Origin of the sequence: Agrobacterium sp. CNPSo 3708, from assembly GCF_028674915.1 — a bacterium.
Lineage (GTDB): Bacteria > Pseudomonadota > Alphaproteobacteria > Rhizobiales > Rhizobiaceae > Agrobacterium > Agrobacterium cavarae.
This window is the reverse complement of record NZ_JAQZSF010000009.1, coordinates 1-56,054: the sequence shown is the minus strand read 5'-3', so window position 1 is coordinate 56,054 and position 56,054 is coordinate 1. Positions and strand designations below refer to the sequence as shown.

Sequence of the window (56,054 nt, the reverse complement as noted above, 5' to 3'; positions counted from 1 at the left end):
ACGGCCTGTGTTGCCGCAATCAGGTTGGGCAGGGCAAGGGCCGTCAGTGCCTGCCAGCGCGAGAAGAGGTCTGTCTCGTGACGGGCGATCTGGATGAGGTCGTCCGACGATTGCTCCATATGCAGGTTGATCGGGGCAGAGAAACTGCGGTTGATCGACAGAACCGGTCGCGACGAAATGCCAGTGAAGGTGAAGCTCTGACTGCGTTCTGTCAGATGCAGGACACCATCCTTGAACTCACCACCTTCAACCTTGATTGGCGTGGCGATCTGACCATTATCCAGAATGAGCGCGGTCGAAAGCGGAATGTGCAGCGGCTCCTTGCGGCTCTGGCCGGGCGTCGGTGCAACCGTCTGCTCCAGCGACAGGGTGAAGGTCGCGGATGCCGAATCATAAGCGGTAGAGGCGCTGACAAGCGGCGTTCCGGCCTGGATATACCAGCGGAAGAACTGCGTCAGATCGCGTCCGGTCGCATCCTCGAAGCATTTGACGAAATCCTCAACCGTCGCCGCATCACCATCGTGACGCTCGAAATAGAGGTCGGTTCCTTTGCGAAAGCCGTCTTCTCCCAGGATCGTTGCGATCATACCGGTGATTTCGGCGCCCTTCTCATAGACGGTCGTCGTATAGAAGTTGTTGATTTCGCGATATTTATCCGGACGAGGTGGGTGCGCCAGCGGGCCGCCATCTTCGGGAAACTGTTCCGACTTCAAGTGGCGAACGTCTGCGATGCGCTTGACCGCGCGAGAGCGCATGTCGGAGGAAAATTCCTGATCGCGATAGACGGTCAGACCTTCCTTCAGGCAAAGCTGGAACCAGTCGCGGCAGGTGATGCGGTTGCCGGTCCAGTTATGAAAATATTCATGCGCGATGATGCGCTCGATATTGGCGTAGTCGGCATCGGTCGCGGTTTCCGGATCGGCCAGAACATATTTGTCATTGAAGACGTTGAGGCCCTTATTCTCCATAGCGCCCATGTTGAAGTCGGATACGGCGACGATCATGAAGATGTCGAGATCGTATTCGCGGCCGAAGCGCTCCTCATCCCATTTCATGGAACGTTTGAGCGCATCCATGGCGTAGGCCGCGCGCGGCTCCTTGCCATGCTCGACATAGATCTTCAGCGCGACTTCGCGGCCCGACATGGTCGTGAAGCTGTCTTCGACAACGCCAAGATCGCCAGCGACCAGTGCGAAAAGGTAGCTCGGCTTCGGATGAGGATCGAACCAGGCAGCGAAATGGCGGCCTTCATCATAATTGCCGCCGCCGAGGAAATTACCGTTCGACAGGAGGAGGGGATTGCCTTCCTTGGCCGCGATGATGGTGATCGTGTAAGGCGCCAACACATCCGGCCGGTCCGGGAAATAGGTGATGCGGCGGAAGCCTTCTGCCTCGCACTGCGTGCAATAGACGCCATTGGTGCGATAGAGACCCATCAGCTGGGTATTGCTTTCCGGATTGATGTAATTGGTGACGCAGATTTCGAAGGGGATCTCTTCAGGAAGATCGCGGATCGTCAGTCGCTCTGGCGTCACGTCATATTGTGCCGTCGGCATCTCGATCTGGTCGAGAAGCAGGCTCGAAAGCGTCAGTTCGTCGCCGTCGAGAATAAGCGGTGCTGCCTTGTCGGCGCCCTCGCGGCGATGGAAGATCAGTCGCGCTTCCACCTTTGTGTTTTGTGGGTCCAGTTCGAATGTGAGGTCAACCCGTTCAAGCACGAAATCCGTTTGGCGATAATCCGCCAACTGAACAATCTGACCCGTATCTGTTCGCATAACTATTCCCGAATGAACCTTGCTTCTGCCGCTGCCTGACCATCATGCGGGCATGATGGGTGAAAGTAAACTTGTCGACACGCGTCACCATCATGGAGAGGCGGGGGACATGTGTCCCTAAAATACTACCAGACAGAAGTTTTAACCCGCGTCTGAGCATTTCTGATCGGTGCATGATTTCATGAAATGTTGAACGATTACTGAAGCTGCGGACTCGTAGAAAGAGAATATCTTGAAAAAGAGGCTCGCTCCGCGCAGCCACAGCCACCCTGGAGCGCCGTTCGTCCTATTGAACGCACAATGAACGCTCTATCGTCTTTTATCTACGCATCGTGCTTTGCGAAAATCGATTCTGATTTTCGGGCCGATGCTGTAGACGATGAGACCGGCCGGCAGGGTCCGCCGAATCGGTTTACCTCCGTTGGCCAGCATGATCTAATGAACATGAAAGTCGATCTGCTGTGCTGTGCGCTCGGGTCAAACTCCAATCTGCGGGCATCTCGTCTGCAAATCCCGATCGCAAATTCCCATGAGTGCAGATACGTACAATCCCGTCCGGGGTATTGTCCTCAAACTCACCTCCGTCGCTTTCTTTCTTGTCATGCAGACCTGCATCAAGGCAGCCGGGCCGGATGTTCCTGCGGGGCAGATCACCTTCTTCCGCTCGGCTTTCGCCATCCTTCCCATCATCCTTTATCTGGCATGGCTCCGCAGCCTCACGCGGGCCTTTCACACAAGCAATCTGTTCGGCCATTTCAAACGCGGTTTTCTTGGCATTCTGTCGATGATGTGCGGATTTTACGGCCTCACCTTGCTGCCGCTTCCGGAATTCATTGCAATCGGTTATGCCTCGCCGCTGATGTCTGTCGTCTTCGCCGCCGTGATGCTGGGCGAAACGGTGCGCATCTACCGCTGGTCGGCGGTCGTCGTCGGTATGATGGGCGTCGTCATCATCTTGTGGCCAAAGATGACGTTGCTTCAGAATGGCGGCCTTGAGGCGAGCGAAAGCATTGGGGCTCTCGCGGTTCTGTTTGGTGCCGTCCTCGGTGGACTGGCGATGGTGCAGGTGCGCCAACTGGTTGTGACCGAACGTACCCCCACGATCGTTCTTTACTTTTCGCTGACCGGCACGCTCATTTCCGCCTTCAGCATGCCGTTCGGCTGGGAATGGCTGGATATGAAGCAGGCTAGTCTGCTGATTTCTGCGGGCATTGCCGGCGGGATAGCCCAAATTCTGCTGACAGAAAGCTATCGTCACGCGGAAGTGTCGACCATCGCGCCGTTCGAATATAGCTCGATCCTTCTCGGTATCTGCGTTTCCTACGTTCTCTTCGGCGATGTGCCGACCCTCACCATGCTGATCGGAACCAGCATTGTCGTTTCCGCAGGCATCTTCATCATCTTCCGCGAGCACCAGTTGGGGCTCCAGCGTAAAGCCGCACGCGAGGCCTCCACACCGTCCGGCTGACCCTGTCCGACTATGAATAAACACCTGTGAATTTTAAGAAAAATTTATGGTCACGCGCAAAAATGTGGTATGTACCTTCTAGGTTGCGGGTTTTAGGTGATGCATCTTGCGTTGGGATTTCAGGCCAAGGAAAATCAATCGACGGGGCGGGAAAAATGTCATGCGCCCTCTTTTCCCGTTTGAAAGAAGTGTCGCAGGCTCATCGAGTCCGGAGACGCGCCGATGAGCTTCTCCTATAACGACTTTATTGCTCATCCAGGTCTTCTAGGTGCGATTCAACACCTGGCGCGCACGTTGCGCGGACGTTTCGATGAAAATCCCCGTCTTGCGCGCTTGCTCTCCGCCCATCAGAAATGGCTGCTGACACAAATGGCGATGGGCCTCAGCGCCGAACAGCGGGCTCAGGGTTTCACCGTCGCGCAACTGCGCGATGTCGTCACCTCTACTGGTGTTGCCAGCCGCAACACGGTGCAGAACTATTTGGATCAGCTTGAGATCTATCGCTATCTCGAGAAGGCAAACCGCTCTGCGGCGACGAGACCTAAGCGCTACCGCGCCACGCAGATCAGCGAGCAGGGAATATTCAACTGGTACCTTGCAAACCTCTCCGCCATCGACGGCATTGACAATGGAAACCGCGCTGCAACTCTGATGGCATATCCCGAGATCGTCGTGCATGCGCAACCCGCCGCAGCGCGCGCTTGCCTTGCTGACCCGCATTGGGTCGAGCCGCCAAAGCGCGTCGGACAATTCCAGTGGGTGGAAGCGGGCGGCTTGGTGATGGACGAGATCGTCAGTCGTGTTCGAGACACCGAGAACGAGCAGATCGATATCGGCTATGTCGATGTTCGGGCGATGGCCTCAACATTCATGATGTCGCGCACGCATTTGCAAAGGCTTCTGAACAAAGCCGCCGACCAAGGCAGCGTCGGCTGGGTGGATGATACACCACGCAGCCCCATGTGGCTGTCGCGCGACTATCTTAGCGAGTATTGTGGCTGGCAAGCGAGGAAGTTCACGCACGTGGAAGACGCGTTCTTCGAAGCGAAATCACTGCTACGGGACCAAGTGAACGTGGCGCGGTGAAGCGCGACGGCTCGAGAAGCATTCTCCGCCCGAGAAACGGGTTAGCGCCCACGAATAATCGGGTCTATTGCTCCATTGGGCAGGGCTGCTGCGTAAACTCACCGTCTGAAAATGCAAAAGCGCCTTCCACATGAAAGGCGCCTCATCAGCATGGCAACGCATGCAGCGTGTGCGGACGTGACCGCACAAAGATCGTCTCAGCGTTCGCGAAAGTCTGCAAAAACCGCCGAAGGACGGGTTGTGCGGACCTGCTGCGTCGAAGCACGAGCGGTCAGCTGTTCGTTTGTAACACCGAAACGGTGGTAGCCCTGACTGGAGCGTGGGCCGAGGCCCGCCAGTCGAAGCGTTTCAAAGCCGGAATGAACCGGACGGTAGCGCGTGGTCATTGCCTTGGTTCCTTAAACCTTTTCCTCCCAAGACAGGGTTCTTATTGCAGTGCGGCATAGATTCGGCAATCCAACCGAATGCGTCGCTGTTATGCGCCATTTGCATGGCTTTTTTCATAATCTATTTACAATGATCAAAAAGGAAGCATTCATAGATCGCGCAGGCGCGCCTGGAATGCCAATAAATCGTTCCAGGCCAATGACTTACTCGCCGGAGCATTCAAAAGCTCCTGTGGATGCAGCGTTGCAATGGCGGGGGCTGTGCTGGGGCCAACTGCGACATCACGCCACTGTCCGCGCATCGTATGGATCGTGCCGGAGCCGCCAAAGAAAAAACGCGCTGTGAAGTTGCCCAGAAGCAACAGTACTTTCGGCTCGGCCAAAGCGATTTGTCGCTCGATGAACGGACGGCAGATTTCCATCTCCGGACCCGACGGCGAACGGTTGCCCGGCGGGCGCCAGGGAACGACGTTGGTGAGCATCAGCTTGCCGCGATCAAGACCGATCGCCGCCAGCATGCGGTCGAGAAGGAGGCCAGTCTTTCCAGTAAAGGGAAGGCCTTCCCGATCGTCATCCGCATCCGGCATGGGGCCGACGATCATGATGCCGGATGAAGGATCACCTTGCGCAAAGACCGTGTTGCGGGCGCTGTTTTTGAGATTGCAGCCGTTGAAGCTTTCGAGCGCGGTCTTCAACTCGAGAAGCGATCGCGCACTCTCGGCCGCGAAGCGTGCCGAAGCGATCGCCTGATCGTCCGGCAGTGCAACGTTGACCGGCGCGGGGGGCGCAGCGGCAGGCGCACGGGCAGCTTGCCGGGGAGAGCGGGCAGCTTGCTGCGGTGCGCTTCGTATCTCCGGCTGTTGCGGTTCGCTGCTTCTCTGCGGAGCGCGCGCCTGACGCCCTGCCGCAAATTCGGCAAATCGATCCAGCGGCTCGTCTTCCAGCAGCCAATCGACACCTGCATCTGCATGGAAATGCAGAAGCGCCGCCAGTTCTGCCGGGGAGAGGTCTTGTGCCGAGATCATGACCCGCAAACTAGAGCGTTTCCTTGTGAAATGGAAGCAGTTCCGCCAGGCATGTTTCTGCCGGGCTTAAAGCCAATATGCTCGACCGTAGCTTTGGATAGGCCACCCGCCAAACGCCCTTCGATCTGTCGACACCCGCTATTGCAAAACGCTTCTTATGCCGTCCAGCGCGCAATGTCGCCGCTTTCGCCGATCATCGCCAGACCATGGGCAATGGAAAGAAGTTCGCCGCCGCTTTCGATCTTGTCGGCATCAAACCGGCGGGTAAAGAGCTGGCGCACAGCAGGCACAAAGGAGGTGCCGCCGGTGAGGAAGACCTTGTCGATGGCCTGCGGCGCGGTGTTCGTCTTGGTCAGAACCTCGTCCAGAGCCTCTTCGATCTTGGCGAGATCGTCGGCAATCCATTGGTCGAAGTCCGACCGCTTCACCATCTTCTTGCCCGCGGCGCCAAGCGGCGAGAAGTTGAACTCCGCCTCTTCCTGCGAGGATAGCGCCATCTTGGTGGCAGAGATTGCCTGGTAGAGCGGGTAGCCCTCATCATGCTCGACCAGTTCAACGAAGAGCTCGAGCTTTTCTGGCTCAAGTGCCGAGCGCAGCAGCGATTTCAGATCGGAGAACTCTCTGGAGGTCTTGAAGATTGACAACTGGTTCCAGCGGCCGAAATTGACGTAGTAACCGGAAGGCACATCCAGAACCTTGTCGAAGCTCTTGAACTTGCTGCCCTTGCCGATTTCCGGCGACACTAGATTGTCGATCATGCGGAAATCGAAGTGATCGCCCGCAACACCGACGCCCGAATGGCCGACAGGGGTGGCAGAAAGCTTGCCACCATGCGTCTCGAAGCGGATCAGCGAGTAGTCGGTGGTGCCGCCGCCGAAATCCGCCACCAGAACATTGGCATCCTTCTTCAGACTCTGGGCGAAGTAATAGGCGGCTGCCACCGGCTCATAGACATAATGGATTTCGGGAAAGCCGGCACGTGTCAGGGCTTCATTGTAGCGGGCAAGTGCCAGTGCTTCATCCGGGTTGGAGCCGGCAAAACGCACGGGGCGACCGGCAATCACGGTCGATACATCGTTTTTCCATTCGTCGCCTGCGTAGGTCTTCAGCTTGCGCAGAAACACCTCCATCAAATCTTCGAAGCTCTGACGCTTGGCGTAGATCAGCGTGCCTTGAAACAGTGGAGAGGCAGCAAACGTCTTGATCGATTGCAGGAAGCGGCATTCGCCGGCGTTCTCGATGAATTGCTGGATCGCTGCCTGGCCGGCCTCGACATGCAGCGCTGCTGCACCAAGTCCTTTGTCCTTCATGAAAGACAGCGCGGTGCGCATGCTGTCTGTCGTTCCGGCACTGGAGGTAAAGCGCATGGAGTGGCTGCTGCTGCCGGTTTCCGAGAGCGCCATAACTGTGTTGGTCGTGCCAAAATCGAGCCCGAGTGTCCGTGCCATGGAGAGGATCCTTGTCAGTCAACGAGAGAGCATTCCCGGAATGCAGGCATCCGGGCAATAAAAGGCGCAACCGCGCCCGCCTGTTTTGAAGAGGGCGCGTGATGGCACAGCGAATTGTGAATGGCAAGCGCGCGGGTGCAGATTTTTCAGGCGTGCTGTGGCATCGCGGCAGCCTTCTCTTTCAGCCATGCAGCAAATGTTGCCATAGCATTGGTGACAGGTCGCGACTTGAGCCGTGTCAGCCAATAGCAGCCCTTCGACACGTAGACCGGAAAGGGCTGGACGAGATCTCCTGCGGAGAGGTGGCGCTGGAACATCAAGGGTGGCGCAAGCGCGACGCCAGATCCCTGCAGGGCCGCCTCCACCATGGGAACCGATGAGTCGAAGACGATGCCCTTGATCCTTGGCGAGGCAACGCCAGCCTCGGAAAACCAGTCCGGCCATTCATCGGCGCGGTAGGAGCGCAGCAACGTCTGTTGCGCCACGTCATGGGGGCTCTTGAGTTGCGCGGCCATCGTTGGAATGCAGAGCGCCGAGAGCGGTGCGGAAAACAATTCCTCAGCCTCGGTGTCGTGCCAGGCGCCATTCCCGAAGCGGATTGCAAAGTCGAGGCCCTCGGCAGCGATATCGACGCGGTTGTTGTTGGTGGAAAGGCGAATATCGATGAAGGGATAAAGGTCTTGGAACTCGGTGAGTCGGGGCAGTAGCCAGCCCACGGCAAAGGTTCCGACAGCGCCGACGCTCAACACTTCCTGCAGATGCCCGTCCTCGAAACGCTGGAGAATATCGGCCATGCGGTCGAAGGAATCACGAAGCGTCGGCAGAAGCGCCAGGCCCTCATCGGTGATCATCAGTCCGCGTGGCAGGCGCTTGAACAGCGTCGCGCCAACACGCTCTTCCAGCAGTTTGACCTGGTGGCTGATCGCCGTCTGCGTCACGCAAAGCTCGATGGCCGCACGGGTGAAGCTCAGATGCCGGGCGGCAGCCTCAAAGGCGCGCAGTGCATTTAGCGGAAGGTGAGGGCGAACCATGAAAGATCAGCTCCAGAAGAATGAAGGCCAAGTTTAATTCATGGCTCAAGCCAGATATCATCATTTGTGCCGCCCGCGCAAACCACCGTAAGTCTCTCTCATCGAAACTTTCGCGTTGACGCATAGAGGAGATAGTCATGCATCGTCCGATGGTACTGAAGAATCGAAGAACAGCGGCTTTCGCCTTGACGCTGGCCGTTTCGAGCCTTGCTTCGATAGAAACCAAAGCAGCCGAAAAGCTGCATTGCACGGTTGTGCTGGATGCCGAAAGCGGCGGCGTTCTGCACCGCGACGGCACGTGCGATAAAGCTTTCGCCCCACAATCCAGCTTCAAGCTTCCGCTTGCCGTCATGGGATATGACGCCGGGGTCCTGAAGGACGCGACGAACCCGCGTTGGAACTACAAGACGGAATGGAAAAAAACCAAGCGCGAACAGAAATCTGTCGATCCGACAATATGGGAGCGGGATTCGATCGTTTGGTATTCGCAGGAAATCACCCGGCGATTGGGCAAGGCCAAGTTTGCTGACTATGTGCAGCGCTTCGGTTATGGCAATGCCGATGTCCGTGGGGTGCCAGGACAGACGGATGGCCTGACGGAATCCTGGTTGATGTCCTCTTTGAAAATCTCCGCCGATCAGCAAGTAGATTTCGTGCGTCGCTTCGTCACCGGAAAGCTGCCCGTATCGAAGGAGGCGATCGCGAAAACGGAGGCGATCATTCCGCAGTTTTCAGCCGCGGATGGATGGCAGGTTTACGGCAAGACGGGATCCGGGCGCATGCGCACCAAAGCCAACACCTATGATGGCGACTGGTGGCTCGGCTGGTTCGTCGGTTGGGCGCAGAAGGGCGAACGCAAGGTCGTGTTTGCCAGCCTGAATATCGATGATTGGAAGAGTAAAGAGCCGATCAGTTTTTCAACCCGCGACGCTTTGATTGCCGATCTACCCAAACGCGTCAAATGACGATCAGCGAAGCGCCCTGCGCGCGACGACGATGAGCACGATGCCGGCAATAGCTGTCAGCGCGCCGCGCAACATCCATGGGCTTTGATTGATCATGAAACTGGAGGCGGGGTAGGGGAAATAGCCGCTGCCCTGTCCGATCCAGACAAGACCCATCAGCACGATCAGAACACCCAGTATGCTTAAAATCGTGCGAAGTGCCTGCATGATCGTCTCCCAAAAGCAAAGCCTTTCCGAATGTTATCCGGAAAGGCTTCCAATTCAAAGCGTTACCTATAAGCGACCGGGATGATCAGATCGACTTTGCCGCTCCACCATCCACATGCAGCATGGTGCCGGTAATGTAGCTCGCTGGCTGCGAGCACAGGAATGCGCCTGCTGCGGCGAATTCTTCCACCGTACCAAGCCTGCCGGCGGGGATGCTCTTGACCGAGGTTTCACGAACCTCTTCCATGCTCTTGCCAAGGCGCTTGGCGTTTGCGCCATCCAGCTCATCGATACGATCGGTGTGGATGCGACCGGGCAGCAGCATATTGGCGGTGATACCGAAGCCTGCGACTTCACTCGACAGCGTCTTGTTAAAGCCAACAAGTGCGCCGCGCAGCGTGTTGGAGAGCGCAAGATTTGGAATGGGCTCGAACACGCCGGAGGAAGCAACGGTCAGAATACGGCCCCAGCCTTGCTCCTTCATCTGCGGGACAAGCGCGTTGGTCAGGGTGATGACGCGCAGCACCATGGATTGAAAGAACGTATCGAGTTTTTCCGGGGTGATGTCCTGCGCCAGCCCTGGTGTCGGGCCGCCCGTGTTGTTGACGAGAATATCGATACCGCCGAGCTTCGTCTTCACTGCATCGATCATGGACGGCACGAAGGTCTCCTCGCCAAGATCGCCCCAGACCCATTCCGCCTTGCCCTTGCCGAGCGCGTTGATCGTCTTGGCGTTGGCGTCCAGCTTTTCGCCGCTACGGCCCACCATCAGCACGTTGACGCCTTCCTTCGCGAGCGCCGTTGCGATGCCGAGACCCAAGCCGCGAGATGAGGCCAGAACCAATGCGCGCTTGCCGGAAATACCCAAATCCATGACGGTGTCCTTTCATGCTCATGACGATTGCCCACGCTTGTAGCGTCTGCGTCCGGCCCTGAAAAGTGTTCATCGGCTGGGCATTGACCCGTTTGCTTGCGCGCCCTGTTGCGCCTCGGTAAGACAGCCCCGTGAATTTTGTGTTTGGAGAGGACGGGCTTGAACGTGTGGAACGAGCGTCAGAAAGTCGAAAACCGCAAGAGTGACGACGCCCGCAGCGAAAGCGACATCGATTATGGGCGGATCATTCACTCCACCTCTTTTCGGCGCCTGCAGAGCAAGACGCAAATCCTCAATCTCGGCGACAGCGATTTCTACCGCACCCGCCTCACGCATTCCCTCGAAGTGGCGCAGATCGCCGCGGGTCTGGTTAAGCACCTGCGCAAATCCTTTCCCCATCATCCGGTGACAGCTGAATTGCCAGAGCATAGCCTCATCCAGGCGATCGGCAGCGCCCACGATCTCGGCCATCCGCCCTTCGGGCATGGAGGCGAGGTCGCGCTGAATTACTGCATGCGCGTTGCGGCAGATCCGAATGAAGCGGGGCGCAACGGCAATGGCGTCATGACCGACATCGCCAAAGCCGGCTTCGAAGGAAACGGCCAGACTTTACGCATTCTCAGCCGTCTTGAGACATTTTCAAAAGCCCATGGTGCCAACGTCACGCGGCGTACGCTGCTGGGTATTCTAAAATACCCAGTCGCCTATTCGAAAGCTGCTCATCCCGGGCGAGTGCCAAAACTGCACGACGGACCTTCGACGCTTCGCATCATCGACACGCAGGCTTCCAACCCGCCAAAATGTTACATGGATTGCGAGACGGATGTGGTGGACTGGATCCTTGATCCTTTGCCGGAGTCCGACCGCGATCTCTTTCAGACGGCGACGCGTGAAGATGGCAAGCACGCAAAGTCCCTCTTCAAATCGCTCGATTGCACCATCATGGATGTTGCAGACGACGTCTCCTACGGGGTCCACGATCTTGAAGATGCCATCGCCATGCAGCTCATCACCAGGGATGCCTTCGAGAAGGAGGTGACGGCGGAGGATTGCGAGAGCTTCATTGCGATGCTCAACAAGAACCATAAGAATAAGCGCGGCAATGACGTCTATCGTGAAATCGTGGATGGGCTATTCGATAATAGCGGCGACCGCAAAATGTTCATTAGCATGTTGGTCGGCTATTTCATCACGGATGCGCGCTTTGCGGACGACGAGCGGTTCGAAACGCCACTCTTGCGTCACGGTGTGAAGCTTGGAGCGGACCGTGTTCGACTGCTGAAAGCCTTTCAGGATGTGGTGCGCAAACACGTGATCAAAAGCCCGCGTGTTCAGCATATGGAGTTCAAAGGCCAGGGAATGGTTGTTGCCGTGTTTGAAGCGCTCCAGTCCGATCCCGAACGGCTGCTGCCAGACGATGTCTTCCCCCTTTATGAAAAATCAGGCGGGGATTTGCGTGTCATCTGCGATTTCGTTGCCGGAATGACGGATGGCTATCTCATCAGGACCTATGAGCGCCTCTTTTCACCAGGGGCAGGTTCCGTGTTCGACAGGCTTTAACCGGGCTAAGCCCATCGACGCTTCTGGAAATTTGAGCGGGGAACGCTCTAGCTTGCTTCTCCCTGCCGCTGGCGCCACTCGCGGATGAGTAGACCATAGACAAGCAGATCGCAGACGCCGTTATGGGTTGTTTCGTGCTGGCGAAGGTACGCCTCGCGCAGGAAGCCCAAACTTTCCGCCAGAGCAATGGAGGAGCGGTTTTCGGCGTCGATCTCCATGTAAAGTTTGCGATATCGGCCCATGGTAAAGATATGGGCGATGAGCGCGGTCATACATTCGCGCGCCACTCCTTGTCTCTGCCGCTCAGTGGCTGTGATATATCCAAGCTCGAGAACGGCGTCGTCGCGACCAGGAAAAGCGACGTAGCGACCTGCAACCTCCTCGGTCACGCGGTCAATGGCGATCCAGGTTTGTCCGGGCCACTCTTTATCGTTCAGCCAATCGGAAAATGTCGCGATATCTTCAAAGTGAGGCTGAGACATAAATCGGCACTGGTCGGCACTTGAAAAAGTTGGGAACAAAGCTTTTGCATCGCTTTCAATCAAGCCCCGCATAGTAAAGCGCTGCGTCGTAAGCGTCGGTACGTCCATTATCTCCACTGCCGTTTTGTCATGCCATTCACGGGAACAGGTTTAATAGTCTCTCCTGGAACTGCCAAGCGTTCCGGTCAGCAAATTGTCTTCGATTGTTGGATGCCTCCAAAGCAGCTTCGCAATCAGCGCGATTCGCTACCTGTAGACGCGATGCCTAAAGCAACTCCTCAGCCCACCTTCTTCTCTTGACCATCTCATCAACCAATCCTATTCTTCTTGTTACGTGCACGTAAAAGTAAGCGTTTGTCATCAGGTTGTCAGACAATTCGATGGCTGCGACCGCGCTTGCTTGCTATTGGTCTCGACAAAGCGCTTGTCCTTTGCCAAGACAGATGACGCGAACTGCTTGTTGCGACGACGTTTTTTCACACGTCTTTGGCTGCGTGATGGTGTAGGGCAGGATAACGAAAAGCCGGACGGGACCGGCGTACTGACGAGGATCTTATGACGGAAGAAATGGAATTGCCGGAACGTGAATCGATGGAGTTCGACGTCGTTATCGTCGGCGCGGGACCTGCTGGCCTCTCTGCAGCTATTCGGCTAAAACAGGTCAATCCGGATCTGTCCGTTGTGGTGCTGGAAAAGGGCTCGGAAGTGGGTGCGCATATCCTCTCCGGCGCAGTTGTCGATCCCATCGGTATTGACCGTCTGTTGCCCGGCTGGCGCGAAGAAGAGGGGCATCCCTTCAAGACCGAAGTCAAGGACGACCAGTTTCTGTTCCTGGGACCTGCCGGCTCGATTCGCCTGCCGAACTTCCTGATGCCGCCGCTGATGAACAATCACGGCAACTATATCGTCTCGCTCGGTCTCGTCTGTCGCTGGCTGGCGGAGAAGGCGGAGGCGCTTGGCGTTGAAATTTACCCGGGTTTTGCCGCAACCGAAGTCCTCTATAATGACGAAGGCGCCGTCATCGGTGTTGCCACCGGTGACATGGGCATCGAGAAGAATGGCGAGCCCGGCCCTGCCTTCACCCGCGGCATGGAGCTGCATGGCAAATATGTGCTGATCGGCGAAGGCGTGCGCGGCTCGCTTGCCAAGCAGCTCATCAAGAAATTCGATCTGTCGAAGAACAGCGACGTTCAGAAGTTCGGCATCGGCATCAAGGAACTGTGGCAGGTCAAGCCTGAGAACCACCGCCAAGGCCTCGTGCAGCATTCCTTCGGCTGGCCGCTCGGCATGAAAACGGGCGGTGGCTCGTTCCTCTATCATCTGGAAGACAATCTCGTTGCCGTCGGCTTCGTGGTCCACCTGAACTACAAGAATCCGTACCTCTATCCGTTCGAAGAGTTCCAGCGCTTCAAGACGCACCCGGCGATCGCCCCAACTTTCGAAGGCGGAAAGCGCGTCTCTTACGGTGCGCGAGCCATCACCGAAGGCGGCTACCAGTCTGTGCCGAAGCTCACCTTCCCGGGTGGCGCGCTGATCGGCTGTTCGGCCGGTCTCGTCAACGTTCCGCGCATCAAGGGCAGCCACAACGCGGTTCTCTCCGGCATGCTGGCGGCAGACAAGATTGCAGCAGCTCTCGAATCTGGTCGCGCAAACGATGAAGTGATCGAGATCGAGAACGAATGGCGTGGCACCGATATCGGCAAGGACCTGAAGCGGGTCCGCAACGTCAAGCCGCTTTGGTCGAAGTTCGGCACGGCGATTGGCGTCGGCCTTGGCGGTCTCGACATGTGGACCAACCAATTGTTCGGATTCTCCATCTTCGGTACGCTGAAGCATGGCAAGACGGATGCGGAAAGCCTGGAGCCTGCGGCAAATCACAAGCCCATCGCCTATCCAAAGCCGGATGGTGTGCTGACCTTCGACCGTCTGTCCTCCGTCTATCTCTCCTCCACCAATCACGAAGAGGACCAGCCGGTCCATCTTCAGGTGAAGGACATGGAGCTGCAGAAGCGCTCCGAGCATGATGTCTATGCCGGCCCATCGCAGCGCTACTGTCCCGCCGGGGTTTATGAGTGGGTGGAGAAGGAAGGCGAACCGACCTTCGTCATCAACGCGCAGAACTGCGTCCACTGCAAGACCTGCGATATCAAGGACCCGAACCAGAACATCAACTGGGTACCGCCACAAGGCGGCGAGGGGCCGGTTTACGCCAATATGTAATATTGGCGCGGCGCGCACGGACCGCCGTCAGCAAGGATGTTCGGCGAGGGGCCGGTTTACGCCAATATGTAATATTGGCGAGGCCCGCTGTCTCATGGGGAATGGGACGGCAAAGCAGACAGAGGGAATGCCCACTTGGTCACGATCCGCGCGGGACAGAGGGAAGACTTTCCGCGTCTTGCGGAAATCGAGCTGGATGCGTTTGTTGTCTGGGCAGAAGCCTGCGGGGTGACGCAGGAGCCTGTCTCCGCGCCGGTATTCCTCCTTGAACAGAGCCTCCACGAGGAGCTGCTTCTGGTGGCTGAGGAAGTGGGACGTGTCGTCGGCTTTACGCTTGGGCTGAGTGAGGGAGATACCCTCTATATTGTCGAGGTCGATGTGGAGCGTGCGGCACAGGGTAGGGGCGTCGGCACTTCGCTGATCTTGGCTATGCTGGATCGCGGACGTGAAAGAGGCTTTGCTAAGGTCGCTCTCACCACGGATCGATACGTGCCTTTCAACGCACCCTTTTACACACGGCTCGGCTTTCGCATCCTGGAGGCTGCGGAGACCCCGGCCTTTCTCCGCAGAAGGCTGAAGGCTCAGATCGATTCCGGTCTTGATCCAGAGCGTCGCGTGGCGATGTTGAAGATCATATGAGGTCATCTGACTGTCCAGGGAGATATTGCGAGTGAACAACCTGCAACCTGTGGGGTTAGGCTGCCAATGATGGTCATCAGGGAGGCGTTTACAGTCGCAGGCTGGATCATTTAAAAGTAACGGAGCCCCTATATGTTAAGAGGGTCCCTCTTAGATCAAGAGGATCAATGTACCCCTGAAGGGGTTGGGAGTGAGCCAATGAGGAAACTTGCCGGAATGGTCTCGGCTTTGCGCAGCCATCATCTGCTGGCCGCGGTTGCAGCAGTGATCGGCACGATATCGACGAGCGGCCAACCCGCGATGGCGGCAAGCTGCCGCGCCGATGCATCGGCTGGCATCGACTGGAGCGAATGCAACAAGCGTCTCCTGATGCTGGGCGGCAGCGTCTTGGATGGTGCTGATCTGCACGGGACGGACTTCACCTACACCGATCTGCGCGGCTCCTCCTTCAATAAGGCCAATTTGGAGAAAGCCAAGCTGATCCGCACTTCGCTTGCATCCTCCCAGCTTGAGGGTGCCAATCTGATCAAGATCGAGGCCTATCGCAGCGATTTCAGCGATGCCAATGCCGAAAACGCCAAGTTCAACAGCGCTGAAATGCAGCGCGCCAACTTTGAGAACGCCAAGCTCGTCAATGCCGATTTCTCCAAGGCGGAACTCGGGCGGGCGGATTTCAATGGCGCGGTGTTGACGGGCACCAAATTCACCAAGGCCAACCTCTCTCGCGCCAGCTTCACCGGCGCCAAGTTCACCGGGCCGATTGATTTCTCCGACTCGTTCCTCCTGCTTGCCCGCATCGAGGGGCTGGACCTATCCGCCGCCACCGGGCTCGATCAAAAACAGATCGACATTGCCTGCGGCGACGACAAGACAAAGCTGCCACAAGGCTTGACCAAGCCGGCCACCTGGCCTTGTCCCGCCGATCCGGAAGATGATTGACCAAGAAGACCAGCCGGACAATGGTCCGACTGGTCTGTCACATGGCCGGATAAGCTCTTGGCTTAGAAGCCTGACAACACGATCTTGCCCTTGGCCTTGCCGCTTTCTATCAGCGCGTGCGCCTTGATAAGGTTTGCGGCATTGATCGTGCCGAACGTCTCCGTCAGCGTCGTTCTGATTTTGCCCTGGTCAATCAGTTCCGACACATGGTTCAGCAGCTTGTGCTGTTCCAGAATATCGGCGGTCTCGAAGACCGGACGGGCAAACATCATCTCCCAGTGAACGGAAATGGCCTTGCGCTTGAAAGGCAGAATATCGAAACCACCCTCTGGATCGTCGATCAGGCAGTAGCGCCCCTGCGGCGCAATCAGCTCTATGCTGTCGGCGCGGTGGAGATCGCTATGGGTGGTGGAAAAGACGAAGCTTGGCGCACCAAGACCGAGCGCTTCCACCTGCGGCGCAAGCGGCTTGCTGTGGTCGAGGACGTGATGCGCACCGAACTGCTCGACCCATTCCTTTGTTTCCGGCCGCGATGCTGTGGCGATGACGGTAAGATCCGTCAGGTGCCGCGCAAGTTGGATCGCGATCGAACCGACGCCGCCAGCCCCACCGATGATGACGACGGCATTGGCGCCGCCCGCAACCGGGTCCTTTACCTTGAGGCGATCGAACAGCGCTTCATAGGCAGTAATGGCGGTTAATGGCAGGGCGGCAGCTTCCTCGAAGCTCAAGCTTTTCGGCTTCCTTCCAACGATGCGCTCATCCACGAGATGAAACTCGCTATTGGTGCCGGGGCGGTTGATGGCGCCGGCGTAGAAGACTTCATCGCCGGGCTTGAACAGGCTGACCTTCTCACCCACCGCCTTGACGATACCCGCGGCGTCAAAGCCGAGAACCCGAGTTTGACCTGCCTCAGGTGCCTGATTGCGACGGACCTTGGTATCGACCGGATTGACCGAGACCGCCTTCACGTCCACCAGAAGATCGAGGCCTTTTGCCTCTGGCGCGGGCAGTTCAAAATCCACCAAAGCGTCTGCTTCCGTCACGGGCTTGCAGCTCTTGTAACCGATAGCGCGCATGTTCATTCTCCTTCGCTTGTTGCTTCGGCGTCTATTTGATAGCTATGAGCTAAGGCTGCAAGAATGCACATTTTGTGTCTATACTGACAAAAAGGATACTGTGGCCGCCTGCAGATCCTGAAAAACGGAGCTTTTCATGTCCCGCCCTCGCGCCAAACTGAAGGATAATTTTCCCGGCTGCCCGGTGGAATCGACACTCTGTTATCTCGATGGCAAGTGGAAGGGCGTGATCCTCTATCATCTGCTCAACGAGGGAACGCTGCGGTTCAACGCACTGCGTCGCCACATTCCAAGTGTCACGCAGCGCATGCTGACAAAGCAGCTTCGCGAGTTGGAAGATGCCGGCCTGATTTCCCGCACCGTCTTTCCCGTCGTGCCACCAAGGGTCGATTACAGCCTGACAACGCTTGGCCAGAGCATGGCGCCGGTCATATCGGCGCTCAAATCCTGGGGCGAAGCCCATGTGGTTTGCAAGGACGGGGTGAAGACGCTCGCTGTACCTGCGGATCGCGTCACAACGCTCGCCGCCGCCGAATGAGCACCATCGCTGATCTTTTGGGAGGACAGCGTCATGCTTTTCTCCAGGATGGACCGCCGTCGCTGGACGAGCGAAGAGCCGATCTCAAAGCGTTGCGCAGGGTGGTCATTTCTCATCGAAGCAGGATCGAACAGGCGGTCGATACGGATTTCGGTGGACGTTCGCCGAATGAGACCGCTCTTCTCGAGACGGTCGGCGTTGTTAAGGCGATCGACTACCTCGACCGGAATCTGAAACGCTTCATGAAGCCGCAACGGCGACACGTGGGTGCGCTGTTCCAGCACGGTCGCGCCTGGGTAGAATATCAACCGCTCGGCGTCATTGGTATTCTGTCGCCGTGGAACTATCCGTTTCTGCTGACCATGGTGCCACTCGCCACAGCACTCGCAGCTGGCAACCGGGCGATGGTGAAGCCCTCCGAACTCACCCCGGAAACCAGCGTCTTGATGAAGACGATGCTGGCCCAGGCCTTCCCGGAGGAAAAGGTTGCGGTGGTTCTCGGCGATGCGGGCATTGGCGCTGAGTTCAGCGGCTCACCCTTCGACCATCTGTTTTTCACCGGCAGCACTGACGTCGGGCGTCAGGTCATGAGGGCTGCGAGTGAAAACCTCGTTCCTGTCACGTTGGAGCTTGGCGGCAAGAGCCCGACGATTATCTTGCCGGGTCACGTCATTGCCAGGAAGGTGACCTCCATCGTCTTCGGCAAGCTCGCCAATGCCGGCCAAACCTGCGTTGCCCCGGACTACGTCTTTGTCCACGAAACGGAGGTCGATGCCTTTATCGATGCGTTCCACAAGGCGGTGGCGCAATCCTACCCAGATGGGCTGGCGAGCCGCGATTATGCTTCGATCATCAGCGACAGGCATTTCTCTCGCCTCAATGGGCTTCTTGACGATGCGGTCAGCAAAGGCGCGACGTTGCGGCGGGTGGGAATAGAGACGGACGCGGCAACGAGAACCCGCGTTTTTCCGCCGACGCTCGTCATCAACCCAACCGACGACATGGCCGTGATGCAGGAGGAGATTTTTGGGCCGATCCTGCCGGTGCTGAGCTACCGCGATGTTTCGCAGGTCATTGGCTATATCAACGAGAGGCCAAGGCCACTGGCGCTCTATGTTTTCGGAGAGGCGGATGGCGACGACTGCAAGGTGATCCTGTCCCGCACGACGTCGGGCAATGTCGGCATCAACAACACGGTGTTGCACGTCGCGCAGGATGACCTGCCTTTCGGCGGAGTGGGGCCAAGCGGGATGGGTGCCTATCACGGCATAGAAGGCTTTCGCCGCATGAGCCATGCCAAGGGCGTGTTTTCGCGAGGACGTTTCAGCGTGCCAAGCCTTCTACGCCCGCCCTTCGGGCGGATGGTCAAAGCCGGGCTTGATCACCTGCTACGATAAGGAGGTGCGATCAGGCGAGGCGGAGATCGTGTTGATGGGCAGGCAGATGGTGATGTCCAGTCCATCCGGCGACCAAGTATAGCAAATCTCTCCGCGCATGCCGGTGATCGTGCGCTGGATAAGGGTCGAGCCGAAGCCTTTGCTGGTCGGAGCGCGGACAACGGGTCCGCCGCGCTCGCTCCACATGATCTGCATCGTTTCACCCGTCGTGCAGGCGACCACGAGCCGGCCTTCTTCGCTGCTGAGCGATCCGTACTTGGCTGCGTTGGTGGCAAGCTCATGTAAGACGAGGGCGACGCTGGTAATGTGATCGGCCCGGATGCGCACGTCATCAGTGCCGACGAAGGCGACCCGGTCGGTCGCCGCATCCGTATAGGGTGCCAGAATGTCGCCGATGATCTGGCGCAAGGGAACGTCAGGCGCATAGGCCACATGTTCGGCCGAAAACGTCGGCTGAACGAGATCATGCGCACGCCCCAGGGCGCGCAGACGGCCTCGGACGGTGGAGGAAAGCTGCTCTGCGCTCGTTGCGGTTCGCGCGGTCATGGCCAGCATCGAATCGGCCAGTGCGAAGACGTTTTTCACCCGGTGGTTTAATTCTCGCAAAAGAAGCATACGCTGCTCTTCGGCCCGATCGCGCGCCTTCTCGTTCTGCGAACGCTCGATCGCGATGGCCGCTGTCCGTGAGACCATGCCGATGACCTCGAGATCGCGTTCGGAGGGCTTGCGCGGCTCCCGGTAATAATTGGCGAAGGTCCCAAGAACACGCCCATCAGCCGCCCGGATCGGCATCGACCAGCAAGAATGGAGATTGTGGGAGAGGGCGAGTTTGCGAAAATCTGCCCAGAGTGGATCCGTTGCAATATCGCTGACGATGACGGGGCTGCCCGTATGGGCCGAGGTGCCGCAGGATCCGATACCGAGACCGACGGCGATGCCCTCGATCGCGTCGTTGTAATCGCAGGGCAGGCTCGGTGCCGCCCCCTGGGTCAGATGCTTGCCATCCTCCGTCGTGAGCAGGACGGACGCCAGCAACTCGCCGCCCGCAGGCTTTTCCACGAGAAGCACGATATCACGCAACACATCTTTCAGCGGGCCGCCAAGTGCGACGCGTGACAGAATATCCCGCTCTGCCGTGAGAAGATCCGACGTTACCGACAGCGTGTTTATCAACGGCCCAGTCCATCCCGAAAAAGAAGGCCATGTGTCTGCGACAACGGCAATATCTGGAAGATATAGGCATCCTACCTTTAAATGTCTAATGGATAAAATGCTTGATTAAACCGCACTACTTTGAAGATGCTTATGACGAAGACATCAATATTATTAAGGTCTTACTTTAGGAATTACAGATTAACCGCTAAGCTGAATTTTCTGCTTAATCTTATGCCCGTTCCATTTGCGGATGCACCCTTGATTTCCGCACAATTTAGGAGGAAGGATTTTGCCGCGGCATTCGCCGGCTCTTCATCATTCACATTTTTTTGCACCGCAACATCGAACTGCCCGGATTGGTTCATAATTTCGCGCGCAGTGATTGTCAGTTCAGGGACGGACCAGCATGGGTATTGGTTGGATAGAAGCCGCGATCCTCGGCTTTATTCAAGGGCTTACGGAATTTTTGCCAATTTCCTCCAGCGCGCATTTGAGAATCGCGGGCGAGTTTCTAGGGACAGGGGAAGATCCTGGCGCCGCCTTCACTGCAATTATTCAGATCGGCACGGAATTGGCCGTCCTGGTCTATTTCTGGTCCGACATCATGCGGATCGCCCTTGCCTGGCTTCGCCATCATTTGCGGCTCGGCGGACAATATGATCCAGCGGACGTCCGCCTCGGCTGGATGATCATCGTCGGTTCGGTACCGATCGTGCTGCTCGGGCTCCTTTTCAAGGACGCCATCGAGCATTCGCTGCGCAATCTCTACATCACCGCCGTCATGCTCATCGTCTTCGGTATCATTCTGGGTTTTGCGGATCGCATCGGCAAAAAGAAGTATCCGATCAAGAAGCTGATCTGGCGTGATGCCATCATCTTCGGTTTCGCCCAGGCGATGGCGCTGATCCCCGGCGTGTCGCGATCCGGCGGAACGATCACCGCAGGCTTGCTGCTCGGCTACACGCGCGAAGCCGCTGCCCGTTACTCCTTCCTCCTGGCGGTTCCAGCCGTTTTCGGCTCGGGCTTCTACCAGCTCTTCAAGAGCATCGGGCAGCAAAACCCGGTCGGTTGGGGCCAAACGGCATTGGCGACGCTGATATCCTTTGTCGTCGGATATGCTGTCATCGTCGTCTTCCTCAAGCTGGTTTCGACGAAGAGCTACATGCCGTTCGTCTGGTATCGAATCGTCATTGGCGTCGCGTTGCTGGGCCTGCTATTTACCGGTGTCATCAATCCGATCTGACGCGTCTAGCGTGAGATCGGCGAGCGGTTTTATCCGGCACGGTCCTCCGTGCCGGATTATTTTTATGTCTTTCGTGCCGCGTAGAATGATTTTCCTTTCGATAATGTGACAGAGCGGTTATTTCCGCTGCAACATCACCTCCGCTTAGGCTGTTGTGACCCCTCGATCCTGTCAGGAAGAATGAATGACCGCCGACGTTCCTTGCGCCCTTGCTGTGGAGGACATCCACAAGAGCTTCGGCAATCACGAGGTTCTGAAGGGCATTTCGCTGACGGCAAAGAAAGGCGACGTCATCTCCATCATCGGTTCTTCCGGTTCAGGAAAGAGCACCTTTCTGAGATGCATCAACTTCCTGGAAACGCCAGACAGCGGCCGCGTCACTGTCAATGGCGAAGAGGTGGCGGTGACACGGAAGCGCGATGGCAGGTCCGTCCCGCAAAGCTGGCGTCAGGTGGAACGCCTGCGCACCGGCCTCGGCATGGTCTTTCAGAGTTTCAATCTCTGGGCTCACCTCACGGTCCTGGAAAATGTTATCGAAGCCCCCGTGCATGTCATGGGCGTCAAGCGCGCGGAAGCGGTCGAAAAGGCAGAGGCACTGCTGCACAAAGTCGGCCTCTATGAGAAGAAGGATGCCTATCCGGCGTTCCTGTCGGGCGGACAGCAGCAGCGTGCCGCCATTGCCCGCGCGCTTTGCGTTGAGCCTGCCGTGATGTTGTTCGACGAGCCGACATCGGCGCTCGACCCGGAACTGGTCGGCGAGGTGCTGAAGGTGATCCGCGATCTGGCCGAAGAGGGCCGCACCATGCTCCTCGTCACCCACGAAATGCGCTTTGCCCGTGACGTGTCGAGCCACGTCATGTTTCTACATCAGGGCCGGGTGGAGGAGGAGGGGTCTCCACAGCAGGTCTTCAACAATCCCGTAAGCGCGCGGACCCGAGAATTTACCGGCGCGCTCGCCAACTGATAATCTCACAGGAGTTTGATATGAAATTTGTTGCATCTCTGCTCGCCGGTACGGCTTTCGCATTGTCGGCCTTCACCGCCAGCGCCGAAGTTCGTTTCGGTGTGATGAATGAAAGCTACCCGCCCTTTTTTGCACAGGATGCCAGCGGCAAATGGCATGGCTGGGAAATCGATCTCATGGATGCCGTTTGCGCGGAAATGAAGGAAAAATGCTCCATCGTCGCACTCTCCTGGGACGGCCTGATTCCGGCACTCGAAAGCAAGAAATTCGACGTGATCTGGTCGTCCATGTCCAATACGGCAGAACGCCAGAAGGTCATCGACTTCACCAACAAATATTACAACACGCCAAGCAAGCTGATCGGTGCGAAAGACGGTAAGCCGGGTGCGACAGCGGAAGACGTGAAGGGCAAGACGATCGGTATCCAGGTCGCTACCATCCAGTCCAATTACTACGCCAAGTACTTCAAGGATGTGGCCGACGAGAAGACCTACCAGACGCTTGACGAAGCCTTCCAGGATCTGGCCGCCGGCCGCATCGATTATGTCTTCGGCGACTCGCTGGTACTCGACGATTTCCTGAAGACCGACACCGGCAAAGATTGCTGCGCCGATGCCGGCAATGTTGCCAACGACCCTGAGATCATGGGCCTTGGTGTTTCCGGTGGCGTGCGCAAGGACGATCAGGAACTGAAGCAGAAGTTAAATGCTGCGATCGCTGCCGTTCGCGCCAACGGCAAGTATGACGAGATCACCAAGAAATACTTCAGCTTCGATATCTACGGCGCAAAGTAAGCCGGGCTCTTATCGCAGATGGCAACGCCTGACAGCATCCTGGAGCTTTTGTCTCCCTATCCTCCGGGATGGGGCGGCACGCTGCTGTCCGGTGCCGCCTCAACGCTTGCCATTTCTGCCGGTGCCTACCTGATTGGTATCGTCATTGGCATGGCCGGTGCGCTGGGCAAGCTCTCCGACAACCGGGCCCTCGGCGTCGTCCTCAATCTTTACACGACGCTGATCCGCTCGGTGCCGGAACTCATTTTGATCGTTGGCCTCTATTATGCCGGAACGGACGGCCTCAACCGTCTGTTACAGATGGCGGGCCTACCGCCGCTCGAAGTCAATGGCTTCGTCGCCGCAGTCGCCGTGCTCGGTTTCGTGCAGGGCGCCTATATGACGGAAGTGCTGCGCGGCGCGATCCTTGCGATCCCAAATGGCCAGATCGAGGCCGCCAAGGCCTTCGGCATGTCGCCATTCTTGCGCTTTCGCCGCGTCGTCCTTCCCGCTCTCCTGCCGAATGCGCTGCCGGGGCTCTCGAATCTCTGGCTGTCCGTCACCAAGGATAGCGCCCTGGTGGCGGTCGTTGGCTATCAGGAACTGGCGCTTGCCACGCGTCTCGCGGGCGCCAGCACCAAACACTATTTCCTGTTCTTCATGGCCGCAGCGCTGATCTATCTGGCGATCACCCTTGTCTCCAACTTTCTCTTCCGGTTGCTCGAACGGCGCGTGCGCCGTGGCCAGCCGGCACTTGCGTGAGGAGGGGCTATGACGTTTTCCTGGATTGAAAAATACTGGCCGCTTCTCCTCACTGGAGCATGGCAGACCGTTGCCTTGCTCGTCATCTCCGTCAGTCTCGGCTTCATTCTGGCGATCGGCCTTGCTTTTGCTCAGGTCAGTGGTGGCAGAGTGACGCGGCTTTTGGCGCGGGGCTATTGCACCTTCTTTCGAGGTACGCCGCTGCTGATCCAGCTTTGGCTTCTCTATTACGGCGTCGGTTCGTTCCTGCCGATGATCCCCGGTCTGCGGCAGAGCTTTCTCTGGCCAATCCTCAGGGAAGGCTTCTTCTTCGCCGCGGTCAGCTTCACGTTGAACTACGCGGCCTATGAGGCGGAAGTGCTGCGCGGTGCGCTGCTCGGCGTCCCGAAGGGTGAGTTGGAGGCCGCGCGAGCCTTCGGCATGAGCCCGTTCAAGCTTGCCCGCCGCATCTGGTTGCCGCGCGCCATTCGCAATGCGCTTCCCACCATCGCAGGTGAGGTGATCATGCAGTTGAAAGCCACGCCGCTGGCCTTCACCGTCACGGTCATGGATCTCTATGCCGTAGCTTACAAGGTCCGTCAGGACACGCTTCTGGTCTACGAGCCGCTTCTGGTCGTCACCGTCTTCTATCTCATTCTCACAGCCATCATTGCCCGCTGCTTCGGTATCATCGAAGCGCAGGTGCCAGTACGACGCTAAACGGGCGACGCTCGTTCAGCTTCGCCAATTCAAGGAGTTTCTTCATGGGCGATATTCGCATTCTCGACGGCGGCATGAGCCGCGAATTGCAGCGGTTGGGCGCGGAACTGAAGCAGCCCGAATGGTCCGCACTTGCGCTGATCAACGCGCCGGACATTGTCCGTCAGGTTCACGCCGAATTCATCGAGGCCGGTGCCGATGTCGTCACCACCAACTCTTACGCGCTGGTGCCCTTCCACATCGGCGAAGAGCGGTTTCGCAAGGAAGGCGCGTCGCTGATCGCACTCTCAGGCCGCCTGGCGCGTGAAGCAGCAGATGCGTCCGGCCGCAAAGTCACGGTGGCCGGATCGCTGCCGCCGATATTCGGCTCCTACGAGCCGCAGAATTTCGATGCGTCCCGTGTTCAGAATTATCTCGGCATTCTCGTCGAAAATCTCGATCCCTTCGTCGACGTCTGGCTTGGTGAAACGCTGAGCCTGATCGCCGAAGGCGAAGCAGTGCGCCAGGCGGTGGCAAAGACCGGCAAGCCGTTCTGGATTTCCTTCACCTTGGATGACGACACCGCGCAGGTAAACGGCGCCGAGCCGAAGCTGCGCTCCGGTGAGACCGTGCGTGCTGCTGCCGAATGGGCTGCCGGCTCGGGTGCTGCCGCTCTGCTGTTTAACTGCAGCAAGCCGGAGGTGATGAAAGCTGCCGTCGAGACCGCCGCTACCACCTTCAAGGAAAAGGACGTCTCGCTCGAGATCGGCGTCTATGCTAATGCCTTTGAAGGAGAGCAGGGGGAGACAGCCGCCAACGAGGGGCTCCACAGTACCCGCGCCGATCTGACCGACGATATCTATTCCCGCTTTGCCTGCACATGGGCTGACGCCGGTGCGACGATGATTGGCGGATGCTGCGGCATCGGTGCTGCCCACATCCACAAGGTCGCCGGAGCATTACGCGCTCTTTAAAGCATGTCGCGCAAAAGTGGTCACCGGTTTTGCGATAACGACATGCGACAAAACAAGGACTTAAAGCGTATGGAGCGAATCTGGAAGATCGCGACACGCTTTAGACCGCCACGCGTCCTATCGGACGCACAAAGGACGCTCTATCTTCTTTGATCTACGCGTCGTGACACCTATCGCGTCTCGATTGAAAATACATCGAGACCGGTCACGTTCTCTTCCAGCAGGCTGAAACCCTGCTTCAGATAGTAGGGTCGCTTTTCGGCGGTGGCACAGAGATAGCATGTGCCATGGCCGAGCCTCGCAATATGCTGGCGGGCCTGTGTCATCAAAGCAGCGGCAACACCGCGCTTTCGATAATCGGGATCGACCCAGAGCGCGGCAATCCAGGGCGCATAGTCTGGTCGCACGTCGAGATCGTTGTCGATGACGAGTACGGAGCCGATATAGGTGTCGCCGTCATGCGCTACGAGCGCGAATGGGATGGCATCTGTTCCCAGCATCGGATCGAGATGGGCTCGATAATCTTCAAGCGGTACGCCGCTTTCCGTCCACCAGGCATTCCAGCCGCGATGGGCGATCGTATCGGCGAAGGATGGCTGGTGGCGAAGGTTCGATATCTGCATGTGAAGCCTCATCATCCTGAATCAGAAAACGAGGGAAAGTCTACAAGCAATTGAAAAGCCTGCGCAATGATGACGCGCGATGTGGAGCCCAGCCGCCGGAGGCGGCCGGGCTGATGGCAGGTTTAGAGCAACGTGCCGCTGAGGATGACCAGCGCTACCGAGAAGTAGATGACGAGACCACTGACATCCACCAGCGTCGCGACGAACGGGGCCGATGCGCTTGCCGGGTCCAGACGCAGGCGCTGGAGGATGAAGGGCAGCATCGAGCCACAGACCGAGCCGAAGGTGACGATGCCGATCAGCGCTGCAAAGACAGTGAAGCCAACCAGCAGCCAGTGTTCGCCGTAGTCATAAAACCCTGCCTGCTGCCAGATGGTGAGCCGCAGGAAGCCGATGGCGCCGAGGATTGCACCGAGGGCGAGACCGCTTGGGAGCTCGCGCAGGAGCACGCGCCACCAGTCGGAAAGCTTCAGCTCGCCGAGCGCCAGAGCACGAATGATGAGCGACGTAGCCTGAGAGCCCGAGTTACCGCCAGACGACATGATCAGCGGAATGAAGAGCGTCAGCACAACGGCCTTTTCCAGTTCCCCTTCGAAATGCTGCATGGCGCTTGCCGTCAGCATTTCACCCAGGAAGAGGGCAGATAGCCAGCCGGCGCGTTTGCGGATCATGTCCATGAAGCCCATGGCCATGTAAGGCTTGCCGAGCGCTTCCATACCGCCGAACTTGTGGGCATCTTCCGTCGTGTCGGCAATCATCGTATCGATCACGTCATCGACGGTGACGATGCCGAGAATGCGGGCATGCTCATCCACCACTGGGATGGCAAGAAGATCGTGCTTGCGGATGAGGCGGGCGACATCCTCTTGCGACATCTGAGGATCGGCATAGACGACGCTTTCGCGTGATGCGGCGGACAGGATCGATGCCTGGGGATCGGCGGTCACGAGGCGGCGCAGCGTCACCACTTTGCTCAAGGTGCCGTCTTCGGCCAGCACATAGATGGCATAGACCGTTTCACGCGAACGCTCGACGACGCGAATGTGCGAAAGGGTCTGTTCCACCGTCCAGCTGTCCGGTACGCTGACGAACTCCGTCGTCATGATGGAGCCGGCCGTGCGCGGCGGATAGGTCATCAGATGCTGAATGGCAGCAGCCGTTGCCCGGTCCAGACGCGAGAAGAGCTTGGTGCGGTGCGCCTCATCCATCTCGGCCATGACGTCCGCCACGCGGTCGTCCGACATGAGGTTGACGAAGCGGGTGGCCTGTTCCAGCGGAATGGCGGCAATGATATCGGCAGCGTGGTGCAGTTCCGGACGGTCCAGAATGGCAACGGCTTTGGGCTGCGGCATTTTCAGCAGGGCGTCGACGGCGTCGTTGACGTCGAGTGCGTTCAGTTGCTCGACACGTTCTGCAATGGTGGAAAGACCTGCATCACCGCTGCGAAAAAGACGTGCGGCCTTGCTGGCTCTCTGGGAGAGGGTGTGAAAGTTCATGATTGCTCACCTTCGAGTCGATCCGCCGATCTCGGCGGGCCGTGGTGAGCCGACAGAAGTCAGATCAGAGCACGTCTCGCCGGTCTCGGCAAAGGCAATCGACTACTACTGTCGCTAGACATCAAACGATGCTCCGTGGATATCCGTGCTAGAAGGCTGTCGAACCCCTGCACGTGATCTGTGTGGTGCGCCTGAACCGCGTCATAGTCAAGCGGTCCAAAGATGAAATTTTGGCAAGGTTGATCTCTTCGGCAAGCAGAGCGGATTTCCCTCTGAAATCATGAGCCTGCGTTGCGACCGGACGACGTCCGGCCACGCCTTTCCCCAAAGTAGAATCCGCTTGGCGATCGAAAGCTTTTCCTGTTTCGCCCCGCCTGCATCACCCTGACAAGCGGCTAATATACATGGTTTTGATAGGGGATACGTGCCTCTCTCCGATCGGGTTTAATCGTTGATTAACCATAACCTCCATAGGGTGGGCGGCAACGTCGGCATGATGCGGCGTGACGACTGTCGGTATGCTTATGGTCCGCCACCAGCTCTTCGTAGCACCCAGATTTTTAGCCTTGCTTGCCGCAACTGCGCCCGTCGCCCTTATGGCGACCTATGCGGCTGCACAATCGGTATGGACTGGCACGGCGGATAATGCCTTCGACAATGACGCGAACTGGACGCCAGGCGCCCCCGCCGCAAGCGATAGCGCCACGGTCAACACCGGCTCGCCGCAAGTATCGACAGGGGAGACAATCGATCGGCTGAACGTTGGCGGTGGCAACGTCACCGTCACCAATACTGGCGCATTGTCCGTTACCAGCGGCACCACGATGACGTCGGGCAGCGTCACCATTAACTCTGGTGGGCTTTTGACATCGGATGTCGATCTCGTCGGCGGCAGCCTTGCTGTCGATGGTACTTTGGACGGCAAGCTGTCGCTACAAAATGGCAGCGTGACCGTGAATGGTACGCTCCGGGATGCCGTCGTCGGAAACGGAACCTCGCTCTCCAACAACGGCACGATGACAGGCGCTTCGGTCGCCACCGGCGGCAACTTCACCAACAATGGCGGCGCGACACTCTCTACCCTGAACAACGCCGGTACGGCATCGAATGCGGGTCGTGTCGGAACGCTGCAAAACATCGGCGGCAATTTCACCAACAATGCCGGCGGCGAGGTTCTTGGCAAGACGACGGTATCGGGCGGCAGCGTTACCAACAATTTCGTGGTGACGGATGTGGATGTCGCAGCCGCCGCGGCCTTCACCAACAATGTTGGCGCAACGGCTGGCAATGTCCGCAACTCAGGCACTGTCGCCAACGCCGGCACTGTGGCCTCGCTTCAAAATGATGGCGGCAGCTTTACCAACAATGTCGACGGCAGGATTAACGGCCAGACGACGATCGCTGGCGGGACGGTCACCAACAACTTCGTGGTGACGGATGTCGATGTTGCAGCGGCGGCGGCCTTTGCCAACAATGCCGGCGCGACCGCTGGTAACGTTCGCAATTCCGGCTCCGTCACCAATGCCGCGACGATCTCCTCACTCCGAAACGACGCCGGAACGACCACCAACAATACCGGCGGCAGGATCACCGGTACGACCACGGTTGCGGGAGGCACGGTTACCAACAATTTCGTGGTCACGGATGTCGATGTTGCGGCCGCCGCCGCCTTCGTCAACAATACCGGAGCCTCCGCTGGAGCTATTACCAACCGGGGCGCGACTACCAACGCCGGGACGGTCGCCTCGCTCGACAATCAGGCCGGGCTCTTCACCAACAACACGGGCGGAACGGTGACTGGGGCGACGACGATCAGTGGCGGTACCGTGGTCAATAACGACAGGCTCGGCAATGTTCAGAATCGAGCAGGTGGCCGCTTCATCAACAACCTCGGTGCGACAGTGGATGCTGTCGCGAATGAAGGAGCGGCGACGAATGACGGCACGGTCGCATCTCTCACCAACGCCGCCGGGCGCTTCACCAACACAGGGACCATCGCCGGTCAGGCCGCCATCACAGGAGGCGAACTCACAAACGACGGCACGATTTCCGGCACCGTGGACATCTTCAATGGCGGTCTGTTGAGCGGTACCGGTGTGTCGGGCGGTCTGCTGGTTCGCGCTGGCGGGGTGCTCGCGCCGGGACCCGGCATCGCGACGATGACTGTCAGCGGCGATGCAACCTTTCGGGCGGGGGCCATCTATGATGTCGATATCGATTCCACCGGTCGCTCCGATCGTCTCAATGTCTCCGGCACGGCGCGTCTGCAGGGCGGTGTGGTCGAATTGCGTGCAGCAAGCGGCACTTATGGCCTTTCGACAAACTATCAGATCCTAACGGCTGGCCTGGTCGACGGCGCTTTCGATCAAGTGACCAGCGACTTTGCCTTTCTGTCGCCGACGCTCACCTACGGGTTAACATCTGTTGATCTCCACCTTGACCGCAACGCGGTTCGCTTTGCGGATGTTGCGCGCACCTTCAACGACCGCGCGGCAGCGGGCGCCATTGAAGCGGCGGGATCATCGAACACACTGTTTCAGACGATCCTGCCCCTGGATATCCAGACGGCAGAGAGTGCCTTTGCCCAGCTCAACGGCGAGATCCACGCGTCGCTCAAATCCGCTCTCATCTCGGACAATCTGTTGCTGCGCGAAGCGATCCTTGACAAGACCAACCGCCTTACGAGCGAAGGCGACGTTGCGGACGCCAGCATATGGGCGACAGGCCTTGCCTCAAGAGAGGCTTTCGCGGGCAATGACACAGCGGGCGCTCTCGATATCAACAGAGCCGGAATGGTGATCGGCGGCGACGTTCCGGTCTCAGACGATTGGCGCCTCGGCGGTGTACTGGGCTACAGCACGCTTGACGCCGCCGCCGGAGCAGAGGCCCAGTCCTACCACATTGGACTCTACACCCATGCCGAGATGGAGCCGTTCAGTTTTACCGGCGGCGCCATCTATACGCGAAACGAGATCGCGACACGCAGGAGCGTCGCATTCGGCACGTTTTCCGATGTGCTGAAGGCCGAATACTCCCGCTCTACGTCGCAGCTATTCGCGGACGTGGGCTGGACCTTCGAGGCAGATAAACTTCTTTTGCAGCCCTTCGCGGGTCTTGCCTACACGACAATCGACGGAGGCGCGATCCGCGAGGACGGAGGAGCGGCAGCACTCGCCATCGAGGACAGGTCATTCGATACGACCACCTCCACTTTGGGTCTGCGCTTCTCGACCGATCTGGATATGGGCGAGGTCCCGGTTCTCCTGTCAGGCATGGTCGGTTGGCGCCACAATTTCGGCCAGACGGCATCCTTCGCGGTGGCGAGCTTCGATGGTGGCAGTCCCTTCATGCTGGAAGGGATCGGTGTGCCGGAGGATACGATGGTGGTAAAGGCCGGTGTTACCGTCCATCTGTCAAAATCGGCGCGTTTGATGCTGAGCTACAGCGGCGACTTTGCCAAAGGATACAGCTCGAACGCTGCCCTTGCCAACCTCACGGTCAATTTCTAGCAAATTCGATTCCCACAGCATATCGCGCAAAAGTGGTCACCGGTTTTGCGATGGCGACATGCGACAAAACACAGAGCGAAAGCGTAAGGAGCGAATCTGAAGAATTGCGACACGCTTCAGACGCTGCGGACTTTTTCCTGCCGCTCCAGAAAAACGGCAACGATGAAAACCAGCAGACCGGCAAAGGACAGAATGGCGCCGACATAGCCGGTGGAGGCGTAGCCATATCCGAGCGCGATGACCAAGCCGCCGAGCCAGGCACCAAGGGCGTTGGCGATGTTGAAAGCTGAATGGTTGGAGGCGGCGGCAAGCGTCTGCGCATCGGCTGCCACATCCATCAATCGGGTCTGGACGGCGGGGCAGGCGGCAAAACCGCAGCCGATCAGGAAGACACAGAGGCACAGCATATAGGGATTGTGCGCCGTCAGCCCGAAGATCGTCATCAGGACGACGTTGAAGGCCAGCATGCCGCCGATCGTGCCGTTCAAGGAGAGGTCTGCCAGACGCGAGCCGACGACATTGCCGACGTTCATGCCGATGCCGAAGAGTGCCAGCACGATGGGCACAGCGGACACCGGCATCATGGCGACATCCGTGGTGGTCTTGGCAATGTAGCTGAACACGGCAAACATGCCGCCGAAGCCGACGGCGGCGATGGCAAGCGACAACCACACCTGCACACGGCGGAAGGCACCGAGTTCTCGCCAGACACTGGCACCGTCCTGCACCTTATCGCGGGGCTGGAACAGGAAGAGAAGCGCTACCGTCAACAGCGCAATGCCGCCCACAATCAAGAAGGCTGCCCGCCAGGAAAACAGCTGACCGAAAAAGGTGGCAAGAGGCGTGCCGAGAAGCGTGGCGATGGTGAGGCCCAGCATGACCCGACCGACGGCACGAGCACGCTTGTGAATCGGCGCCATCGATGCGGCCACAAGGGCAGCAACGCCAAAATAGGCGCCGTGCGGCAATCCGGAAATGAAGCGCAGAGCAGTGAATGTCCAGAAGTCCGGCGCAAGTGCGCTTAGGATATTGCCGGCAGCAAACAGGCCCATCAGCGAAAGCAGAAGCACACGGCGTGTCAGGCGCGCAGCAAGAACCGCGATGATCGGCGCGCCGATGACGACGCCGAGCGCATAGGCCGTAATGACGTGGCCGGCGACGGGGACGCTGACCCCGTAGGTCGTTGCCACCTCCGGCAAGAGACCCATGATCGCAAATTCACCCGTACCGATGCCGAAGCCTCCGGCGGCAAGTGCCAGTTCGATGAGCGCGATGGAAAGGGGTGATAGACTGGTCTGCGCCGACGGCGCAACAGCATCGTCTGCCGCTTCGGAACGGTTTTCGCGTGGACTGCTTTGGCTCATGGGTTTCCTGGCTGCGACGGAACGCTGCCCATACAAAGAGACGTTCACGAAGAAAAAAGGGCAAGATCGACATTGCCGATCTGCCCTGACTGGAGATGCTGGCCACCAAAATGACCTTATGTTGCTTCTATCATGTTTTTGTGCGTCGCGGTAGTGTTTGATTCTACGAATTCCGGATTGACCGACTGCCGATGGAACCCTTTTGACGCTCGGCGATTTAGGTCGCGCTTCGTGCACAATAACTGGATGGATAGATGAGGCTGGTTGCGATCTTCAACCGCGATGGCGGAACGTTCAAGACCACCGATCTGGACGCTTATTGCGACCATGCGCGGAAGGTGTTTTCAGAGGCGGGTCACCAGATCGAATGCCGTCTGGTTTCCGGCAAGGATATCGTTCAGGAGATGGAGCGGACTGCCGATGATGCAGGGCTCGACGGCCTGATTGCCGGTGGCGGCGATGGCACCATATCTGCTGCGGCAGGCATTGCCTGGAAACACGGCATTGCCCTCGGTGTGGTGCCGGCGGGGACCATGAACCTTTTTGCGCGATCCCTGAAACTACCGCTCGATATCTGGCAAGCGGTGGACACGCTGGCCCAAGGCCATGTGCAGAACGTCGATATCGCCAGTGCCAATGGCCATCCCTTCGTGCATCAGTTCTCCGCAGGACTGCACGCGCGCATGGTGCGCTACCGCGACCGCATGCAATATGCCTCAAGGCTTGGGAAAATCCGGGCCAACATCCGCGCTGCCGTGAGCGTCGTATTAAATCCGCCGGCCTTCGACGTGGAATTCACTGTTGCCGGTGAAACCCAGCACCGGAAGGTTTGCGCCATCTCGGCCTCCAACAATGAATTCGGTCCCAATCCTCTATTGGTGGCAGATGATATCACTCGCGGCCGGTTGGGGTTTTACGTGGCTGACGCCTTGAGCCCCTCTGGCGTCGCGCGTCTTGCGATCGATATTATGCGCGGCAGGCTGAAGGAAAACGCGGCGGTTACGGCGATGGCGGTCGAACGTGCCGAGCTGCATTTTCCAAAGAGGCGGCATGACGTGCGCTGCGTCATCGACGGCGAACTCTTGCCGATGAAGCGCGATGTCGAGCTCAAAATTCACGCCGGTGAACTGAAGGTCATCGTCGCCAAGGACTTTGCCAACGTCTGATCCGGGCTTTAGACCGTCCTCTAGCACGCAAAAGCGCACCGTAACTCTTTGAATATACGCATCGCGCTTGCCCGAAACGGGATACCCATTTTCGGCCCGATGTCGTAGCCGTCGCTTGCAAAATCAACAACCAGCGGCCATGCTTCCTGTCACCAGACCAGGGAGCACACAAGGCGTGAACGATTTATCGAGACCAGTCTCCAACCTCGCTGCCATCGACGCTGCACATCATCTTCATCCCTTTTCAGACATGGGAAAGCTGAATGCCACCGGCACGCGCATCATCGAGCGTGCCGAAGGCGTTTTCATCTATGACAGCACCGGCAAGAAATATCTTGATGCCTTTGCCGGTCTCTGGTGTGTCAACATCGGCTATGGTCGCCGCGAGATTGCCGAAGCCGTGTCGCGGCAGATGAACGAGCTGCCCTACTACAACGCCTTCTTCGGCACCACCACACCGCCCGCGGCTCTCCTGGCACAGAAGATCGCCTCCCATGCCGGGCCGACGATGAATCACGTGTTCTTCACCAATTCCGGTTCCGAGGCCACAGACACGTGGTTTCGCATGGCGCGGGTCTATTGGAAGGCGCTCGGTCACCCAACGAAGACGAAGGTGATTGCACGGCGCAACGGCTATCACGGCTCTACGGTTGCCGGTGCTTCGCTTGGCGGCATGACCTGGATGCACGAGCAGGGCAATCTGCCGATCGAAGGCGTTAGCCATATCGGCCAACCCTACTGGTATGCGGAAGGCGGCGATCTCTCACCGGCAGAGTTCGGCCTCAAGGTGGCACGTGAGCTGGACGCCAAGATCGATGAACTGGGCGAGGAGAATGTCGCTGCCTTCGTCGCCGAACCCATACAGGGAGCAGGTGGCGTCATCGTCCCACCGGAGACCTATTGGCCAGAGATTGCCCGCATCTGCAAGGCGCGCAATATTCTGCTGGTCTCCGATGAGGTGATCTGTGGCTTTGGGCGATTGGGCTCCTGGTTCGGCTACCAGCAATTCGGTTACGAGCCTGATCTCGCACCGATCGCCAAGGGCCTGTCATCCGGTTATCTGCCGATTGGCGGTGTGCTGGTATCGGACCGCGTGGCCGAGGTGATGCTGACGGAAGTCGGCGATTTCAACCATGGTTTTACTTATTCAGGCCATCCGGTCTGCGCTGCGGCGGCTCTCGAAAATCTTCGTATCATCGAGGCGGAAGGACTGGTCGAGCGGGTGCGCGATGATATCGGCCCGTATTTCAATCAAGGCTGGCAGAGCCTGCTGGACCACGAGGTGGTGGGCGAGGCGGCCAATGTCGGCCTGATGGGCGGCTTGCAACTGACGGCAGACAAGGCGACGCGCAAGCGTTTCGACGAGCCGGACGATATTGGCGCCATGGTCCGCAACCACTGCCTGGACAATGGGCTGGTGATGCGCGCCACCGGCGATCGCATGCTGGCGTCTCCCGCCTTGACTGTCAGCCGCGGCGAGGTCGATCAGATCATTGAAACACTGCGCAAGGGGTTGGACCACCTGCGCGACACCACGGAAGTTTGACGATGGCCGATCACGAGCATCGCTATACCCTCAAGGTCACATGGTCGGGCAACCGCGGGACGGGCACATCCGGCTACAGGGAATATGACCGCGATCATGTCATCTCGGCAGATGGAAAGCCGGATATTGCCGGCTCTTCCGATCCGGCCTTTCGCGGCGATCCGGCACGCTGGAATCCGGAGGAGCTGCTGCTTGCCTCCATCTCCGCATGTCACAAGCACTGGTATCTGCATTTCTGCGCTGTCTCAGGCGTGGTGGTCAGCGACTATGTGGATGAGCCCGAGGGCACCATGGTTTTGAAGCGGGACGGCGCGGGTCATTTCACCGAGGTGATCCTGAAGCCTGTGATCACCCTCGCAAAGGGAGATCCGCAGACCGCACGAGAACTCCACGCCGATGCGCATGAAAAATGCTTTATCGCCAACTCCGTCAATTTCCCCATCCGCGTGGAGCCAACGATCAAATCGCGTTAATTGGATTGGGCAGTCTCGAGCGAATAGTAGAACGTGTGACTACGGCCAGAGGCGCCATAGGGCACGTTGACATGACGGATGTCTGTCGGCGCCGGAAGTGAAACGCGCTCAGCAAGCGAAGCAAGTGCGTCCTTGAAATCCTCGGGCGATTCCCCGTCGTCCTTCGTATCGACCAACAGGATAACTGCGCCAGCCGGCCAGAGCGCGGGGATCGTCTCGATATCAGTGTCCGTCGTCACGACCATCGCATCGGGAAACTGGATTTTCAGGTTTCCACCCGCAAGCCCGCCGAAAGCAATGACATAGTCAGGCTTGAACGGACCCTCATGGCGAAGCGTTTCGGCAAATCCGTCATAGGGAATGTGGACAAGCGAGTATCGCTCGAAATGGGGAGAGACAAGCCCGCGTGCGAGGAGAACGCCGAGGAAACCAATGGCCAGCGTGAAGGTGGACGTCAGCATTGGCTTGAGCTTCCGCTCACCGGACAGACCCGCGGCCTGTACTTTGAGACAGAGGTATAGCGGCCACAGCAGCACATAAACGGCAAGCCATTTTTGCCGCATATGCGTGATACCCATGGCCAGGACCATCAACAGCACAAAGATCATCGAAAAAAGAATGATACGACCGACGAGGCGTGTGGATTGATCGCTCGCTCGCAAAATTGTTTTGATGTCGCGGAAATAGAGAGCGGCACAGATTGCTGAGGGCAGGGCGACACCCTTCAGGAAGGCGACCAGGAGATCGAGCGATCCATCGACAGCATAAAGCGCGGTGCTATCGCTGATGTCGCGCATTTCGCGTGTTGTCTGTGTGGTGGCGATATCGAAATGATTCACCACCCAAAGACAGTGCGGTAGCACAAGCGCAACGGCTGCGCCGATCGTCAGCAGCATGCGCCAGTCAAAGAGCCGCTGACGCAGTTCCTTGTCCATTGCGATAGCAACGACGGCAGCCAGTGGAACGAAGACGAAGTTATATTTGGCAATCGCGCCGATGCCGATAGCAAGCCCTGTCAGGAGATACCCGCCAACACTCGGAGCCTTCAGCGTCATGAAAAGCGCGTAAGCAAACAAAGCGACGGAAGACAGCGCCAGAACCGTGTGGGTCAAATCCCTCTGCGCCATGACGAAGACAGTGGGCATCGTCAGCACGCCGAGCGTTGCTATATTGGCCAGTGTCCTGTCGCGCAGCAAAAGTCTCGCTGTCAGCCAGAAGAACAAGCAACAGAGGAAAAGCAGCCCGTTCTTCAACAGGCTGAGCGACGCGATCGACGGGCCGACGAGCACGTTTACGCCATGCTGCAGCCAGGTGTAGAGGAACGGTTGAGACCCGTATCCGAGCAGCAGATGCTGGGACAGAAGAGCCTGTTGGGTCTCGTCAATTTCCAGCGCCGAGGAACGGAAAATGCGGACGATAAAAGCAAGGAGGAAATATCCTGCAATCAGGATCAACGTTAAATCGAGATTGCGGGAGAAAACCTTGCGCATCGTGTCAGGTCTCGTCTGAGGTGAAGGTCTTGCTGACAATGTAGTTCGGCGTGCGGTCGTCGCGGTAATAGAGGCGGGCGATCATTTCCGCCAGGATCCCCGTGGTGATGAATTGCAGGGACGAGAGCGACAGGACCACGCACACCATCAGAAGCGGGCGTGTGCCGATGTCATTGCCAAGGATGAACTTTTCGATGAAGAGATAGGCCATGATGACGACAGCAAGCGCGCCGAGGCCAAGGCCGAGAGAACCGAAGAAATGTCCTGGCCGCGCCCTGTAGCGCATGAAGAACATGACCGACAATAGATCGAGGATGACGCGGAAGGTCCGGGAGATCCCGTATTTCGATGTGCCGAACTGGCGCGCATGGTGGGTGACCGCCATTTCGCCGATCCGGCTGCTCGGCACGACGCCCGCCACCCAGGCGGGGATGAAGCGATGCATCTCGCCCATCAGCTTGACCTGCTTGATGACCGAGGTGCGATAGATTTTCAGGCTGCAGCCATAATCATGCAGACGCACGCCGGTGATGCGGCCGATGAGCCGGTTGGCGATCCACGACGGGATCTTGCGCAGCACCAGCCCATCCTGGCGGTTCTTGCGCCAGCCAACGAGAAGATCGAGCTCGCGCCGTTCGAGTTCGGCCACCAGCATCGGAATGTCTTTTGGGTCGTTTTGCAGATCGCCATCAAGGGTGGCGATCAGTCGCCCTTTTGCGGTGTCGATACCCGCTTGCATCGCGGCCGTCTGGCCGAAATTGCGCTGAAGGGCAACGATCTTGAGATCAAGCCCATCGCGACCAAGATAGGATTTGGCATTGACGATCGTCGCATCCGTGCTCCCGTCATCCACGAGGATCAGTTCCCAAGCGCCAGGATAGCTTGTCATCGCGTCAAGAACGCGCTCTATCAGAGGGCAGACGCTTTCTTGCTCATTGAAAATCGGCACGACAAGCGATAATTCCGGCGCAGTGCTCGTCGGGATTTCGCTTCGAAGGGCTGTCGTTGTGGGCACGAGGCTTCCCCGGTAAGACTTTATTAAGACGCTCAATTTCGGGATATGCGTCACCACGCCAGTTGTCCAGTTAGGCCGTCATTTGAAAGACAATTCACACAGGATCAAACCGGCAGCGTTGCTTGCAAGCAACGCAATGACGCTCGGCATGGTGGTCGTCATCGTCGCCTACGCCGCGTTCATTCAATGGGTGTGGGGTTGGGGCACGATTATGGGCCTTTGGTCTCAGGCCGGCTGGGGGACGATTGCGCTTGCCCTGTTGCTTCTCGTCGCCACCTATCTTCTGCGCACCTGGCGCATTTACGACTACTTCCCACGAGAAACGAAAAGCCGCTTTGCGACGCTTTTTCGTGTGGTCCAGCTTCACAACATTCTCAACATCATGCTGCCGTTTCGAAGCGGCGAGACCAGCTTTCCGTTGCTGATGAGGCGAGAGTTCGGTGTCAATCTTCTGCGCGGCACCTCGGCCCTTCTGGTCATGCGGCTTTTCGATCTGCACGCGCTTCTGGCGGCAGCCGGAATGGGTTGGGTGCTGGAAGAAGGAAGCCTGTGGATGTGGACCGGTTGGCTGGCATTTCTGCTTCTACCCGCGCTGGGATTTGTCGCGCGTGACCTCGCTTTCGGTCTCGTCGGTCGAAGATCGTCGACCAAGCTTGCCAAGGTCATTGCAGAGCTAAGGGCGGGCCTGCCGGTGGACGGTAACGCCTTTCTACGAGCGTGGGGTGCCACACTGATCAACTGGTTCGTCAAGATCGCCGTGCTGGCTTGGGTGTTGATGCTGATGGGGGAGATCACTCTCCCGGCGGGCTTTGGCGGAGCCCTCGGTGGTGAACTGTCTTCCGTGCTGCCGGTTCATGCACCAGGCGGCGTCGGCACCTACCCGGCAGGCATCACGGCAGGTGCGATCGGTTTCGGAGCGTCGGCGGAAGAGCACGCGCTATCGGTACTCGGCCAGGCGGCCGTCAACCTCCACCTGCTGGTTATCCTGTCGTCGCTGATTGGAACGGCTCTGGCGCTTTTCGTGCCGACGCGAAAATAGCGCCAGAGCAGAGACCTACTGGAACGCCGTTTCGTAGAAGCTTCTCAGCTTGCGCGAATGCAGCGTTTCCGTGGGCATGGCTGCGAGTTTCTGGACGGCGCGAATGCCGATCTGCAGATGTTGTGCCACCTGGGTGCGGTAGAACTCCGTTGCCATGCCGGGAAGCTTCAACTCACCATGCAAAGGCTTGTCGGAGACGCAGAGCAGGGTGCCATACGGCACGCGGAAGCGGAAACCGTTGGCGGCAATGGTTGCCGATTCCATGTCGAGCGCGATTGCGCGCGATTGCGACAGTCGCTTCACCGGGCCCGCCTGGTCGCGTAGCTCCCAGTTTCGGTTGTCGATGGTCGCAACCGTGCCGGTGCGCATGATGCGCTTCAGCTCGAATCCTTCATAGCCGGTGACTTCCGCCACCGCGCCTTCCAGCGCAAGCTGCACTTCGGCAAGAGCCGGGATCGGCACCCAGACGGGCAGGTCGTCGTCCAGCACGTGGTCTTCGCGCACATAGGCGTGGGCCAGCACGTAATCGCCCAGACGCTGGCTGTTGCGCAAGCCCGCGCAATGGCCGACCATCAGCCACGCATGCGGACGAAGAACGGCAATGTGGTCGGTGATCGTCTTAGCGTTAGACGGACCAACGCCGATATTGACGAGCGTGATACCCGCGTGCCCCTTCTTCTTCAGATGGTAAGCAGGCATCTGCGGCAGACGTCCAAGCGTCATGTCCGTTTCTGGCCGGTCCGATCCCGCATGGGTAATGATATTGCCGGGCTCCACGAAGGCGGTGTAGCCGTCGCCACCATCAGCCATCAGCTTGCGTGCCCATGTGGCAAACTCGTCGATGTAGAACTGATAGTTGGTGAAAAGCACGAAGTTCTGGAAGTGGTTCGGACTGGTCGCTGTATAGTGGCTGAGCCGCGCCAGCGAGTAATCGATACGCTGGGCGGTAAAGGGGGCCAGCGGTGCGGGCTCTCCCGGCACCTGATCGTATTCGCCATTGGCGATCAGATCGTCGGTGTTGTTGAGATCCGGCGTATCGAAGAGGTCGCGCAGCGGCACGTCTGAGAGCGAAGAGGCCGCGGATGCTTCCACATAGGCGCCCTCACCGAAGGCGAAATGTAGCGGAATGGGCGTAGCCGATTCGGAGACGGTGACGTGGACGCCGTGGTTCTTGATCAGAAGCCCAAGCTGTTCCTTCAGGTAATGGCGGAAAAGCTGCGGCCGGGTAATCGTGGTCGTATACACGCCGGGCGAGGTTACATGGCCATAAGAGAGGCGGGAATCGACATGTCCGAATGTCGAGGTCTCCATGCTGACCTGCGGATAACAGGCGCGGTAGCGACCCTCGATGGGTGCGCCCTTGGCAAGATCGGTAAAGGATTTGATGAGGAAATCGGTGTTGCGATCATAGAGCGCCGTCAGCGCGTCTACGGCCTCTTTCGGATCATCGAAAGTCCGTGGCGCAAAAGGCTCTGGCGTTATGAAGGCGAGGGGCGGAATCGTGTGCTTTGCTATTGTCATGGCCCATTATAGGGAGCCTATTTCGACAGGCAAGCGACAGAAATATGTGCATTTTGAAAAAGCCGGCAAAAACCGGCTCAGCCGATAGCCCCGCGCTGCAAGCTCATCAGCAACACAAAGCCGACACCTTTGGAGACCGGCCTTGGATCGGCCTTGTAGACGGCAAGCCCGGCAAATGGACCTAGAAAAACCGACGCCATGATGAACACCCGAAGTCCGGAGAAGAGGGCGTTGGAGAAGTTTCTGTTCATTGCCGGCCTCACAAGGTCACGTGGCAGCTGGGCGAAAAGCCATGCTGGCAGGTATAGGCAGTGCCGACACTGATGCGCTGGAAGCTGCGATTAGGATTGACCACGAGGGCGGCGAACGAGATGGCGAAAATCGCCATCAGAAGAACGATGATGCTGAAGCGACGTATCAAGATTGTCATGTCCATTCCCCTGTTGTTGCCGTCCCTTACTCTGGACATGACATTGCCACAGTTGGACTGAACCGACCCTGAGAGGCAGGTTCATGTGGGGTTCAGGGAAGTTAACGGGGTTGCTAGTGGCGACGGGCGGGGAGGGTCAAGCAGTTGCAACGCTCGAACCTCGCATATATCGCTGTCGTCATGACAATAAAATCACGTCCCTACGTCGCGGGAGATTTCTCGTCCTGCCTCTCAATCTTCGAGAGCAATGTTCCGACGTACTTCGCGCCGGCCGAACGCGAGCAGTTTGTTCAATTCCTCGAGACGAAGGATCCGCTCCGCTATCTCTACTTCGTATCGACGTTGGATGGCGCAGTCGTCGCCTGTCACGGCCTCGAACTGGACGCAAAAAACAAACGGGCGTCGTTTGTCTGGGGAATGGTGGATCGAGCATTTCACGGAAGAGGTGTCGGAACCTGCATGACCCGTGACCGGATCAAGATTGCGAAGGAAACGCCCAACCTCGCCGAGGTCGTGCTTTCAACAAGTCAGCGGACGCATGGATTTTATGCACGCCACGGCTTTGTGGTCACGAAAATCACACCGGATGGCTTCGGGCCGGGGCTCGATTGTTATGATATGAGGCTCTTGCTTGTTTAAAGCGTGTCGCAATCTTTCAGATTTGCTCCTTAAGCTTTAGGTCCTTCTTTTATCGAATATGGTTATCGCAAAACCGGTGACCAGTTTTGCGCGACGAGCTCCAACTTAGTGGAGGGGAGGGAGCAAGAATGAGGACTTAGCCTTGGGACCTTTACCTCTCTGGCTCTTGGCTCTTCACCACAACAAAAAGGCGCCAGAACATGGCGCCTACTGAAGAGTGAACGAGCGTCGGCCTTAGCCGCCTCTCGATTTTGTACGTCGTGATATCAAGCCCGAGCTTTGGCTTTCTTCTTCGCCGGCGCGGCTGGCGTGACGATGACTGTCTCGGCTTCGCGCGCAAGGCGGGCTTCACGCAGCCGTTCGGTCTTCTTCAGGCGCTGTGCGGTTTCCGCAGCCAGAATCTGAGAAACGGCATCATTGGTTGCGGAGGCTTTTTGCTGAGGGGTCAGTTTGCCGGGCTTGAAGAATTCATCTTTCGTAGCGGTCATTTTGAAACCCTTTCATTGCGATAGAGCGCTGTGCGTCTCTCTAGACGCACAAAGGACGCTCCTACTTCAATCTACCCATCGTGTTTTCCGAAGATCGAGCTCGATTTTCGGACCGATGCTGTTGCTGTCAACGCGTGCGGACAGCTTTCTTCGGTGCAGGCAGAAGGCCTTCACGCTGCATCTTCTTCTTCGCAAGCTTGCGATGGCGACGAACGGCTTCGGCCTGTTCGCGAACGCGCTTTTCCGAAGGCTTCTCGTAAGACTGGCGCGCACGCATTTCGCGTAGCAGGCCTTCGCGCTGCATCTTCTTCTTCAGTACGCGAAGCGCTTGATCGACATTGTTATCTCTAACGAGGACTTGCAAAGGCTTTTCCTAACTCGGTTCTACACCGCTATTTTCGTGTTCGGACGAGGTCGTGGTTGATCCAACCGCCCGGTTCGGAGACTTTGGTAGCAACGGCAACAGGCGTCTGCTTGGCCGTTGCCGCAAGATCGATATCGTCCTGACTGACCGTGCGATCAAAATTTTCGCCGTCGAGCCGAATACGGTAACGTCTGCTTCCCTGTGTTTCCGGCATTGCCGCGATAACCCGGGCGCTCTGCTGGGAGGCATGACCGCCGTTACTTCTGGGCTTCAAGACGATGATATTGCCGGTTTTGTAAGGCGTTTTTGGCATCAGGGTTCTCCTAAGCCATAAAGACAAAAGGCCGAGCGATAGGCCCGACCTTTCTTCAGTCACTCAGCGTCTGCTGCCAGTACATCCGTGGTCAGCGTCAGCGAGAAACAATTTATGCCGCCTGAAGATTGTCAGCAGAGTTCTTGCCGGACTTGCGGTCCTGGACAATGTCAAAGCTGATCTTCTGACCGTCGACGAGCGAGCGCATGCCCGCACGTTCAACAGCGGAGATGTGAACGAAAACGTCCGTGCTGCCGTTGTCAGGCTGAATGAAGCCGAAGCCCTTGGTGGCGTTGAACCACTTTACAGTACCAGTGTTCATAACGATTTCCTTTCGTAGCAATCGTTGTTTGTCCCGAAATACCTTGCGGGATTAGATCGATGTTTTGAGAGGAAATCCGACGGGAGCTAGGCTCTGGACCGACGTCACAAGCAATGGTCGATAAATTCAATATAGGCTCAATTTTCGGTTTTGCAAGGACGGAATGGAAATCAGCGCCAGAAACAGTCTCTTAAACTTTTCCCATAGCCGCTCGCATATCGCATCGTTTGGACCAGCCGTCGCGCGCAAAAAGATGTCGAGACGACTGGTACTATCACGGGTCGCTATCGTACCAGCCCGAAAACCGAAAACGATTTTTGAAGAGACGACGCACTTCAAAACAGCGAGAGCATCCCTTCCGCGCCCAGAAGAACGCAGGGTGCCCTACTGCTTGAAGACTTTCTGCAGGAAGGCCTCGAACGATGGACGCCAGACATCCATCTCATGGCCGAGGCCCTTATATTCCACATAGTCGTGTTTGATCTTCTTGTCGTCGAGGATGGTTTTCAGCCCGGCGATGTCCTTGCCGGTGACCTGATCTTCCGTGCCGACGGTGACGGTGAAATTGCGCAGGCTCTCGTTGATTTTCTCCGGCGTACTGAGCGCGGCTTCGACGGCCTTGTTGGGCACCGTGGTGGTGGAAACGCCACTGAAGTTCGCAATCCAGCCAAACGTGCCGAGATGGGTCAGACCCGAGACGAGCGCTTGATAGCCGCCTTGCGACAGGCCGACGATCGCCCGCCCATCAGCATCGTCTCGCACGCGGTAATGCGCCTTCATATAGGGGATAAGGTCTTCTACCAGTTCGCGATCAATGGCGTCGGCATTGATAGGGTAAAAGGTCTTGCGCCGATCGGCGGCGGGGAAGTTTTCCGCAATTGCCTCCGGGATATCCGCTTCGGTATCCGGGATGACGACGATCATTGGCTCGATCTTTTTCTCCGCCAGCAGATTATCGAGGATCTGCGGCGCGCGACCCTGCGCCACCCACGAGTCCACCGTGTCGCCAAAACCGTGATAGAGATAGAGGACCGGCAGAGGTTCTGACGCATCGCTATAGCCCGGCGGCGTATAGACATAGGTCTGGCGCTGCGATTTCAGTGCTTTTGATGAGATCGTCACTCGGCGCAACTCGCCATGGGGCACATCGCGGATATCGAGAACGCTCCCCGGCACGAGAACCAGGCTGGTGTTCACCTGACGCTGGGGCTTCGGCATATTCGTGCCGGTATCGATGCTGCGGAAGCCATCGATGTTGAAGTAGTACTCATAGAGGTTAGGCTTTAGCGCCTCGGTCTTTACGCTCCACAGACCGTTGTCGGCCTTCTTCATTTCCATCGGCGCACGAGAGCCGAGCACGACAGAGACCGTTTTCGCAGAAGGCGCGAAGAGACGGAAGGTGATGGCGCCGTCCTGTTCGACCGCGGTCACGAATTCATTCAAGGGCCGATCGGCAGGTGGTGCAGCAGGTGGATCGATTGCCATGGCAGGTCCGCTCACGATGCAGGTGGCGACAAGAATATAGGGCAGAAGTAAACGCAACTCATTCTCCTCCAGTTCAAATACCCCCGGACGGAGACTGGCAGATCAACCTCGAGAGTTCAATGCGTTAGAAGATTCTGATTTACGTGCAGACCTGACCGGCTCGGCGTTGTCCAGCCGCCGATAAAAAATACCAAGCCTCACGAACCTCCAGCGTTCTGGGAGACGTCAAGACTTGTGATAGTCGTTGGGTCTGCTGAGTAAAATGCGAAGAGGCGCCGCAATGAACGGCGCCTCCACGTCGTGTCGTCTTCTTTAGCCTTAGCCAATCATTGCATTGTCGTTTCGCTTGATCGCAATAACGGTCGAACGCGGCAGCTTGCCTTCGCCATCCGGGAAGGGGGCATCCGGATGCTGGATACCGACGAAGTGAGTGCGCTTGTCGGCCGACCATGTCTGGCCGGTCACTTCCGAACCCTTTGGCGCCGTCAGGAAACGCTCGATGCGGCCGGTAACCGGGTCGCCCGCCAGCATCTGGTTGTTGCCCTGACCGGCAAACTGGCCCTCATTGCTGTCTTCGCCATCGGTCTGGATCCAGAGAAGACCGGTGGAGTCGAACATCATGCCGTCCGGCGAATTAAACATGTTGCCGGAGTTGATGTTGGAGGAGCCGGCATAGGCATCCTTATGCACATCCGGATTGCCGGCCATGCAGAACAGATCCCACTTGAACTTGCCGTCGGCGTGATCGTCATTGGCAGGATACCAACGAACGATCTGGCCATATTCGTTCTTCTCGCGCGGGTTGGCGGCATTGACAGCCATGACATCGCCACCGGCATTGGTGCGCATCTTGCCGTCCTTTACTTCGCCGCGGCGGCTGTTGTTGGTCAGCGCGCAATAGGCTTCGATGGCGACGGGGTTGATTGCGACCCATTCCGGGCGATCCATAGTCGTGGCGCCGACCTTCGACGCTGCCTGGCGCGTAAAGACGGAGATTTCGTCCGTTTTCATTCCGGTCGATTCCGGCGTCAGAGCCACCCACTCGCCATTGCCGTCATCGGTGAACTTCGCGACGTAGAGCGTGCCTTCATCCAGTAGTTTCGAGGTGTCACCGCCTGGCACGTAGATGCCATTGGAGACAAACTTGTAGAGGAACTCGCCGCGCTCATCGTCGCCCATGTAAACCACGACACGGCCATCGCGCGCTACGACCACGGCAGCATTTTCATGCTTGATGCGGCCAAGTGCGGTGCGCTTGATCGGCGTGGAAGACGCGTTGGACGGATCGATCTCCACGACATAGCCAGCACGACGTGGCTCGTTGGGGTGCTTCGATACATCGAAGCGCTCGTCGAACTTCTCGTAACCGTAGCGTGTCTCTGCGGCGATGCCGTAGCGCTTATAGTCATCCGGCATTTTGAAGTTGGCATCGGTGGAGCCGAAATAGCCGTTGAAGTTTTCTTCGCAGGTTAGATAGGTGCCCCAAGGCGTGCGACCGGCGCCGCAATTGTTGAAGGTGCCAAGACAGTCGACGCCCTTAGGGTCGGCTGCGGTCTTGACGAGATCGGAGCCGGCAGCGGGTCCCGAAAGCTTCATCGGTGTGTTGTGGTGAATACGGCGGTTGAACGGGCTATCGACGACGATCTCCCAGCCATCCTTGCCTTCCGCTACTTCCATGACAGTCACGCCCTGCATGTGCTGAAGGATCTTCACTTCATCCAGATTGGCGGGCATGCCTTTTTCGCGGTGGGGGAGGTTGGTTTCGTTGTTCACATATTCGTGGTTCACGGCAATCAACTGATGGCTACCGACCACGAAGAGTTCCATGCCGTCGGTATTCTCGCCGAAGACCTTGTCGGAGTTCTCCAGGCTGACGCCCTTCGCGGGGTCGATATCCGGCACGTTCGGAAAGAGTGGCTGCCCCCACTTGGCAAGCGGTTTCCAGCTGTAACCCTCCGGCACATGAACGGTGTGATCAGTCGCCGCTTGCACCGGCTTGAACGGGAAGCGGGAGGCTGCGTCCTGTGCCTGAGCGGATGTGGACGTCGCGAGATTGCCCAGCGTACCGAGAGCCGCGGCAGCAGACCCAAAGGCGAGCACACCGCCAAGGAAACCGCGGCGCGAAATGGCGGATTCGACGACGCGGTCGAAATCGGTCACGGCTGGGGGCGGATTTTGCAGCTCGTCCCACTCGTCCCAGCTTAGCTTGCTTGTGTCGATATTGGTCATGGCGCTCTCCATTGTCGTCGTTTCGAACAATTCTAGAGAGGGCAACTAAAGCGGGTTTATCACAGCGATATGACAGACCCGCAGAGACGAAACGTCTTAGGGTTGTACTAGCCCTCCCGTTTAAGTCTCCGCGCTGGGCAGGTGACTGAGCGGCAAAGGGCCTTCAGATTTGACCGTCTGGATGGCAAAATTGCTGCGAATGTCACTGACGCTTGGAAGTTTCAGCAGGCGGTCCACCAGCAACCGTTCATAAGCCGCGAGATCGGGCACGACGACCTGCAAGAGAAAATCAGCCTCGCCGGAGACAAGATGGCATGAAATGACATCTGGCAGCACGGTGACCGCCTCTCTGAAGGCTGCGGCAGAAGCGTCCTGATGGCGCTCGATTTTTACGCTGACGAAAACCGTCAACCCAAGACTGAGACCGGCGCGGTCCAGGCTCGCATGATAACCCCGAATGACACCTGCCTTCTCCAGCGCACGAACCCGCCGCAGACAGGGGGATGGCGACAATCCAACCTCTTCGGCAAGCTCGACATTGGTCAGACGCGCATCCCTCTGCAGCGCGGTGAGAATTCGGCGGTCAATTGCATCAAGTTTAAGATTTGGCATAAACCACCATAATCGATCTATTATTGGCACAAACGGCGCTTCAGCGTTATGCCTATTGATACAATTCGCAAGGACACGCCTCAAGTCCCTGATCTAGTTTGCGCCGACCATTATCTTGAGGCTTGATCATGAGCGAGTTCATTCTGTTCGTCGGCGCGCTGGTTGTCGTCTATCTGTTGCCGGGGCCAGACATGGTGCTTGTCCTGCAAACCGGTGCGAGTGCAGGGCGCGGTCCAGCTATCGCAACAGGCGCAGGTTTGGCGCTTGCAAGAGCCGCCCATGTGGCGTTCGCGGGCTTGGGGCTGGCAGCCTTGTTGACGACGAGCCCCATGGCATTCGAAGTGGTCCGCTTTATCGGTTCCGCCTATCTTCTCTGGCTTGGTCTGGAGATTCTGAGATCGGAATATAGTGAAGATGACGCGATTCAGATCAACGGGCCGAAACAACCGTCCTCGCACGGAACGGCACTGTGGCGGGGCTTTCTCACCAATATTCTAAATCCGAAGGCGCTGCTGTTCTGCTCCGTGTTGCTGCCACAGTTCATTGTACCGGGCGAGCAGGGGCTGGGCGTTCAGTTTCTGATGCTGGGAATGACGTTGGTTGTCGTCGGCCTTGCCTTCGACCTGACCTATGCGACCGCCGGCTCGCTGCTGAGCGGCTGGATGTCGAGGCGTCCACTTGCCCAGCGCGCACAGAGCTGGACTTTCGCCGCCCTATTGATCGGGTTCGCACTTCGGCTGGTTCTTATGCCTCATCCCTGATGGGAGAGGGAATATCCGGAAACTGACTCACCGTTCTAAATGAAGAAGGGGCAGCCTTTGGCTGCCCCAGGTCTTTAAAGTCTTGTCCAGGTCTGCGACTTGCACAGCACCTTCAATACGCAACCCTTCATGCTGAGAGAGTTGCCCGATACGGTGCCGGAACCGCTATAGGTCTTGTCGTTGGCAGGATCGGTGATCTCGCCGGCATAGTTGTCGCCGCTTCCCGTCATTTTGCCGATCTGCTTGCCCGCATGTTTTCCGGTCTTCAGCGTCACGCAGAAGGCAGAGCCGCATTTGGCAATCACTGCGGTCTCGCCGCTTGCCGTCTTCCAGTCGCCTTCGATAGCTTCGGCAGCAAAGGCACTGCTGCTGATCAGAAATGCCAGACCTGCGAGAATCGTCAATTTCTTCATATGGACCTCCCAATCCAAACCAGGCGCGACAGCGCATCGTCGCCGTCCGCCTTCGCAACTCCCATGCGAATGCCAATCTTTATAGTTGACGTTCACGTAAAAGGAAACATGGGGTGGAGCCTCGTGACGAATTTTTTGACGCGCTCGACGCCGAAGATTGCTGCACCGAAAAATCGCGAGCTTCTGCCGTGGTTAGCAAAGCGTTTAAATCCATCCGTAAACTTTTCGTAAAATTGCGTGGAAAATCCTTAATTTGCAGGCCTTCCCATATTTAACAAAAATCCAACTTTACCAATCGTTTGGACTTTGTTTGGCCCCCGTTAATCATGGATTTTAAGCGCCCGTTGAAAGCCGTTTGGCATAGTGAGGTCAACAAAGAGCAGGGACAACCTGACAACAGCAGGAGACGAAAAAGCCGCAGAAGACGGCAGCGTTCCCAGGCTGAAAGCTTCCGCAGAGAAGCACCAAAACAGGAAGAATACGGGCAAACAGGACTAGAAAAATGGCAAGATTTGAAATGCGCGATATCGAGTTGGCAGTTGCCGGTGGACAAAGCCGCGCGGATGTCTTCTGCAATCTCGGCCTGATCTATGCGACAGGCCGGGGATGCCCGGTGGACCTCGTTGCTGCCCATAAGTGGCTGAATATTGCAGCCATCAAGGGTTCGGAAAGAGCAGCATCGTTGCGCGCCGATCTTGCCCGGAACATGACCAAAGCAGACCTCGCAGCAGCCCTTCGCGCCGCTCGAGATTGGATGACCACACACTAAATTCCAGGACAATTCAAAAAGACGGAGCGATCAAAAGATCGCCAATCGTTTCGACTGGTCCCTCCAGTCCCGGTCGGAACACCAGCCATACCCGCAAACGAAGACGGTAAAGCCGCACGCTTGCAACGAGATCAAAACCGTGACCGGCAGAAACAAGGCTGGCACGGTTTTTTCTTGTCTTGATATCAGCCGAGTGACTGGAGAACCTTGGGCAGAGCCTCGGCGAAAAGATCGAGCTTGTCATCGGGGCCAGCGCTGACGCGGATGCAGCGATTGAGCGGCTCAACGCCCGGCATGCGGATGAAAACGCCATGGTCCATCAGACCATCCACGATCGACTTCGCGTAAGCGCCATCCTTGTGGCAATCGATCGCAACGAAGTTCGTGGCGGAGGGCAGGGGCGACAGGCCGTTCTGGCGAGCAATGGTGGAGATGCGCTCACGTGCATTGGCGATACGCTTGACGACGTCGCGTAGATAGGCCTGGTCATTCAGGGCTGCAAGCGCTGCCGCGACGGAAACTCGCGACATGCCAAAGTGATTTCGAATCTTGTCGAAGGCTTCAGCATTGCCCAGCGTACCGATCGCGTAGCCCACGCGTGCGCCTGCAAGACCATAGGCCTTGGAGAAGGTGCGCATGCGCAGCACATTCGGCATGCCGATCATGGCGCGAACGCTGGGAACGGCGCTCTCGGGCGCCGTTTCGCAATAGGCCTCGTCCAGAATCAACAGACAGGTTTCCGGCAGGGCCTTGGCAAATGTCAGAACCTCGTTTGCATCCCACCAGCTTCCCATCGGGTTGTCCGGGTTTGCGAAGTAAACCAGCGGCGCATTTTCCTTGACAACGAGATCGAGCAGACCGTCGAGATTTTCGTGGTCGTCGAGATAGGGCGTCGTCACCAGCCGGCCGCCATAGCCATTCACATGATAATTGAATGTCGGATATCCGCCGAAGGAGGTTACGACGGGTGTACCCGGCTCAACCACCAACCGGACGATTTCGCCGAGAAGTCCATCCACGCCGCTGCCGATGGCGATATTGCCGCGCGAAATGCCATGATGGATGGCGAGCGCTTCACGCAACTCGTAATTCTCCGGGTCGGCATACATCCAGGTTTCATGCGCCGCATTGCGCATGGCTTCCAGGACGGATGGGGCGGGACCAAAGCCGCTTTCATTGGCGCCAATCCGCGCTTTTACGGCCAATTTACGAGTCCGCTCGATGGCTTCCGGGCCGACGAATGGGACGGTGGAGGGTAGCGAGGAGGCGAGAGGCGTAAAGCGCGAAAAGGCGGACATTTCAGTACGTTCCGTAGTTCTTGAGGCGGACGGGCTCACAATAGAAACAAAATCGGCCTGCGCAAGGCAGGCCGGGATGAATGCGACGGTTTTAGGCGAGTTTTTCGCGCCAGCCGAAGTCCGCGCTTATCAGAGCGATGTTTCAAAACTCAAGCGGCGGATATGGTGCAGAAACTCTGGGTCAATCAGCATGTTGAACCCGACGGATGCATTTTCGTCTTCCCGGCGGATCAATGTGCAACCGATCTCATCGCGAATGCCGATAATTTCGAGGTAGAAATTACTGGGCAGGTCGAGATGCGGACTGACTTCGATATCCGCGCCATAAAGAGAGATTTTGCGGATGAGGCAGCGCATTGTGTTGCTGGTACTGAGATGATGGCCGATGAACGTGATCTTGCCAGGACGGTCGATCACATACTTCTCATACATCTCGTCTTGCGGAACCGTATCCTTTGCCTTGATATCGATATTGAGTGTCATGACAACCTCCCGATTGTCTCTTCTCGTTCCTGAATGATATGCCTGCGACCTTGCCGGATCCTGAATGAAATCACTAGGAATCGATCCTTCTGTTTCGTTTCGGACCTTTGCAACCCCGCCATCAGTCTCACCTGTCTCATCGCTAAAACATTATAGCATGCAGAAGGTTGCGCCGGGCTGGTTGATCCACGCAGGCGAGAGCGTAAGCGCGTGGTTGACGTGAAGCGTACTTGCCGTTACGCCTTCGCTGGTAATCGAGACGACGGTTTGGGTGGAGCATCTCATATGGCAGGCAGATTGGTCATTGTTGGCGCTGGACAGGCAGCCTTCGCCCTTGCTGCCAAGCTTCGTTCTTTGAAGGACGATCGCCCTATCACCATCATCGGCTCGGAAGACGTGCTTCCCTATCAGCGTCCGCCGCTCTCGAAAAAATATCTCATGGGAGAGATGACCTTCGATCGACTGGAGTTTCGCCCGGCCGAGTGGTTTGTGGAGAACAATGTCGATATCCGCCTTTCGACCTGGGTGGAGGAGATCGACCGTGAGGCTAAGACCGTGCGGATGCAGGACGGCTCTCTGCTGGAATATGACAAGCTTGCACTGACGACGGGCGCTGCGCCGCGTGAGCTTCCGGCGGGTGTGGGGGGAGATCTGGAAGGCGTTCTGACAGTGCGCGATAAGCGCGATGCCGATCGTCTGATGGAGGAAATGCAGCCCCGCCGCCGATTGCTGGTGATTGGTGGCGGTTACATTGGGCTTGAGGCGGCAGCCGTTGCGCGCCAGCTTGGGCTTGAGGTGACGCTGATCGAGATGGCGGATCGCATTCTTCAGCGCGTCGCCTCAGCCGAAACTGCGACCATCATGCGCGACATTCACATCGCAAAAGGCGTTTCCATTCGCGAGAAAACGGGCCTCGTTCGGCTGGACGGGAAAGATGGACGTGTGACGAAGGCGGAGCTTTCCGATGGCTCAACGCTCAACGTCGATTTCGTTATCGCCGGCATTGGCGTGACGCCGAACGACCGCCTGGCTCGTGAGTCGGGTTTGCAGGTCGGCAATGGGATCGTTGTGGATGAATTCACCCGCACATCCGACCCGGACATCCATGCCATGGGAGACTGCACGCTTCTACCGATGGAGGGTGGTTCCGTTCGCCTCGAATCGGTACAGAACGCGGTCGATCAGGCGGAAGCCGCAGCGCTGGTGCTCGCGGGGGAAGAGAAACCCTACCGACCGAAGCCATGGTTCTGGTCCGATCAGTATGACGTGAAATTGCAGATCGCCGGCTTCAACGCAGGTTATGACGAGACAGTGCTGCGCCCGGGTCAACGAGAAGGCAGCCACTCTGTCTGGTATTTCAGGCAGGGCCGCTTCATCGCCGTGGATGCCATTAATGATGCCAAAGCCTACGTCACTGGCAAGAAACTGCTCGACGCTGGCGCGCAGCCGAACCGTGCTGTGCTTGATGACCATACCGCCGACCTGAAATTGCTTTTGACATGAGGACTGCCATGCCGACCCTTGAGAACCACTTCAAGAACGCTATCCACCGGGGTGAAACACAGATCGGGCTTTGGCTAGATATGGGCGAGGCGATTACTGCTGAGATCGCCGGCACGGCAGGTTTTGATTGGCTCGTCATCGACGGCGAGCATGGTCCAAACGATCTGCGCAGCATTATAGAGCAGTTGCGCGCCCTCTCGTCATCGCCGGCCGAACCCGTCGTGCGCGTGCCAACGGGTGAAAGCTGGATTATCAAGCAGATGCTCGATGCCGGTGCGCGCACGCTTTTGGTCCCGATGGTCGATTCGGCGGAGCAGGCCCGCGGTCTTGTATCCGCCATGCATTATCCGCCGCGTGGCATTCGCGGCATGGGTGCGGTTGTTGCCCGGGCATCGGCGTTTGGAAGTGTCAGTGATTACAATCAAACCGCTTCGGACAATGTCTGCCTTTTGATTCAGGCGGAGACGCGCGCCGCAATTGCTGATCTCGATAACATTCTTCAGGTCGAAGGCGTGGATGGTGTCTTTATCGGCCCCGCCGATTTGGCGGCGGATATGGGATATCTCGGCAAGATCGATGAGCCGGAGGTCCAAAACGTCATTGAGGGAGCGATTCGCAAAATTGTCGCAGCGGGCAAGGCTGCCGGGATTTTGACCTTCAACGAGACCTACAATAAGCGCTATCTCGAGTTGGGTGCGTCATTTGTTGCGGTGGGTGCCGACGTCTTCGAATTCTCGAATACGCTCCGCCAGCTTGCATCTCGCTACAAGGGTCGCACGGCGGTGCCGAAGCCGTCTGGCTATTAAACGTCAGTCGTCATTGGTGGCGTTCAGCTTTTCCGGCGGAATGCCTTCCTGGCCGGATGCCAGATGTCCTTCCGCAATCAGCCTTTCGCGGAGAATGCGAGCGATTGCTTCATCTCTAGTAACACCGCTGTTTCGCGCAAAGGCGGCGAGGGCGTTTTCGATCTCCTGAGAGAATTGCACGTCACTCCTCCGTTTAAAATAAAAATAGGGCAGGAAGGCGTTGCCTTCCTTCCCTTGAACTAGACGCTGTCAGCGCCAGCGATACAGGCTGCTGCTTTTGTGCTGAGTCGAGGCATTCGCCACGAAATAGCCAAGAGCAAAGCCAAGCGCGCCAACCACCGTCAGCACCGATGTCGCTGTCGCGGGGTTTTCCCTGACCGCTTCCACCACATTTTGGCTTTGCGCCTTCACGGTTTCTGCCGCGCTGTGTGCTGCACGCTGTACGCGACCCTTTGCTTCATCTACAAAGTCGGACGCCTCTTCGGAGATCGCGCCTGCGCGGGACGACACCGACTTGGAAAGAGACGCGATCTGGGAGCGAAGTTCCGAGATCTGGCTTTCGAGAGAATCATCAACAACGTTCAATTTGGTCTGTGCCATCTGAAATCACCTCATGTTGTTTCCGAGGCAATAACGCGACCAAACTCGATAATGTTCCATAGCGGACGAAGGTGAAATCGTTGCTACTTTGGGTCGGAGGGTGGATATCTGATTCTACGGCGTTCCCTCGCATAACACCATATCCTGCGTGACGCTGGCGTAATGGTCTGCGTTTCGTCTCTTGCGCTCAGAATTTTCGACCAAGCCTGATCGAGTGAGTGTCGTGAAATTCGATATTGAATGGATCAGGTAATGCTCAGTGGTGAGGCCCTCTTTGCGTTCGAACACATAACTACAGAGAAGACCACCTTTGTCGGTGGCTTCGTCGCCGAGGAATGAAGCGCATTTGAGTTCGACGACTTGCAAGCTGCCGTCCGCAGCGATGTAGCTGAAGACCCCAGTTGAGCCGTTCACGAGCAAAGACTCTTTCTGCCCGTAAGGATCAGGACCGATTTTATTGCACTTAAGCTCCGCGGCAGCGCTGCCCAACGAGGCCGCGCTCACGTATGAAAGATGCGCGAAACAAGCCCTAAGGCATCTACTTATGCTGCAACCCGGTATCGCTGTTTTAATATTCTTGATCGGGAGGAAGCAAGCCGGAATCATCGGTCGTCCCTCTGCTGCTTGATAACCAACTGACCCTATCGGGCCCGGTCAACAAGAGTGGACGATTTCGGCTATAGACGATTTCGGCTATAGGAGGGTGTACCAGATGACTTCTGAGAGATGCGGATCAGAATGTTTTATTGAAATGCACTCAAGCCGTTCGGCGGGAGATTGTAACCTATGTCTTAGGTACAAACTTACCTATGTCTTCGATTCGGACAAATTGGGGAATGGCGGAGAGGAAGGGATTCGAACCCTCGATACGCTTTTGACGTATACTCCCTTAGCAGGGGAGCGCCTTCGACCACTCGGCCACCTCTCCGGTGCCGCCTGATTATTGCGTAAGAAAAACGAATGCAAGCGCTTTTAATGAGAGTGTGGAAAAAGACTTTCCGACAAGCCAGTTTTCGCTCGTAATAACTCCAAGGGCAAGTCCGAACCCCTGCGTTCGCGACGAATCGAGTCGCTGCTCGAACTGATTCCATTCTGAGGGAAATCGCGATTCACGCGATTTTTATTCGCACATACGTATCGTGCCCTACCGCACTGGGCATCAGAAAGGCCGTTAAGTTCCCCATCAGGCGCTGACCATCGCGGCCTTCTGCCAAAGTGGCGACGTTGGTCGCGGTCTATTTTAAGTCTCTAATGCTCGAGCTTCATCTTTGTTTTTATTAACTATTTGTTAAATCATTGGACAGTGCTGCGGCTCTAAATGTGTTGTTTAAGCAACATGATTATCTGAAGCATCTAGTTATAGCGGTCATAAATCTCTTTGCCGATTGCGCCCGGCGAAAGCTTTTGTATTTTCAGCAACGGAAGCGCGGCGGTGGATCGCTCGTTTTCGAAAAAAACGGGAATGGGGCAGGGAATGCTGTCCTTCAGCTTAAGAACCCAGACCCTTATGAAACTTGACTGGAGGTCAACATGAACATCAAGAGCCTTCTCATTGGCTCCGCTGCAGCTCTTGCAGCAGTATCTGGCGCAAAGGCCGCTGACGCGATCGTTGCTGCTGAGCCTGAGCCA

At 57.5% G+C, this 56,054-nt stretch carries 56 protein-coding genes and 1 tRNA gene (1 of these 57 running past the window's edge); 25 read left to right on the top strand and 32 right to left on the bottom strand.

All coding sequences use genetic code 11. The annotated features are described in order from the left end of the window. Window positions 1-1,775 carry the 5' portion of an aminopeptidase N gene (pepN, locus tag PVA19_RS18875; RefSeq protein ID WP_274103832.1) on the bottom strand. The gene continues 874 nt to the left of window position 1, outside the view, so only the first 1,775 of its 2,649 coding nucleotides appear in the window; it begins with the start codon at window positions 1,773-1,775; its stop codon lies off the left edge, out of view. 529 nt (window positions 1,776-2,304) lie between these two features. Between pepN and PVA19_RS18870 the strand changes: the two genes are divergently transcribed. Next, window positions 2,305-3,243, top strand: coding sequence for a DMT family transporter (locus PVA19_RS18870; RefSeq protein ID WP_274103831.1), 939 nt, complete (start codon window positions 2,305-2,307; stop codon window positions 3,241-3,243). A 222-nt stretch (window positions 3,244-3,465) separates the two neighbouring features. Next, window positions 3,466-4,329, top strand: a complete 864-nt coding sequence (locus PVA19_RS18865) for a hypothetical protein (protein WP_062425728.1) — start codon at window positions 3,466-3,468, stop codon at window positions 4,327-4,329. Between the two features lie 197 nt (window positions 4,330-4,526). Here PVA19_RS18865 and PVA19_RS18860 read toward each other — a convergent pair whose 3' ends face one another. The 4 genes from PVA19_RS18860 to PVA19_RS18845 all read right to left on the bottom strand — a co-directional run bounded on the left by PVA19_RS18860 (window position 4,527) and on the right by PVA19_RS18845 (window position 8,219). After that, on the bottom strand, window positions 4,527-4,715 hold the full coding sequence (locus PVA19_RS18860) for a hypothetical protein (RefSeq protein ID WP_062425727.1): 189 nt from the start codon (window positions 4,713-4,715) through the stop codon (window positions 4,527-4,529). A 149-nt stretch (window positions 4,716-4,864) separates the two neighbouring features. Then, complete coding sequence (locus PVA19_RS18855; protein ID WP_274103924.1) at window positions 4,865-5,740, bottom strand: uracil-DNA glycosylase; 876 nt, start codon at window positions 5,738-5,740, stop codon at window positions 4,865-4,867. A gap of 155 nt (window positions 5,741-5,895) precedes the next feature. After that, window positions 5,896-7,188, bottom strand: a complete 1,293-nt coding sequence (locus PVA19_RS18850; protein ID WP_274103830.1) for an Hsp70 family protein — start codon at window positions 7,186-7,188, stop codon at window positions 5,896-5,898. A 146-nt stretch (window positions 7,189-7,334) separates the two neighbouring features. Further along, window positions 7,335-8,219, bottom strand: a complete 885-nt coding sequence (locus PVA19_RS18845) for a LysR family transcriptional regulator (RefSeq protein ID WP_274103829.1) — start codon at window positions 8,217-8,219, stop codon at window positions 7,335-7,337. Between the two features lie 149 nt (window positions 8,220-8,368). On the opposite strand from PVA19_RS18845, the gene blaOXA reads away from it, so the two are divergent. Further along, on the top strand, window positions 8,369-9,184 hold the full coding sequence (gene blaOXA / locus PVA19_RS18840; protein WP_440598485.1) for a class D beta-lactamase: 816 nt from the start codon (window positions 8,369-8,371) through the stop codon (window positions 9,182-9,184). Window positions 9,185-9,187: 3 nt separating this feature from the next. Here blaOXA and PVA19_RS18835 read toward each other — a convergent pair whose 3' ends face one another. Next, complete coding sequence (locus tag PVA19_RS18835; RefSeq protein ID WP_112518902.1) at window positions 9,188-9,391, bottom strand: hypothetical protein; 204 nt, start codon at window positions 9,389-9,391, stop codon at window positions 9,188-9,190. 85 nt (window positions 9,392-9,476) lie between these two features. Beyond that, window positions 9,477-10,265: an SDR family oxidoreductase gene (locus PVA19_RS18830; RefSeq protein ID WP_062438084.1), complete on the bottom strand. Its 789-nt coding sequence runs from the start codon at window positions 10,263-10,265 to the stop codon at window positions 9,477-9,479. A gap of 165 nt (window positions 10,266-10,430) precedes the next feature. Between PVA19_RS18830 and PVA19_RS18825 the strand changes: the two genes are divergently transcribed. Continuing rightward, window positions 10,431-11,825, top strand: a complete 1,395-nt coding sequence (locus PVA19_RS18825; RefSeq protein ID WP_274103923.1) for an anti-phage deoxyguanosine triphosphatase — start codon at window positions 10,431-10,433, stop codon at window positions 11,823-11,825. Window positions 11,826-11,872: 47 nt separating this feature from the next. On the opposite strand, the gene PVA19_RS18820 is transcribed toward PVA19_RS18825, so the two are convergent. Next, window positions 11,873-12,415: a GNAT family N-acetyltransferase gene (locus tag PVA19_RS18820; RefSeq protein WP_153311178.1), complete on the bottom strand. Its 543-nt coding sequence runs from the start codon at window positions 12,413-12,415 to the stop codon at window positions 11,873-11,875. Window positions 12,416-12,862: 447 nt separating this feature from the next. On the opposite strand from PVA19_RS18820, the gene PVA19_RS18815 reads away from it, so the two are divergent. The 3 genes from PVA19_RS18815 (at window position 12,863) to PVA19_RS18805 (ending at window position 16,105) form a co-directional block, all read left to right on the top strand. After that, entirely contained in the window at window positions 12,863-14,527 is a 1,665-nt protein-coding gene (locus PVA19_RS18815) for an electron transfer flavoprotein-ubiquinone oxidoreductase (RefSeq protein ID WP_112952290.1), read from the top strand. A 135-nt stretch (window positions 14,528-14,662) separates the two neighbouring features. Then, window positions 14,663-15,166, top strand: a complete 504-nt coding sequence (locus PVA19_RS18810) for a GNAT family N-acetyltransferase (RefSeq protein ID WP_194286702.1) — start codon at window positions 14,663-14,665, stop codon at window positions 15,164-15,166. A 198-nt stretch (window positions 15,167-15,364) separates the two neighbouring features. Next, window positions 15,365-16,105, top strand: coding sequence for a pentapeptide repeat-containing protein (locus PVA19_RS18805; protein ID WP_062598299.1), 741 nt, complete (start codon window positions 15,365-15,367; stop codon window positions 16,103-16,105). A 62-nt stretch (window positions 16,106-16,167) separates the two neighbouring features. Here the strand turns inward: PVA19_RS18805 and PVA19_RS18800 are convergent, their stop codons facing one another. Next, window positions 16,168-17,184 carry a zinc-binding alcohol dehydrogenase family protein gene (locus PVA19_RS18800; RefSeq protein WP_274103827.1) on the bottom strand — a complete coding sequence of 339 codons (1,017 nt, stop codon included), beginning with the start codon at window positions 17,182-17,184 and terminating at the stop codon, window positions 16,168-16,170. A 136-nt stretch (window positions 17,185-17,320) separates the two neighbouring features. Between PVA19_RS18800 and PVA19_RS18795 the strand changes: the two genes are divergently transcribed. Together PVA19_RS18795 and PVA19_RS18790 are read left to right on the top strand one after the other, a co-directional pair. Next, entirely contained in the window at window positions 17,321-17,722 is a 402-nt protein-coding gene (locus PVA19_RS18795; protein WP_274103826.1) for a winged helix-turn-helix transcriptional regulator, read from the top strand. After that, window positions 17,719-19,119: a coniferyl aldehyde dehydrogenase gene (locus PVA19_RS18790; RefSeq protein ID WP_274103825.1), complete on the top strand. Its 1,401-nt coding sequence runs from the start codon at window positions 17,719-17,721 to the stop codon at window positions 19,117-19,119. Before PVA19_RS18795 ends, PVA19_RS18790 begins: the two co-directional genes overlap by 4 nt. Here the strand turns inward: PVA19_RS18790 and PVA19_RS18785 are convergent. After that, window positions 19,111-20,292 (bottom strand): sensor histidine kinase, encoded by a 1,182-nt coding sequence (locus tag PVA19_RS18785; RefSeq protein ID WP_111847745.1) that lies wholly within the window; start codon window positions 20,290-20,292, stop codon window positions 19,111-19,113. The genes PVA19_RS18790 and PVA19_RS18785 overlap by 9 nt on opposite strands. Before the next feature lie 388 nt (window positions 20,293-20,680). Between PVA19_RS18785 and PVA19_RS18780 the strand changes: the two genes are divergently transcribed. From PVA19_RS18780 to PVA19_RS18755, 6 genes are all read left to right on the top strand, one after another. Beyond that, the gene (locus PVA19_RS18780; protein WP_111847747.1) at window positions 20,681-21,517 is read left to right on the top strand and encodes an undecaprenyl-diphosphate phosphatase; all 837 of its coding nucleotides are present in this window, start codon (window positions 20,681-20,683) and stop codon (window positions 21,515-21,517) included. A 184-nt stretch (window positions 21,518-21,701) separates the two neighbouring features. After that, window positions 21,702-22,481, top strand: a complete 780-nt coding sequence (locus tag PVA19_RS18775; RefSeq protein WP_274103824.1) for an ABC transporter ATP-binding protein — start codon at window positions 21,702-21,704, stop codon at window positions 22,479-22,481. Window positions 22,482-22,501: 20 nt separating this feature from the next. Beyond that, window positions 22,502-23,275 carry a transporter substrate-binding domain-containing protein gene (locus PVA19_RS18770; protein WP_062425711.1) on the top strand — a complete coding sequence of 258 codons (774 nt, stop codon included), beginning with the start codon at window positions 22,502-22,504 and terminating at the stop codon, window positions 23,273-23,275. A gap of 18 nt (window positions 23,276-23,293) precedes the next feature. Continuing rightward, window positions 23,294-24,016 carry an ABC transporter permease gene (locus PVA19_RS18765; RefSeq protein ID WP_274103823.1) on the top strand — a complete coding sequence of 241 codons (723 nt, stop codon included), beginning with the start codon at window positions 23,294-23,296 and terminating at the stop codon, window positions 24,014-24,016. Between the two features lie 9 nt (window positions 24,017-24,025). Beyond that, window positions 24,026-24,715 carry an ABC transporter permease gene (locus tag PVA19_RS18760; protein WP_274103822.1) on the top strand — a complete coding sequence of 230 codons (690 nt, stop codon included), beginning with the start codon at window positions 24,026-24,028 and terminating at the stop codon, window positions 24,713-24,715. Window positions 24,716-24,759: 44 nt separating this feature from the next. After that, on the top strand, window positions 24,760-25,668 hold the full coding sequence (locus tag PVA19_RS18755) for a homocysteine S-methyltransferase family protein (RefSeq protein ID WP_274103821.1): 909 nt from the start codon (window positions 24,760-24,762) through the stop codon (window positions 25,666-25,668). Window positions 25,669-25,838: 170 nt separating this feature from the next. On the opposite strand, the gene PVA19_RS18750 is transcribed toward PVA19_RS18755, so the two are convergent. After that, on the bottom strand, window positions 25,839-26,291 hold the full coding sequence (locus PVA19_RS18750) for a GNAT family N-acetyltransferase (RefSeq protein ID WP_274103820.1): 453 nt from the start codon (window positions 26,289-26,291) through the stop codon (window positions 25,839-25,841). 122 nt (window positions 26,292-26,413) lie between these two features. After that, the gene (gene mgtE / locus PVA19_RS18745) at window positions 26,414-27,787 is read right to left on the bottom strand and encodes a magnesium transporter (RefSeq protein WP_062425706.1); all 1,374 of its coding nucleotides are present in this window, start codon (window positions 27,785-27,787) and stop codon (window positions 26,414-26,416) included. Between the two features lie 566 nt (window positions 27,788-28,353). Between mgtE and PVA19_RS18740 the strand changes: the two genes are divergently transcribed. Beyond that, window positions 28,354-31,296 (top strand): autotransporter outer membrane beta-barrel domain-containing protein, encoded by a 2,943-nt coding sequence (locus PVA19_RS18740; protein WP_274103819.1) that lies wholly within the window; start codon window positions 28,354-28,356, stop codon window positions 31,294-31,296. Between the two features lie 116 nt (window positions 31,297-31,412). Here PVA19_RS18740 and PVA19_RS18735 read toward each other — a convergent pair whose 3' ends face one another. Beyond that, the gene (locus PVA19_RS18735) at window positions 31,413-32,660 is read right to left on the bottom strand and encodes an MFS transporter (protein WP_274103818.1); all 1,248 of its coding nucleotides are present in this window, start codon (window positions 32,658-32,660) and stop codon (window positions 31,413-31,415) included. Window positions 32,661-32,914: 254 nt separating this feature from the next. On the opposite strand from PVA19_RS18735, the gene PVA19_RS18730 reads away from it, so the two are divergent. From PVA19_RS18730 to PVA19_RS18720, 3 genes are all read left to right on the top strand, one after another. Further along, window positions 32,915-33,826: a diacylglycerol/lipid kinase family protein gene (locus PVA19_RS18730; protein ID WP_111847756.1), complete on the top strand. Its 912-nt coding sequence runs from the start codon at window positions 32,915-32,917 to the stop codon at window positions 33,824-33,826. Window positions 33,827-34,001: 175 nt separating this feature from the next. Further along, a complete protein-coding gene (locus tag PVA19_RS18725) occupies window positions 34,002-35,372 on the top strand; it encodes an aspartate aminotransferase family protein (RefSeq protein WP_162741942.1) in 1,371 nt (456 codons plus the stop codon). 2 nt (window positions 35,373-35,374) lie between these two features. After that, on the top strand, window positions 35,375-35,845 hold the full coding sequence (locus PVA19_RS18720; protein WP_113262040.1) for an OsmC family protein: 471 nt from the start codon (window positions 35,375-35,377) through the stop codon (window positions 35,843-35,845). Here the strand turns inward: PVA19_RS18720 and PVA19_RS18715 are convergent. Together PVA19_RS18715 and PVA19_RS18710 are read right to left on the bottom strand one after the other, a co-directional pair. Next, window positions 35,842-37,335 carry an ArnT family glycosyltransferase gene (locus PVA19_RS18715; RefSeq protein ID WP_274103817.1) on the bottom strand — a complete coding sequence of 498 codons (1,494 nt, stop codon included), beginning with the start codon at window positions 37,333-37,335 and terminating at the stop codon, window positions 35,842-35,844. The genes PVA19_RS18720 and PVA19_RS18715 overlap by 4 nt on opposite strands. A gap of 4 nt (window positions 37,336-37,339) precedes the next feature. After that, window positions 37,340-38,350, bottom strand: coding sequence for a glycosyltransferase family 2 protein (locus PVA19_RS18710; protein ID WP_274103816.1), 1,011 nt, complete (start codon window positions 38,348-38,350; stop codon window positions 37,340-37,342). Between the two features lie 136 nt (window positions 38,351-38,486). On the opposite strand from PVA19_RS18710, the gene PVA19_RS18705 reads away from it, so the two are divergent. Beyond that, window positions 38,487-39,389: a lysylphosphatidylglycerol synthase domain-containing protein gene (locus PVA19_RS18705; protein ID WP_112519238.1), complete on the top strand. Its 903-nt coding sequence runs from the start codon at window positions 38,487-38,489 to the stop codon at window positions 39,387-39,389. Between the two features lie 15 nt (window positions 39,390-39,404). On the opposite strand, the gene amn is transcribed toward PVA19_RS18705, so the two are convergent. The 3 genes from amn to PVA19_RS18690 form a co-directional block, all read right to left on the bottom strand. After that, the gene (amn, locus tag PVA19_RS18700; RefSeq protein ID WP_062425698.1) at window positions 39,405-40,910 is read right to left on the bottom strand and encodes an AMP nucleosidase; all 1,506 of its coding nucleotides are present in this window, start codon (window positions 40,908-40,910) and stop codon (window positions 39,405-39,407) included. A gap of 77 nt (window positions 40,911-40,987) precedes the next feature. Beyond that, a complete protein-coding gene (locus PVA19_RS18695; protein WP_165457048.1) occupies window positions 40,988-41,161 on the bottom strand; it encodes a hypothetical protein in 174 nt (57 codons plus the stop codon). Between the two features lie 8 nt (window positions 41,162-41,169). Then, entirely contained in the window at window positions 41,170-41,340 is a 171-nt protein-coding gene (locus tag PVA19_RS18690; RefSeq protein WP_162236271.1) for a hypothetical protein, read from the bottom strand. A 144-nt stretch (window positions 41,341-41,484) separates the two neighbouring features. Between PVA19_RS18690 and PVA19_RS18685 the strand changes: the two genes are divergently transcribed. Continuing rightward, the gene (locus PVA19_RS18685) at window positions 41,485-41,979 is read left to right on the top strand and encodes a GNAT family N-acetyltransferase (protein WP_112518925.1); all 495 of its coding nucleotides are present in this window, start codon (window positions 41,485-41,487) and stop codon (window positions 41,977-41,979) included. 266 nt (window positions 41,980-42,245) lie between these two features. On the opposite strand, the gene PVA19_RS18680 is transcribed toward PVA19_RS18685, so the two are convergent. The 7 genes from PVA19_RS18680 to PVA19_RS18650 form a co-directional block, all read right to left on the bottom strand. Further along, a complete protein-coding gene (locus PVA19_RS18680; protein WP_062425697.1) occupies window positions 42,246-42,467 on the bottom strand; it encodes a hypothetical protein in 222 nt (73 codons plus the stop codon). Window positions 42,468-42,594: 127 nt separating this feature from the next. Beyond that, a complete protein-coding gene (gene rpsU, locus PVA19_RS18675) occupies window positions 42,595-42,831 on the bottom strand; it encodes a 30S ribosomal protein S21 (RefSeq protein WP_062425696.1) in 237 nt (78 codons plus the stop codon). A 28-nt stretch (window positions 42,832-42,859) separates the two neighbouring features. Continuing rightward, window positions 42,860-43,144, bottom strand: a complete 285-nt coding sequence (locus PVA19_RS18670) for a hypothetical protein (protein ID WP_062425695.1) — start codon at window positions 43,142-43,144, stop codon at window positions 42,860-42,862. 112 nt (window positions 43,145-43,256) lie between these two features. Next, window positions 43,257-43,466 (bottom strand): cold-shock protein, encoded by a 210-nt coding sequence (locus PVA19_RS18665; protein WP_062425694.1) that lies wholly within the window; start codon window positions 43,464-43,466, stop codon window positions 43,257-43,259. Window positions 43,467-43,850: 384 nt separating this feature from the next. Next, window positions 43,851-45,008 (bottom strand): esterase, encoded by a 1,158-nt coding sequence (locus PVA19_RS18660; RefSeq protein WP_112518926.1) that lies wholly within the window; start codon window positions 45,006-45,008, stop codon window positions 43,851-43,853. A 261-nt stretch (window positions 45,009-45,269) separates the two neighbouring features. Next, window positions 45,270-47,180 (bottom strand): PhoX family protein, encoded by a 1,911-nt coding sequence (locus PVA19_RS18655; RefSeq protein WP_274103815.1) that lies wholly within the window; start codon window positions 47,178-47,180, stop codon window positions 45,270-45,272. Window positions 47,181-47,300: 120 nt separating this feature from the next. Next, window positions 47,301-47,792 (bottom strand): Lrp/AsnC family transcriptional regulator, encoded by a 492-nt coding sequence (locus PVA19_RS18650; protein ID WP_062425691.1) that lies wholly within the window; start codon window positions 47,790-47,792, stop codon window positions 47,301-47,303. Window positions 47,793-47,920: 128 nt separating this feature from the next. Between PVA19_RS18650 and PVA19_RS18645 the strand changes: the two genes are divergently transcribed. Next, the gene (locus tag PVA19_RS18645) at window positions 47,921-48,553 is read left to right on the top strand and encodes a LysE family translocator (RefSeq protein WP_274103814.1); all 633 of its coding nucleotides are present in this window, start codon (window positions 47,921-47,923) and stop codon (window positions 48,551-48,553) included. Between the two features lie 74 nt (window positions 48,554-48,627). Here PVA19_RS18645 and PVA19_RS18640 read toward each other — a convergent pair whose 3' ends face one another. Beyond that, window positions 48,628-48,966, bottom strand: a complete 339-nt coding sequence (locus PVA19_RS18640; protein WP_274103813.1) for a DUF2147 domain-containing protein — start codon at window positions 48,964-48,966, stop codon at window positions 48,628-48,630. A gap of 502 nt (window positions 48,967-49,468) precedes the next feature. On the opposite strand from PVA19_RS18640, the gene PVA19_RS18635 reads away from it, so the two are divergent. Then, window positions 49,469-49,735: a sel1 repeat family protein gene (locus PVA19_RS18635; protein ID WP_062425688.1), complete on the top strand. Its 267-nt coding sequence runs from the start codon at window positions 49,469-49,471 to the stop codon at window positions 49,733-49,735. Window positions 49,736-49,920: 185 nt separating this feature from the next. Here PVA19_RS18635 and PVA19_RS18630 read toward each other — a convergent pair whose 3' ends face one another. Both PVA19_RS18630 and PVA19_RS18625 read right to left on the bottom strand, forming a co-directional pair. Then, a complete protein-coding gene (locus PVA19_RS18630; protein WP_274103812.1) occupies window positions 49,921-51,033 on the bottom strand; it encodes a pyridoxal phosphate-dependent aminotransferase in 1,113 nt (370 codons plus the stop codon). Between the two features lie 129 nt (window positions 51,034-51,162). Continuing rightward, window positions 51,163-51,516 carry a hypothetical protein gene (locus PVA19_RS18625; protein ID WP_062598278.1) on the bottom strand — a complete coding sequence of 118 codons (354 nt, stop codon included), beginning with the start codon at window positions 51,514-51,516 and terminating at the stop codon, window positions 51,163-51,165. Window positions 51,517-51,801: 285 nt separating this feature from the next. Between PVA19_RS18625 and PVA19_RS18620 the strand changes: the two genes are divergently transcribed. Then, entirely contained in the window at window positions 51,802-53,019 is a 1,218-nt protein-coding gene (locus tag PVA19_RS18620; protein ID WP_274103811.1) for an NAD(P)/FAD-dependent oxidoreductase, read from the top strand. Window positions 53,020-53,027: 8 nt separating this feature from the next. After that, complete coding sequence (locus PVA19_RS18615) at window positions 53,028-53,825, top strand: HpcH/HpaI aldolase/citrate lyase family protein (protein ID WP_274103810.1); 798 nt, start codon at window positions 53,028-53,030, stop codon at window positions 53,823-53,825. 3 nt (window positions 53,826-53,828) lie between these two features. Here the strand turns inward: PVA19_RS18615 and PVA19_RS18610 are convergent, their stop codons facing one another. The 4 genes from PVA19_RS18610 to PVA19_RS18595 form a co-directional block, all read right to left on the bottom strand. Beyond that, a complete protein-coding gene (locus PVA19_RS18610; RefSeq protein ID WP_274103809.1) occupies window positions 53,829-54,005 on the bottom strand; it encodes a hypothetical protein in 177 nt (58 codons plus the stop codon). 69 nt (window positions 54,006-54,074) lie between these two features. Beyond that, on the bottom strand, window positions 54,075-54,425 hold the full coding sequence (locus PVA19_RS18605) for a hypothetical protein (RefSeq protein WP_062425683.1): 351 nt from the start codon (window positions 54,423-54,425) through the stop codon (window positions 54,075-54,077). Between the two features lie 114 nt (window positions 54,426-54,539). Then, the gene (locus PVA19_RS18600) at window positions 54,540-54,914 is read right to left on the bottom strand and encodes a hypothetical protein (protein WP_274103808.1); all 375 of its coding nucleotides are present in this window, start codon (window positions 54,912-54,914) and stop codon (window positions 54,540-54,542) included. Between the two features lie 348 nt (window positions 54,915-55,262). Continuing rightward, window positions 55,263-55,353, bottom strand: a tRNA-Ser gene (locus PVA19_RS18595). Window positions 55,354-56,054: the final 701 nt, after the last annotated feature.

What these genes read in the sequence shown, in the direction of transcription:
- PVA19_RS18865 (WP_062425728.1), top strand. Translation starts at nt 3,466, where the DNA reads ATGAGCTTCTCCTATAACGACTTTATTGCTCATCCAGGTCTTCTAGGT.
- PVA19_RS18630 (WP_274103812.1), bottom strand. Translation starts at nt 51,033, where the DNA reads ATGTCCGCCTTTTCGCGCTTTACGCCTCTCGCCTCCTCGCTACCCTCC.
- PVA19_RS18690 (WP_162236271.1), bottom strand. Translation starts at nt 41,340, where the DNA reads ATGACAATCTTGATACGTCGCTTCAGCATCATCGTTCTTCTGATGGCG.
- PVA19_RS18680 (WP_062425697.1), bottom strand. Translation starts at nt 42,467, where the DNA reads ATGACCGCTACGAAAGATGAATTCTTCAAGCCCGGCAAACTGACCCCT.
- PVA19_RS18830 (WP_062438084.1), bottom strand. Translation starts at nt 10,265, where the DNA reads ATGGATTTGGGTATTTCCGGCAAGCGCGCATTGGTTCTGGCCTCATCT.
- PVA19_RS18860 (WP_062425727.1), bottom strand. Translation starts at nt 4,715, where the DNA reads ATGACCACGCGCTACCGTCCGGTTCATTCCGGCTTTGAAACGCTTCGA.
- PVA19_RS18805 (WP_062598299.1), top strand. Translation starts at nt 15,365, where the DNA reads ATGAGGAAACTTGCCGGAATGGTCTCGGCTTTGCGCAGCCATCATCTG.
- PVA19_RS18870 (WP_274103831.1), top strand. Translation starts at nt 2,305, where the DNA reads ATGAGTGCAGATACGTACAATCCCGTCCGGGGTATTGTCCTCAAACTC.
- PVA19_RS18705 (WP_112519238.1), top strand. Translation starts at nt 38,487, where the DNA reads ATGACGCTCGGCATGGTGGTCGTCATCGTCGCCTACGCCGCGTTCATT.
- PVA19_RS18695 (WP_165457048.1), bottom strand. Translation starts at nt 41,161, where the DNA reads ATGAACAGAAACTTCTCCAACGCCCTCTTCTCCGGACTTCGGGTGTTC.
- PVA19_RS18665 (WP_062425694.1), bottom strand. Translation starts at nt 43,466, where the DNA reads ATGAACACTGGTACTGTAAAGTGGTTCAACGCCACCAAGGGCTTCGGC.
- PVA19_RS18635 (WP_062425688.1), top strand. Translation starts at nt 49,469, where the DNA reads ATGGCAAGATTTGAAATGCGCGATATCGAGTTGGCAGTTGCCGGTGGA.
- PVA19_RS18615 (WP_274103810.1), top strand. Translation starts at nt 53,028, where the DNA reads ATGCCGACCCTTGAGAACCACTTCAAGAACGCTATCCACCGGGGTGAA.
- PVA19_RS18720 (WP_113262040.1), top strand. Translation starts at nt 35,375, where the DNA reads ATGGCCGATCACGAGCATCGCTATACCCTCAAGGTCACATGGTCGGGC.
- PVA19_RS18650 (WP_062425691.1), bottom strand. Translation starts at nt 47,792, where the DNA reads ATGCCAAATCTTAAACTTGATGCAATTGACCGCCGAATTCTCACCGCG.
- PVA19_RS18640 (WP_274103813.1), bottom strand. Translation starts at nt 48,966, where the DNA reads ATGAAGAAATTGACGATTCTCGCAGGTCTGGCATTTCTGATCAGCAGC.
- PVA19_RS18655 (WP_274103815.1), bottom strand. Translation starts at nt 47,180, where the DNA reads ATGACCAATATCGACACAAGCAAGCTAAGCTGGGACGAGTGGGACGAG.
- PVA19_RS18790 (WP_274103825.1), top strand. Translation starts at nt 17,719, where the DNA reads ATGAGCACCATCGCTGATCTTTTGGGAGGACAGCGTCATGCTTTTCTC.
- PVA19_RS18795 (WP_274103826.1), top strand. Translation starts at nt 17,321, where the DNA reads ATGTCCCGCCCTCGCGCCAAACTGAAGGATAATTTTCCCGGCTGCCCG.
- PVA19_RS18850 (WP_274103830.1), bottom strand. Translation starts at nt 7,188, where the DNA reads ATGGCACGGACACTCGGGCTCGATTTTGGCACGACCAACACAGTTATG.
- PVA19_RS18815 (WP_112952290.1), top strand. Translation starts at nt 12,863, where the DNA reads ATGACGGAAGAAATGGAATTGCCGGAACGTGAATCGATGGAGTTCGAC.
- PVA19_RS18755 (WP_274103821.1), top strand. Translation starts at nt 24,760, where the DNA reads ATGGGCGATATTCGCATTCTCGACGGCGGCATGAGCCGCGAATTGCAG.
- PVA19_RS18645 (WP_274103814.1), top strand. Translation starts at nt 47,921, where the DNA reads ATGAGCGAGTTCATTCTGTTCGTCGGCGCGCTGGTTGTCGTCTATCTG.
- PVA19_RS18730 (WP_111847756.1), top strand. Translation starts at nt 32,915, where the DNA reads ATGAGGCTGGTTGCGATCTTCAACCGCGATGGCGGAACGTTCAAGACC.
- PVA19_RS18605 (WP_062425683.1), bottom strand. Translation starts at nt 54,425, where the DNA reads ATGGCACAGACCAAATTGAACGTTGTTGATGATTCTCTCGAAAGCCAG.
- PVA19_RS18765 (WP_274103823.1), top strand. Translation starts at nt 23,294, where the DNA reads ATGGCAACGCCTGACAGCATCCTGGAGCTTTTGTCTCCCTATCCTCCG.
- PVA19_RS18620 (WP_274103811.1), top strand. Translation starts at nt 51,802, where the DNA reads ATGGCAGGCAGATTGGTCATTGTTGGCGCTGGACAGGCAGCCTTCGCC.
- PVA19_RS18855 (WP_274103924.1), bottom strand. Translation starts at nt 5,740, where the DNA reads ATGATCTCGGCACAAGACCTCTCCCCGGCAGAACTGGCGGCGCTTCTG.
- PVA19_RS18625 (WP_062598278.1), bottom strand. Translation starts at nt 51,516, where the DNA reads ATGACACTCAATATCGATATCAAGGCAAAGGATACGGTTCCGCAAGAC.
- PVA19_RS18670 (WP_062425695.1), bottom strand. Translation starts at nt 43,144, where the DNA reads ATGCCAAAAACGCCTTACAAAACCGGCAATATCATCGTCTTGAAGCCC.
- amn (WP_062425698.1), bottom strand. Translation starts at nt 40,910, where the DNA reads ATGACAATAGCAAAGCACACGATTCCGCCCCTCGCCTTCATAACGCCA.
- PVA19_RS18780 (WP_111847747.1), top strand. Translation starts at nt 20,681, where the DNA reads ATGGGTATTGGTTGGATAGAAGCCGCGATCCTCGGCTTTATTCAAGGG.
- PVA19_RS18820 (WP_153311178.1), bottom strand. Translation starts at nt 12,415, where the DNA reads ATGGACGTACCGACGCTTACGACGCAGCGCTTTACTATGCGGGGCTTG.
- PVA19_RS18775 (WP_274103824.1), top strand. Translation starts at nt 21,702, where the DNA reads ATGACCGCCGACGTTCCTTGCGCCCTTGCTGTGGAGGACATCCACAAG.
- mgtE (WP_062425706.1), bottom strand. Translation starts at nt 27,787, where the DNA reads ATGAACTTTCACACCCTCTCCCAGAGAGCCAGCAAGGCCGCACGTCTT.
- PVA19_RS18835 (WP_112518902.1), bottom strand. Translation starts at nt 9,391, where the DNA reads ATGCAGGCACTTCGCACGATTTTAAGCATACTGGGTGTTCTGATCGTG.
- blaOXA (WP_440598485.1), top strand. Translation starts at nt 8,369, where the DNA reads ATGGTACTGAAGAATCGAAGAACAGCGGCTTTCGCCTTGACGCTGGCC.
- PVA19_RS18760 (WP_274103822.1), top strand. Translation starts at nt 24,026, where the DNA reads ATGACGTTTTCCTGGATTGAAAAATACTGGCCGCTTCTCCTCACTGGA.
- PVA19_RS18750 (WP_274103820.1), bottom strand. Translation starts at nt 26,291, where the DNA reads ATGCAGATATCGAACCTTCGCCACCAGCCATCCTTCGCCGATACGATC.
- PVA19_RS18800 (WP_274103827.1), bottom strand. Translation starts at nt 17,184, where the DNA reads ATGCGCGCTATCGGTTACAAGAGCTGCAAGCCCGTGACGGAAGCAGAC.
- PVA19_RS18770 (WP_062425711.1), top strand. Translation starts at nt 22,502, where the DNA reads ATGAAATTTGTTGCATCTCTGCTCGCCGGTACGGCTTTCGCATTGTCG.
- PVA19_RS18715 (WP_274103817.1), bottom strand. Translation starts at nt 37,335, where the DNA reads ATGCGCAAGGTTTTCTCCCGCAATCTCGATTTAACGTTGATCCTGATT.
- PVA19_RS18735 (WP_274103818.1), bottom strand. Translation starts at nt 32,660, where the DNA reads ATGAGCCAAAGCAGTCCACGCGAAAACCGTTCCGAAGCGGCAGACGAT.
- PVA19_RS18845 (WP_274103829.1), bottom strand. Translation starts at nt 8,219, where the DNA reads ATGGTTCGCCCTCACCTTCCGCTAAATGCACTGCGCGCCTTTGAGGCT.